52 protein-coding genes and 3 pseudogenes (1 of these 55 running past the window's edge) are annotated in these 57,140 nt (G+C 68.5%); 30 read left to right on the top strand and 25 right to left on the bottom strand.

The window, feature by feature from the left end:
* On the bottom strand, window positions 1-1,329 hold the 5' portion of the coding sequence (locus NVU01S_RS34975) for an alkyl/aryl-sulfatase (protein WP_244467135.1). 513 nt of this gene lie to the left of the window's left edge; only the first 1,329 of its 1,842 coding nucleotides appear in the window; its start codon is at window positions 1,327-1,329; its stop codon lies off the left edge, out of view.
* A gap of 333 nt (window positions 1,330-1,662) precedes the next feature.
* Between NVU01S_RS34975 and NVU01S_RS34970 the strand changes: the two genes are divergently transcribed.
* Both NVU01S_RS34970 and NVU01S_RS34965 read left to right on the top strand, forming a co-directional pair.
* Window positions 1,663-2,262: a TetR/AcrR family transcriptional regulator gene (locus tag NVU01S_RS34970; RefSeq protein WP_043665718.1), complete on the top strand. Its 600-nt coding sequence runs from the start codon at window positions 1,663-1,665 to the stop codon at window positions 2,260-2,262.
* Window positions 2,263-2,325: 63 nt separating this feature from the next.
* Window positions 2,326-2,631: a hypothetical protein gene (locus NVU01S_RS34965; protein WP_043665516.1), complete on the top strand. Its 306-nt coding sequence runs from the start codon at window positions 2,326-2,328 to the stop codon at window positions 2,629-2,631.
* Window positions 2,632-2,687: 56 nt separating this feature from the next.
* On the opposite strand, the gene NVU01S_RS34960 is transcribed toward NVU01S_RS34965, so the two are convergent.
* The gene (locus tag NVU01S_RS34960) at window positions 2,688-3,950 is read right to left on the bottom strand and encodes a PucR family transcriptional regulator (RefSeq protein ID WP_052280260.1); all 1,263 of its coding nucleotides are present in this window, start codon (window positions 3,948-3,950) and stop codon (window positions 2,688-2,690) included.
* A 164-nt stretch (window positions 3,951-4,114) separates the two neighbouring features.
* On the opposite strand from NVU01S_RS34960, the gene pruA reads away from it, so the two are divergent.
* From pruA to NVU01S_RS34880, 17 genes and pseudogenes are all read left to right on the top strand, one after another.
* Window positions 4,115-5,752: an L-glutamate gamma-semialdehyde dehydrogenase gene (pruA, locus tag NVU01S_RS34955; protein ID WP_043665518.1), complete on the top strand. Its 1,638-nt coding sequence runs from the start codon at window positions 4,115-4,117 to the stop codon at window positions 5,750-5,752.
* Between the two features lie 64 nt (window positions 5,753-5,816).
* A complete protein-coding gene (locus tag NVU01S_RS34950) occupies window positions 5,817-6,785 on the top strand; it encodes a proline dehydrogenase family protein (protein WP_043665521.1) in 969 nt (322 codons plus the stop codon).
* Window positions 6,786-7,009: 224 nt separating this feature from the next.
* Window positions 7,010-8,455, top strand: coding sequence for an amino acid permease (locus NVU01S_RS34945; protein ID WP_043665524.1), 1,446 nt, complete (start codon window positions 7,010-7,012; stop codon window positions 8,453-8,455).
* A gap of 188 nt (window positions 8,456-8,643) precedes the next feature.
* Window positions 8,644-9,258 carry a hypothetical protein gene (locus NVU01S_RS34940; RefSeq protein WP_156161446.1) on the top strand — a complete coding sequence of 205 codons (615 nt, stop codon included), beginning with the start codon at window positions 8,644-8,646 and terminating at the stop codon, window positions 9,256-9,258.
* A gap of 204 nt (window positions 9,259-9,462) precedes the next feature.
* A complete protein-coding gene (locus NVU01S_RS34935) occupies window positions 9,463-9,957 on the top strand; it encodes a PAS domain-containing protein (protein WP_043665530.1) in 495 nt (164 codons plus the stop codon).
* 170 nt (window positions 9,958-10,127) lie between these two features.
* Window positions 10,128-10,718 carry a carboxymuconolactone decarboxylase family protein gene (locus NVU01S_RS34930; RefSeq protein ID WP_043665533.1) on the top strand — a complete coding sequence of 197 codons (591 nt, stop codon included), beginning with the start codon at window positions 10,128-10,130 and terminating at the stop codon, window positions 10,716-10,718.
* Window positions 10,715-11,647, top strand: a complete 933-nt coding sequence (locus NVU01S_RS34925; protein ID WP_082031880.1) for an RNA polymerase sigma-70 factor — start codon at window positions 10,715-10,717, stop codon at window positions 11,645-11,647. Before NVU01S_RS34930 ends, NVU01S_RS34925 begins: the two co-directional genes overlap by 4 nt.
* Window positions 11,648-11,896: 249 nt before the next feature.
* On the top strand, window positions 11,897-12,700 hold the full coding sequence (locus NVU01S_RS34920; RefSeq protein ID WP_043665536.1) for an NAD-dependent epimerase/dehydratase family protein: 804 nt from the start codon (window positions 11,897-11,899) through the stop codon (window positions 12,698-12,700).
* Between the two features lie 76 nt (window positions 12,701-12,776).
* The gene (locus tag NVU01S_RS34915; RefSeq protein WP_052280261.1) at window positions 12,777-14,180 is read left to right on the top strand and encodes a sugar porter family MFS transporter; all 1,404 of its coding nucleotides are present in this window, start codon (window positions 12,777-12,779) and stop codon (window positions 14,178-14,180) included.
* On the top strand, window positions 14,177-15,190 hold the full coding sequence (locus NVU01S_RS34910; RefSeq protein WP_043665538.1) for a lactonase family protein: 1,014 nt from the start codon (window positions 14,177-14,179) through the stop codon (window positions 15,188-15,190). Before NVU01S_RS34915 ends, NVU01S_RS34910 begins: the two co-directional genes overlap by 4 nt.
* A 101-nt stretch (window positions 15,191-15,291) precedes the next feature.
* Complete coding sequence (locus NVU01S_RS34905; protein WP_043665726.1) at window positions 15,292-16,176, top strand: LysR substrate-binding domain-containing protein; 885 nt, start codon at window positions 15,292-15,294, stop codon at window positions 16,174-16,176.
* A 10-nt stretch (window positions 16,177-16,186) separates the two neighbouring features.
* A pseudogene (gene kdgD / locus NVU01S_RS34900) lies at window positions 16,187-17,089 on the top strand (5-dehydro-4-deoxyglucarate dehydratase); the annotation flags it as partial.
* 14 nt (window positions 17,090-17,103) lie between these two features.
* Window positions 17,104-17,163: pseudogene (locus NVU01S_RS45500) on the top strand (hypothetical protein); the annotation flags it as partial.
* Window positions 17,164-17,243: 80 nt separating this feature from the next.
* Complete coding sequence (locus NVU01S_RS34895; RefSeq protein WP_209444760.1) at window positions 17,244-18,719, top strand: aldehyde dehydrogenase (NADP(+)); 1,476 nt, start codon at window positions 17,244-17,246, stop codon at window positions 18,717-18,719.
* A 2-nt stretch (window positions 18,720-18,721) separates the two neighbouring features.
* Window positions 18,722-20,002, top strand: coding sequence for an enolase C-terminal domain-like protein (locus tag NVU01S_RS34890; protein ID WP_043665544.1), 1,281 nt, complete (start codon window positions 18,722-18,724; stop codon window positions 20,000-20,002).
* Between the two features lie 127 nt (window positions 20,003-20,129).
* Window positions 20,130-21,524 carry an amidase gene (locus NVU01S_RS34885; RefSeq protein ID WP_043665547.1) on the top strand — a complete coding sequence of 465 codons (1,395 nt, stop codon included), beginning with the start codon at window positions 20,130-20,132 and terminating at the stop codon, window positions 21,522-21,524.
* A gap of 93 nt (window positions 21,525-21,617) precedes the next feature.
* Window positions 21,618-22,142: an Lrp/AsnC family transcriptional regulator gene (locus tag NVU01S_RS34880; protein ID WP_014984109.1), complete on the top strand. Its 525-nt coding sequence runs from the start codon at window positions 21,618-21,620 to the stop codon at window positions 22,140-22,142.
* A gap of 51 nt (window positions 22,143-22,193) precedes the next feature.
* Here NVU01S_RS34880 and ald read toward each other — a convergent pair whose 3' ends face one another.
* Window positions 22,194-23,300: an alanine dehydrogenase gene (gene ald, locus NVU01S_RS34875; protein ID WP_014984108.1), complete on the bottom strand. Its 1,107-nt coding sequence runs from the start codon at window positions 23,298-23,300 to the stop codon at window positions 22,194-22,196.
* Between the two features lie 199 nt (window positions 23,301-23,499).
* Window positions 23,500-24,510, bottom strand: a complete 1,011-nt coding sequence (locus tag NVU01S_RS34870; protein WP_082031881.1) for an alpha/beta hydrolase — start codon at window positions 24,508-24,510, stop codon at window positions 23,500-23,502.
* Between the two features lie 190 nt (window positions 24,511-24,700).
* Here NVU01S_RS34870 and NVU01S_RS34865 point away from each other — a divergent pair, with 190 nt between their 5' ends.
* The 4 genes from NVU01S_RS34865 to NVU01S_RS34850 all read left to right on the top strand — a co-directional run bounded on the left by NVU01S_RS34865 (window position 24,701) and on the right by NVU01S_RS34850 (window position 27,637).
* Entirely contained in the window at window positions 24,701-25,342 is a 642-nt protein-coding gene (locus tag NVU01S_RS34865; protein WP_043665552.1) for a GntR family transcriptional regulator, read from the top strand.
* Window positions 25,342-26,628, top strand: coding sequence for an MFS transporter (locus NVU01S_RS34860; protein WP_043665555.1), 1,287 nt, complete (start codon window positions 25,342-25,344; stop codon window positions 26,626-26,628). Before NVU01S_RS34865 ends, NVU01S_RS34860 begins: the two co-directional genes overlap by 1 nt.
* Before the next feature lie 208 nt (window positions 26,629-26,836).
* The gene (locus NVU01S_RS34855; RefSeq protein ID WP_043665557.1) at window positions 26,837-27,217 is read left to right on the top strand and encodes an RNHCP domain-containing protein; all 381 of its coding nucleotides are present in this window, start codon (window positions 26,837-26,839) and stop codon (window positions 27,215-27,217) included.
* Between the two features lie 9 nt (window positions 27,218-27,226).
* Window positions 27,227-27,637, top strand: a complete 411-nt coding sequence (locus NVU01S_RS34850; protein WP_043665560.1) for an RNHCP domain-containing protein — start codon at window positions 27,227-27,229, stop codon at window positions 27,635-27,637.
* A gap of 94 nt (window positions 27,638-27,731) precedes the next feature.
* Here NVU01S_RS34850 and NVU01S_RS34845 read toward each other — a convergent pair whose 3' ends face one another.
* The 4 genes from NVU01S_RS34845 to NVU01S_RS34830 all read right to left on the bottom strand — a co-directional run bounded on the left by NVU01S_RS34845 (window position 27,732) and on the right by NVU01S_RS34830 (window position 31,990).
* Window positions 27,732-29,195: an NAD(P)/FAD-dependent oxidoreductase gene (locus tag NVU01S_RS34845; RefSeq protein WP_052280262.1), complete on the bottom strand. Its 1,464-nt coding sequence runs from the start codon at window positions 29,193-29,195 to the stop codon at window positions 27,732-27,734.
* A gap of 78 nt (window positions 29,196-29,273) precedes the next feature.
* Window positions 29,274-29,900: a LysE family translocator gene (locus NVU01S_RS34840; protein ID WP_042261992.1), complete on the bottom strand. Its 627-nt coding sequence runs from the start codon at window positions 29,898-29,900 to the stop codon at window positions 29,274-29,276.
* 51 nt (window positions 29,901-29,951) lie between these two features.
* Complete coding sequence (locus tag NVU01S_RS34835) at window positions 29,952-31,322, bottom strand: HAMP domain-containing sensor histidine kinase (protein WP_082031882.1); 1,371 nt, start codon at window positions 31,320-31,322, stop codon at window positions 29,952-29,954.
* Window positions 31,319-31,990: a response regulator transcription factor gene (locus NVU01S_RS34830; protein WP_043665565.1), complete on the bottom strand. Its 672-nt coding sequence runs from the start codon at window positions 31,988-31,990 to the stop codon at window positions 31,319-31,321. Before NVU01S_RS34830 ends, NVU01S_RS34835 begins: the two co-directional genes overlap by 4 nt.
* 89 nt (window positions 31,991-32,079) lie before the next feature.
* Between NVU01S_RS34830 and NVU01S_RS34825 the strand changes: the two genes are divergently transcribed.
* Complete coding sequence (locus NVU01S_RS34825) at window positions 32,080-34,044, top strand: glycoside hydrolase (protein WP_043665568.1); 1,965 nt, start codon at window positions 32,080-32,082, stop codon at window positions 34,042-34,044.
* 132 nt (window positions 34,045-34,176) lie between these two features.
* Here NVU01S_RS34825 and NVU01S_RS34820 read toward each other — a convergent pair whose 3' ends face one another.
* From NVU01S_RS34820 to NVU01S_RS34780, 9 genes are all read right to left on the bottom strand, one after another.
* Complete coding sequence (locus tag NVU01S_RS34820; RefSeq protein WP_373864236.1) at window positions 34,177-35,508, bottom strand: YhgE/Pip domain-containing protein; 1,332 nt, start codon at window positions 35,506-35,508, stop codon at window positions 34,177-34,179.
* 78 nt (window positions 35,509-35,586) lie between these two features.
* A complete protein-coding gene (locus tag NVU01S_RS34815) occupies window positions 35,587-37,161 on the bottom strand; it encodes a Na+/H+ antiporter (RefSeq protein ID WP_043665575.1) in 1,575 nt (524 codons plus the stop codon).
* A gap of 315 nt (window positions 37,162-37,476) precedes the next feature.
* Window positions 37,477-37,860: a VOC family protein gene (locus NVU01S_RS34810; RefSeq protein WP_043665576.1), complete on the bottom strand. Its 384-nt coding sequence runs from the start codon at window positions 37,858-37,860 to the stop codon at window positions 37,477-37,479.
* Between the two features lie 133 nt (window positions 37,861-37,993).
* A complete protein-coding gene (locus tag NVU01S_RS34805) occupies window positions 37,994-39,220 on the bottom strand; it encodes a cytochrome P450 family protein (protein ID WP_043665579.1) in 1,227 nt (408 codons plus the stop codon).
* A 10-nt stretch (window positions 39,221-39,230) separates the two neighbouring features.
* Window positions 39,231-40,469 carry a cytochrome P450 gene (locus NVU01S_RS34800; RefSeq protein ID WP_043665582.1) on the bottom strand — a complete coding sequence of 413 codons (1,239 nt, stop codon included), beginning with the start codon at window positions 40,467-40,469 and terminating at the stop codon, window positions 39,231-39,233.
* Window positions 40,466-41,071 carry a GTP-binding protein gene (locus NVU01S_RS34795; protein ID WP_014984080.1) on the bottom strand — a complete coding sequence of 202 codons (606 nt, stop codon included), beginning with the start codon at window positions 41,069-41,071 and terminating at the stop codon, window positions 40,466-40,468. The genes NVU01S_RS34800 and NVU01S_RS34795 overlap by 4 nt, the downstream gene beginning before the upstream one ends.
* Entirely contained in the window at window positions 41,046-41,399 is a 354-nt protein-coding gene (locus NVU01S_RS34790) for a DUF742 domain-containing protein (RefSeq protein WP_014984079.1), read from the bottom strand. The genes NVU01S_RS34795 and NVU01S_RS34790 overlap by 26 nt, the downstream gene beginning before the upstream one ends.
* A complete protein-coding gene (locus NVU01S_RS34785) occupies window positions 41,396-41,821 on the bottom strand; it encodes a roadblock/LC7 domain-containing protein (RefSeq protein ID WP_043665586.1) in 426 nt (141 codons plus the stop codon). Before NVU01S_RS34785 ends, NVU01S_RS34790 begins: the two co-directional genes overlap by 4 nt.
* Window positions 41,821-43,221, bottom strand: a complete 1,401-nt coding sequence (locus NVU01S_RS34780) for an ATP-binding protein (protein WP_043665588.1) — start codon at window positions 43,219-43,221, stop codon at window positions 41,821-41,823. Before NVU01S_RS34780 ends, NVU01S_RS34785 begins: the two co-directional genes overlap by 1 nt.
* Window positions 43,222-43,947: 726 nt before the next feature.
* Between NVU01S_RS34780 and NVU01S_RS34775 the strand changes: the two genes are divergently transcribed.
* On the top strand, window positions 43,948-44,379 hold the full coding sequence (locus NVU01S_RS34775; protein ID WP_043665591.1) for a type II toxin-antitoxin system Rv0910 family toxin: 432 nt from the start codon (window positions 43,948-43,950) through the stop codon (window positions 44,377-44,379).
* 38 nt (window positions 44,380-44,417) lie between these two features.
* Here NVU01S_RS34775 and NVU01S_RS34770 read toward each other — a convergent pair whose 3' ends face one another.
* Entirely contained in the window at window positions 44,418-45,368 is a 951-nt protein-coding gene (locus NVU01S_RS34770) for a LysR family transcriptional regulator (protein ID WP_043665594.1), read from the bottom strand.
* A gap of 123 nt (window positions 45,369-45,491) precedes the next feature.
* On the opposite strand from NVU01S_RS34770, the gene NVU01S_RS34765 reads away from it, so the two are divergent.
* The 4 genes from NVU01S_RS34765 to NVU01S_RS34750 all read left to right on the top strand — a co-directional run bounded on the left by NVU01S_RS34765 (window position 45,492) and on the right by NVU01S_RS34750 (window position 50,185).
* On the top strand, window positions 45,492-46,598 hold the full coding sequence (locus tag NVU01S_RS34765; RefSeq protein ID WP_043665596.1) for a tartrate dehydrogenase: 1,107 nt from the start codon (window positions 45,492-45,494) through the stop codon (window positions 46,596-46,598).
* Entirely contained in the window at window positions 46,547-47,896 is a 1,350-nt protein-coding gene (locus tag NVU01S_RS34760) for a 2-hydroxycarboxylate transporter family protein (RefSeq protein WP_244467132.1), read from the top strand. The genes NVU01S_RS34765 and NVU01S_RS34760 overlap by 52 nt, the downstream gene beginning before the upstream one ends.
* Complete coding sequence (locus NVU01S_RS34755; protein ID WP_043665602.1) at window positions 47,893-49,029, top strand: glycerate kinase; 1,137 nt, start codon at window positions 47,893-47,895, stop codon at window positions 49,027-49,029. Before NVU01S_RS34760 ends, NVU01S_RS34755 begins: the two co-directional genes overlap by 4 nt.
* 871 nt (window positions 49,030-49,900) lie before the next feature.
* Window positions 49,901-50,185, top strand: coding sequence for a hypothetical protein (locus tag NVU01S_RS34750; protein WP_043665605.1), 285 nt, complete (start codon window positions 49,901-49,903; stop codon window positions 50,183-50,185).
* Window positions 50,186-50,280: 95 nt separating this feature from the next.
* Here the strand turns inward: NVU01S_RS34750 and NVU01S_RS34745 are convergent, their stop codons facing one another.
* A complete protein-coding gene (locus tag NVU01S_RS34745; protein WP_043665607.1) occupies window positions 50,281-50,778 on the bottom strand; it encodes a hypothetical protein in 498 nt (165 codons plus the stop codon).
* A 96-nt stretch (window positions 50,779-50,874) separates the two neighbouring features.
* Window positions 50,875-51,525, bottom strand: a complete 651-nt coding sequence (locus NVU01S_RS34740; protein WP_244467133.1) for a TetR/AcrR family transcriptional regulator — start codon at window positions 51,523-51,525, stop codon at window positions 50,875-50,877.
* Window positions 51,526-51,599: 74 nt separating this feature from the next.
* Between NVU01S_RS34740 and NVU01S_RS34735 the strand changes: the two genes are divergently transcribed.
* Window positions 51,600-52,283: a hypothetical protein gene (locus tag NVU01S_RS34735; protein ID WP_052280263.1), complete on the top strand. Its 684-nt coding sequence runs from the start codon at window positions 51,600-51,602 to the stop codon at window positions 52,281-52,283.
* A 139-nt stretch (window positions 52,284-52,422) separates the two neighbouring features.
* On the opposite strand, the gene NVU01S_RS34730 is transcribed toward NVU01S_RS34735, so the two are convergent.
* The 5 genes and pseudogenes from NVU01S_RS34730 to NVU01S_RS34710 all read right to left on the bottom strand — a co-directional run.
* Window positions 52,423-53,172, bottom strand: a complete 750-nt coding sequence (locus NVU01S_RS34730; RefSeq protein ID WP_043665741.1) for a class I SAM-dependent methyltransferase — start codon at window positions 53,170-53,172, stop codon at window positions 52,423-52,425.
* 141 nt (window positions 53,173-53,313) lie between these two features.
* On the bottom strand, window positions 53,314-54,342 hold the full coding sequence (alc, locus tag NVU01S_RS34725; protein ID WP_043665613.1) for an allantoicase: 1,029 nt from the start codon (window positions 54,340-54,342) through the stop codon (window positions 53,314-53,316).
* Window positions 54,335-55,711, bottom strand: coding sequence for an allantoinase AllB (gene allB, locus NVU01S_RS34720; RefSeq protein ID WP_043665616.1), 1,377 nt, complete (start codon window positions 55,709-55,711; stop codon window positions 54,335-54,337). Before allB ends, alc begins: the two co-directional genes overlap by 8 nt.
* A complete protein-coding gene (locus NVU01S_RS34715) occupies window positions 55,704-56,897 on the bottom strand; it encodes a glycerate kinase (RefSeq protein WP_156161447.1) in 1,194 nt (397 codons plus the stop codon). The genes allB and NVU01S_RS34715 overlap by 8 nt, the downstream gene beginning before the upstream one ends.
* A pseudogene (locus NVU01S_RS34710) lies at window positions 56,894-57,140 on the bottom strand (glyoxylate carboligase); the annotation flags it as partial. The pseudogene NVU01S_RS34710 and the gene NVU01S_RS34715, both read right to left, overlap by 4 nt.

The raw sequence follows: 57,140 nt of genomic DNA, 5'->3' as shown, positions 1-57,140 counted from the left end.
GGTGTCATTGCGCGGTTCGGCGAAGACGACGTAATTTGCCAGCTGCGTCGCCCAGCGGTAATCGCCTGCGTCGTAGGCCTTTTGCGCCTTCTGCAGCACCGCGCTCGCACCGCCCATCGCTTCGACATGCCGCTTCGCGGATTCGACCGGCGGATGCTCCCACAGATGAGCGGGATTCCCGTCGAACCAGCCCATGTACCGCTGATAGATGGCCTTCACGTTGTGGCTCACCGAACCGTAATACCCGTGTGTCGACCAGGATTTCGTGATGGCGGGCGGCAGCTGCAGCATCTCGGCGATCTCACTGCCGACGTAGCCCTGGTTCAGCAGCCGCAGCGTCTGATCGTTCAAGTAGGCGTACAGATCACGCTGCACGGACAGGTACTCGACGACTTCGCCGGTCCCCCAGACCGGCCAATGATGGGAGGAGAACACGAGATCCGCGTTGCGCGCGTACAGGTTGATCGATTCGGTCAGGTACCGGGACCATACGTGCGGGTCGCGGACCAGCGCACCGCGCAAGGTCAGCAGGTTGTGCATGGTGTGCGTGGCGTTCTCGGCCATGCACAGGATCCGGCGATCCGGGAAGTAGAGGTTCATCTCCGACGGCGCTTCGGTGCCCGGCGTCAGCTGGAACACCATCCGCACGCCGTCGACCGTCTCCTGCTGGCCGGTGCGGGTGATGTCGAGCGTCGGCGGGAGCAGGGTGATCGTGCCGACCGAGGTGGTCTGCCCGAGGCCCGCGCCCACCTGCCCCTTCGGCCCGCGCGGCAGCGCGGCACCATACATGTACGCCGCCCGGCGTGCCATCGCCGTTCCGGCGTAGATGTTCTCCGACACAGCGTGTTCGAGGAATCCGGCGGGGGCGAGCACCGGACAATGCCCGGCCGACACCTCCGCCGCGGTGACGACGCCGAGCGTGCCGCCGAAATGATCGACGTGCGCGTGGCTGTAGATCAATCCGGTCACCGGTCGGTCGCCGCGGTGCCTGCGGTACAGCGCGAGCCCGGCCGCGGCGGTCTCGGTCGAGATCAGCGGATCGATCACGAGGACACCCGTATCGCCTTCGACGAGTGTCATATTCGACAGATCCAACCCGCGCACCTGATAGACGCCCGGCGCGATCTCGTACAGCCCCTGTTTGACCGTGAGCTGCGACTGCCGCCACAGGCTCGGGTGCACCGACAGCGGACACGGTTCCCGCAAGAACGAATAGGAGTCGTTGTCCCACAAGACTTTTCCGTTGACATCCCGCACGACACCGGGTTCGAGTGCCGCCACGAACCCGCGATCGGCGTCGGCGAAATCGGCGGTGTCGGCGAACGGCATGGCGGCGGCGCTCTGCTTGTTCGCCTCGATGACATGTTCGCTCGGCTCGACCGGCGTCGCCGCGGGATCGAGCGAATCCGCCTCGCCGCAGGCGGTCAGCCCCGCCCCGGCCGCCGCGAGCGCGGCCGCACCGGCCCCGAGTATCCCGCGCCGGGATACCCGCTGCCCGCGCACTGCCGGGCCTTGCTGCTGGTCACCCATCGGTCGCTCTCCTGTCTCGCTGCGGCGTGCGCCCGGCCGAGCGGGTCGAATCCCGCCGCCCGGAGCACGGCCCACCGTACGCACTATTGCAGTCTGGCTGCAATAGTGTGACCATGTGATGGGATGGAACCCATGAGCAAGGTGCCCGAACCCGAGTCGACAGCGCGTCCCCGACGCCGCCGCGACCCGGAACTCACCCGTCGCGCCATCGTCGACGCCCTGCTCAGCGCCTTGAAAGCGGGCGAGATCGACCCCACCACCAAGAACATCGCCGCCCGCGCCGGCGTGTCCGAACGCAGTATCTTCGTGCACTTTCCCGGCCGCGACGACCTGCGCATCGCCGCCGTCGACCAGCAGTCCGCCGATGTCGAAGCCCTCATCGAACGGCCGGACCCGAGCCTGCCGCTGCCGCAGCGCATCGACGCCGCCCTGCGCCAGAGCGAGGCGATCTTCGCCCTGCAACGCAACCCGCGCGTCCTCGGCTTCCTGGAGTCCCAGCGCATTCCCGCCATCGACGCTCGAATGCGCCTGACCGACAAGCGCATTCGTTCCGCCCTCGCCCAGACCTTCGCCCCCGAACTGGCCGGCGCCGAAGACCACCTGCTCGACGTCCTCGACGCCACTCTCGGCTGGCCCCTGCGCCACCACCTCATCGACCGCTGCGGCCGCACCACCCGCGCCGCCTCCAGCACGATCCGCCGCACCGTCCAAGCCCTCCTGCACCGCCCCTAGCTCGCGTGGACGGCGCTCGTGGCGGCGGGTAGGGTCTCTCCAATTCTGATGAGGAGAGCGTGAATGAAAAGCATTGTGTTGCTGACGATCGGGGCTGCTCTGGTGCTGACGGGTTGTGGCTCGTCGGACAGCACCGAGGCGGCCGGATCGCCGAGTACCGCAACCAACAGCGCGGTGCGCAGCAAGTCGTGCCAGGATTATCTGCCGCTGTTGAGCAAGTTGAAGGACGTGAGCGTGGACTCCGCGAACAAGACCGCGGAAGACACCATCGCGATGCTCCCCCAGTCCCCGCAGTGGCCCGCGCTCAGCGAGACCGACCGGCAGTCCATGATCGCCGGCATCCGGGACGCCGCGACCGGAAAGTGCTGACGGCACAAACCGACTCACCGCACCTGAGCCCCGCGCCCGCTCGAATCACGACGTGGTCAGCGCGCTCGTGACCCGCGTTCGCGCCCGTGCGCCCGCCGGTGCAACGCGAGCTGCAATTCCAGCAGCAGCCGGTCGCCGGGATCGGTGAGATCGATGCCCAGGATCTCCTCGACGCGACGAATGCGGTAGCGCAACGTGTTCGGATGCACCTGCAGCACGGCCGCCGCGGCGCGCACGTCACCGTGCTCGCGCAGATAGATGTCCACGCTGTCGCGCAGGCTCGCCGAATGTTTGAGGTCGTAGTCCGAGAGCGCGCGCAGTCGCGGATCGTGCAGTTCGGGGCGGCTGCCGACGAGGTCGAGGATCTCGCCGAGCAGCACCGCCGTCCGCGATTCCGCGAGCGTGGTGACCCGGCCCTTCGGATAGGTCGCGACGGTGCTGTCGAGCACGCGATCGACCTCCCGCCGGGCGGTGGCGACCCCGCTCAGATCGTCGATCGGGCACGCGATGGCCGCCCGAAGCGCCAGCGCGCGTTTGGCTTCGAGCTGCTCGACCAGCTGCCGGGTCCACGCCGTCACCGCGTGCGCGGCCCGGTAACTCGGCAGCAGTACGTAGACGCGGTCGCCGAGCGTGGTCGTCACCGAGTCGTTCCGGAATGAGCTGGCGCGCAGGCGAAGCATGTTGCCCAGCGCCGAAGGCTCGGTGGCGGGCGCGGTTTCGGTGGCGGTCAGCGCGAAACCGACCACGGCGGCCGGGCCGGTGGTCGGCAGGTTGAGCGCGGCCGCCACGGCCGCCACATCGACCGTGCCGCCCTCGCCGAACAATCCCTGCACGAGCAACGCCTCGGTGGACGGCGCGTCGAGGCTGCGCGAGATGAGCCGCGCGGCAATGGCCGAGGCGCCGCGCAGGATTTCCGCCGCGTCCGGCTTGAACGGCCGATCGCCCTGCTGCAACCAGATCGCGCCGAGCACGCGGGGCGCGCGCACGGCACCGTCCGCGGGATGCCGGATGCTCACCACCAGCCGGCGTTTGATGTTCAGCTCCTCGTGCGCGGGCACATCGATCACCTCGTCGGTGCGGCGCAATCGATCGAACACCCCCCATTTGCGCAACACCGCCAGATACTCCCGCGGTCCCTCCCGGCCGAGGATCGACATCACCCGCATCTGGTCGGCGGCCTCGGCGGCGGAGGCCGAGTACGCCAGCACATGCGACTGCGGGTCCTCGATCGACACCATGCCGCCCGCGTTCTGCGCGACGATCTGCGCCAGACCGAACAGGTCGATGTCCGCGGCGACAAGCCCACTATCAATAGCCACGTCTACGCCTTTCGGCCAACTCGACAACACACTCATCCCATCTTTGTCCTGTTAGCCCATTTCCCGCGCACTTTTCCGGTGTTGACTTCGGCTCACCGCAGTTTCAGAGCGTGTGTGCGCCGCCGATTCGCGACGCCACATCGCCACGTCCAGCAGGAGGAATCATGGACGCCATCGTGTCCACACCGCGGCCGGCGAACGAGCCGGTCGGCACGTTCGCCCCCGGTAGTGCGGAACGTACACGGTTGCAGGCGAAACTGGCCGAGCTGGGTGCCACGCCGACCGATGTGCACCATGTGATCGGCGGCGAGCACCGGCGCAGCGCCGGCAAGACGATCGAGGTCGTGCAGCCGCACCGGCACGCCGCCGTGCTCGGCACCCTCACCCCCGCCGCCGCCGGCGATGTCGACGACGCGATCGCGGCCGCCACCGCCGCCGCACCCGCCTGGCGGGCGCTCTCGTTCGAGGATCGGGCCGCGGTCTTCCTGCGCGCCGCCGATCTGCTGGCCGGCCCGTGGCGGGAAACCATCGCCGCCGCAACGATGCTCGGTCAATCCAAGACCGCCTATCAGGCCGAGATCGACACCCCGTGCGAACTGGTCGATTTCTGGCGATTCAACGTGCATTTCGCCCGGCAGATCCTCGCCGACCAGCCGATCTCCACACCCGGTGTGTGGAACAAGGTCGAGTACCGGCCGCTGGACGGGTTCGTCTACGCGATCACGCCGTTCAATTTCTCCGCGATCGCGGGCAACCTGCCGACCGCACCCGCGCTGATGGGCAACACCGTGGTCTGGAAGCCCGCGATGACCCAGTCGGTCGCCGCGTACTGGACGATGAAGCTGCTCGAGGCCGCCGGACTGCCGCCCGGTGTGATCAACATGGTGCACGGCGCCGGACCCAAGGTCTCGGACGTGGTGTTGCAGGACCGCCGCCTCGCCGGCATCCATTTCACCGGTTCCACCGCCACCTTCCAGCACCTGTGGCGCTCGGTCGCGACGAACATCTCCGACTACAACTCCTACCCGCGCCTGGTCGGCGAGACCGGCGGCAAGGACTTCGTGCTCGCGCACAGCTCCGCCGATCCGGACGTGCTCACCACCGCGCTGATCCGCGGCGCGTTCGACTACCAGGGCCAGAAGTGTTCGGCGGCCTCGCGCGCGTTCGTCCCGAAGTCGGTGTGGGCCAAGATGGGTCGCGACTTCCTCGACAAGGTGGCCACGCTGTCCTACGGCGACGTCACCGACTTCAGCCACTTCGGCGGCGCACTGATCGACAAGCGCGCCTTCGACAAGAACGCCGAGGCGATCGCCCGGGCGAAGGCGACGCCGAGCCTGTCCATCGCGGCGGGCGGCCACGCCGACGACTCGGTCGGCTACTTCGTCGACCCGACCGTGCTGCTCGGTGAGGACCCCGGCGACGAGGCGTTCAGCACCGAGTACTTCGGCCCGATCCTGTCGGTGCACGTCTACGACGACGCGGCGAGCGGCTCGTTCGAACGCATCCTCGACCTGGTCGATCAGGGTTCCCCGTACGCGCTGACCGGCGCGATCATCGCCGACGACCGGCTCGCGGTGGCCAAGGCGACCGAGGGCCTGCGCTTCGCCGCGGGCAACTTCTACATCAACGACAAGCCCACCGGGGCGGTGGTCGGCCAGCAGCCCTTCGGCGGGTCGCGCGCCTCGGGCACCAACGACAAGGCAGGCTCGCCGCAGAACCTGCTGCGCTGGACCTCTGCTCGCACGATCAAGGAAACGTTCGTCCCCGCGACCGATCACCGCTACCCGCATCAGGACGCGTGATGAACCACTCGCACGTCGTCCGGCTCCGGGCAGCCGGCCGGTCCCGCAGAACACAGGAGGCGTGATGGCCTTTTCGACCCTGTTGCGTCCGGCCATGCTGGCCGCGTCGCGCTCGCCGCGCATGGAGCGCACGATCACCCGGATGTCGACGACGAAGAAGCTCGTCGACCGGTTCGTCGCGGGTGACTCCGCCGATCAGGCGATGGTGGCGGTGCGGACGCTGCTGGCGTCCGGCCGCTACGTCACCATCGACTACCTCGGTGAGGACACCACCGAGATCGAGCAGGCCCGCACCACCGTCACCCACTACCTGCACATGCTCTCGGAGCTGGCCCGGCTCGACGCCCCCGCGGAGTCGGCAACGGTTCGGCCGCTGGAGGTTTCGCTCAAGCTGTCGGCGCTGGGCCAGTCGCTGGCGCAGGACGGTCACGCCGTCGCGCTCGAGCATGCCCGCCAGATCTGCACGGCCGCCGAAGCGGCCGGTGTCTGGGTGAACGTCGACGCGGAGGACCACACCACCACCGACTCCACCCTGAGCATCGTGCGGGAACTGCGCGCCGATTTCCCCACCGTCGGCACGGTGCTGCAGGCGTATCTGCGCCGTACCGAGGGCGACTGCCGGGAACTGTCCGGTGCAGGCTCCCGCATCCGGCTGTGCAAGGGCGCGTACAAGGAACCGGCGTCGGTGGCGTTCCAGGAGCGCGCCGCGGTCGACGATTCGTACCTGCGCTGCCTGCGGGTGCTGATGCTCGGCGACGGTTACCCGATGGTGGCCACCCACGATCCGGCGCTCATCACTTCCGCGCTGGAGTGTGTCGAGACGACGCATCGCAAAGCCGACGAGTTCGAGTTCCAGATGCTCTACGGCATCCGCGACGCCGAACAGCGCAGGCTCGTCGACGAACGCAATCACCTGCGGGTCTACGTCCCCTACGGCGACCAGTGGTACGGCTACTTCATGCGCAGGCTCGCCGAACGCCCGGCGAACGTCGCGTTCTTCCTGCGCTCGCTGAAGCCGGGCAGCGCACGCTGAGGTAATCGCACTTTTCGGTGCGGCTCGCCCGATCCGGCGGGCCGCACCGATCCGTATCGGGTGCCGGTTTGCGCGCCGCGGCTTGGCCCGCCGAATAAACCCACTGAACAATATTTGGCCAACTCGCCGATCACACCGGCGCTGTGGTCGTATTTAGTAACCACAGCTCGAAGTGTGATCTGCGTTACGCACAGTCGCGTGACGCGGAGGACGAAAGGAACGACATGTCCATCGCGGAGTTGCGTAGCCAAATGCTGCGCCGCAAACCCATGGGGCAGATAGCCGACGACGAGGGGGCGCCGGCCGACGAACAGCTGGCCCGTTCGCTCGGTCTATGGCAGCTCACCGCCATCGGGGTCGGCGGCATCATCGGCGCGGGCATCTTCACGCTCGCGGGCGCGGTCGCGCATTCGGTCACCGGTCCCTCGGTGCTCATCTCGTTCCTGATCGCCGGTGTGGCCAGTGCCGCCGCCGCGCTCTGCTACGCGGAATTCGCGGGCATGGTGCCGAAGGCGGGGTCGGCCTACACCTACGGCTATGTGTCGCTGGGCGAGATCGCGGGCTGGTTCATCGGCTGGGATCTGCTGCTGGAGTACATCGCGGTCGCGGCGGTCGTCGCGATCGGCGTATCGGGCTACTTCCGCTTCCTGCTCGAGCAGGTGGACGTCACGCTGCCCGATTGGATGATGGGTGCGCACGGCACGGGCGACGGGCATGTCGTCGACGTGTTCGCCATGCTGTTCTGCCTGGGCACGGCCTGGCTGCTCTCGCGCGGTATCCGCAGCGTCGGCCGGTTCGAGACCGTCGCCGTCGGCATCAAGGTCGCGCTCGTGCTGCTGATCATCGTGCTCGGCGTGTTCCATATCGACAGTTCCAACTACACCCCGTACTTCCCGTTCGGTTCCGGTGCGGTATGGACCGGCGCGGCGACGGTGTTCTTCGCGGTGTTCGGCTACGACGCGATGAGCACGGCCGCCGAGGAATCCACCGACGGCAAGAAGCACCTGCCCAAGGCGATCCTCTACTCGCTCGCCATCGCGATGGTGCTGTACGTGCTGGCCACACTGGTGCTCACCGGCATGCAGAAGTACACCGAGATCAGCCCGACCAGCGGCTTCTCCACCGCGTTCGAGGCGGTCGGCCAGCCGGGTATCGCGAACATCATCGCGATCGGCGCCATCGTCGGCATCGTCACCGTCGTGCTCACCTTCATGCTCGGCGTGACCCGGGTCTGGTACGCGATGAGCCGCGACGGGCTGCTGCCCGAATGGTTCGCCAAGACCCACCCGGTGCGCAAGGTGCCCACCCGGGTGACCTGGATCGTCGGTATCGGCGCGGCCGTGATGGCCGGTCTGCTCGACATCACCGTCGTCGCCGAGCTCACCAACATCGGCATCCTGATGGCGTTCATCGTCGTCTCGGTCGCCGTGATCGTGTTGCGCCGCACCCGTCCCGACGAGCCGCGGCAGTTCCGGTTGCCGTTGATGCCGGTGGTGCCGCTGATCGGCATCGGCTTCTCGCTCTACCTGATCTGGTCGCTGCCGTGGCAGACCTGGGTGCGGTTCGCGGTCTGGCTGGTCGCCGGCCTGGCCGTCTACTTCTTCTACTCGCGCACGCACTCCAAGCTGGAGCGCACCGGACCGGTCGACGCGGTGCAGCTGGAGAAATAACTTCGAGGAGCACTGACGCCAGCTCCTCGGACCGATCGGGTGGGTGTGCCGCGCGGCCGCCCACCCGATCTCGTTTCCCCCGCGTGCACAAAACACGTTTGCGCCGACCGCGACGGTACGTTCGTCAGAACTGCCGTTGCTGAAGTCGATCGAACGAGAAAGCGGAGGTGCGGATGCACTGGGACCAGATGACCGCCTCACCTGACGAACTGCACGAGCGCGCGAACCGGGTGCGCCGGGCGGCCGGACAGCTCGGCGTCCTCGAATCGATCATCACTGCCGCGCAAGGGCCGTGGCTGGGCGCCCTCGACGCCGACGGCAAGGGCGCGGCCGAACTGAAAATGCATCTAGCCGGGCGTTATCGCCTCACCGCCGTGGTGACCAGCGCCGGGAAACTCAACCTCGTGCAGATGCATTCCCCGGCCGCGGGCCAGGCCGGCGACCGGGTGCTGTCCCCGAAGGTATCGGTGCGACGCGGCTGGGAGGGCGACGAGGAGATGCCCAAACAACCCGAATGGCTCGACTATGTCGTCGGCTGGGTACGCACCGCCAGCGACGACGTGGACCGCCGCGCGGTCATCGAATGGCGGCTCGGCGGCGCCGATCAAAAGCTCGCCGCCATGAACGACACCATCGACAGCCTGCTCGCGAGTCTCCAGGAACGCCAAGCACTGCGCGACGAACTCGCCGACGAGATCGGTTCGCTCCGCGAAGAATTGCGCGCCCTGGACGCCGCGGAGGCGCCACCGGCACCGCGCCGCGAAGAAATTCCCACCGAAAACGAAACGAGCGCAACCCCCTGATCGGGTGGACATTTCGCAAGAATTGTTGTCGCAGAACGGCAATCACGGTTCCCCTCCTGAAAAAGACTGTCCGGCCAGGCGATCTCGTTACACTGGCGTGCGGTGAAAGTGGCGCTGAAGTCACTTGTGCTCGATCGAGCGACGCGCCTGGATTTCCTTCGCCGAACATTGCTGTGCCACTTGATTCCGAGTGAGGGGAACGACATGAGTATCAGCGAGAAAATCACCGCCGGTGAACTGGACGATCTGAAGTTTCACGGCAAGCTCGAAGGCGGGCACCTGGTGCCCGGAGGTCTGCTCGGCGACCAAGCCGCGATGGACGATATCGAGGTCGGCATGTACGTCCTGGAGAAGGACGGCACGCTGATCGCCTGCAACAAGACCGCCATCGGCGCCTGGGGACGCAGTCCCGAACTGGGCACGAGCGAAAAGTACTGCGGCGCCTTCCGGCTGCGCTACCCGTCGGGCGAGGTCATGCCGCACGAAGCGGCCCCGCCGTCGGTGGTCATCAACAACGGCGGCACCGTCCGCGACGCCGACGTGATCTGCGAACAGCCCGACGGTTTCCGGCTGCTCGCCCTGGTCAACGTCTTCCCCATTCGCGACGAGTCCGACGAGGTCATCGGCGCGGTCAACATCTTCCGGCACAACACCACCAAGACCGTGCCCGGCCTGCAGGTGGCGGCGGACGCCGGCTGAACTTCGCGCGCGCAGCGCCTCTTCCGCGGGGAGAGGCGCTGCGCTCGGGTGAGCCCGATGAGCCCGCGTCGGTTGGGCCGGAAGGGGCGGGCGTCGAAAAAGGGCCGCGGTGTCACACGGAGCGCGCGGCCGGTGTCTTCATGTCGTAGGAATCGACAAGGAGGCGCGACATGGCCGGCACACCCCGAATCCCCAAGGCGGCACTGACCGGATTCCGCGGCAGGCTCGCGAAGGCGATCACCCGCAAGATGTTCGGCGAGGTACCCGAACCGCTCGAAGTGATGTGGCATCACCCCGCTGTGGTCATGGACACCAGCGCACTCGGCCGCAAGGTGGCCAAGTGGGATCGCGCCGACGCGAACCTGAAATCGTTCGCGCACATGGCAGTGGCCTCGCTCGTCGGCTGCACCTGGTGCCTGGACTTCGGCTACTTCCACGCGCACAACGACGGCCTCGACGCGGTGAAGGCGCGCGAAGTCCCGCGCTGGCGGGACTCCGCCGTGTTCACGCCGCTCGAGCGGCAGGTGATGGCGTACGCGGAGGCGATGAGTCAGACACCGCCCACCGTCACCGACGAATTGTCCGCGGCGTTGCTCGCGGAACTGGGGGCCGCCGCACTGGTCGAGCTGACGAACTGGATCGCGTTCGCCAACATGGCCACTCGCACCAACACCGCGCTCGGCATCGAGGCCCAGGGGTTCGCGGCCGCCTGCGAGCTGCGTCCGCTGGCTCAGCCGAGCCGGGTAGCGTCCGGGGCATGAGCGCACCGACCACGGCCGGGCCGGGCGGGCTCCGGGCCACACCGAAGGGCGACCGCACGAGCGACGACCCGTTCGTCACCCATCGCAGTCTGCTGTTCACGGTGGCGTACCAGCTGCTCGGTTCCGCCGCCGACGCCGATGACGTGGTGCAGGAGACGTGGCTGCGCTGGGCGGCGGTGGACCGGGCGCAGGTGCGTGACCCGCGCGCCTATCTGGTGCGCACCACCACCAGGCAGGCACTCAACCGGCTGCGCACCGTGGCGCGGCGGCGCGAGGAGTACGTCGGCGAATGGCTGCCCGAACCGCTGCTCACCAGTCCGGACGTGGCCGAGGATGTCGAACTGGCCGAGCACGTGTCGATGGCGATGCTGACGGTGCTGGAAACGCTCGGCCCGACCGAGCGCGCGGTGTTCGTGCTGCGCGAGGTGTTCGACGCCCCGTACGAGGAGATCGCCGGTGCGCTGGAGAAGTCCGCGGCGGCGGTCCGGCAGATCGCCCGCCGGGCGCGCGAGCACGTGGCCGCCCGTCGGCCGCGCGTGCCGGTCACTCGGGTCGAGCAGCAGACCGCGGTGGCGCGGTTCCGCAGCGCGATCCAGACCGGCAACGTCCAGGCCCTGCTCGACGTGCTCGCCCCCGATGTGCTGCTGGTCGCCGACGGCGGCGGGATCGTGCAGGCGTTCCCGCATCCGTTGCGCGGAGCGCGCCGGACAGCGCGCATGTTCGCCCAGTTCCCCGCTTTCGTGCCGGGTGCGCACCTCTGGTCGGTGTCGGTCAACGGCGCCGCGGCGCTGCGGGTCGACACCGGCGGTGAGCTCGACGCCACGATCAGCCTGTCCGTGGCGGACGGCCGGATCACCCACATCTACATCGTCCGCAACCCGAACAAACTCACCCGCCTGCGCGAGATCAGGCCGCTGAGCCGGGTCTAGCTACCACGAATGCCCCGGTCCCCACGGGATCGGGGCATTCGCGTGCCGCCAACAGTATTGATGCCCGCACAGCATCAGTAGATAGCGAACAGGTGTTGGACAGGCATCAATTCAGCGTCTTACCCTTCTGACACGTCGCGCGAGGAGTGACCCACCCCACACTCCTCGCGGGCCCAGGAGGACAGTGATGTATGAAGGTTCTTGCCCCGCAGCATCTTCCGATATATGCCCGGACAGAGGCGATGCCGGATGAGCTATGACCGAATCCTGATCACCGGCGCGGGCGGCGGCATCGGCACCCTGATGCGACCGCGCCTGGCCCGGCCCGGCCGCACCCTACGGCTCCTGGATCTCGCCGAACTGCCCGCGCCGCACCCCGGCGAACAGGTCGAGCTGTGCACCGGCTCGCTCACCGACCCCGCCGGCATGGCAGCGGCCTGCCGCGAGGTGGACGCGATCATCCATCTGGGCGGCATCAGCCGCGAGGACAGCTGGGAGCGAGTGCTCGCGGTGAACGTCGATGGCACCCATACCGTTCTGGAAGCGGCACGACAGGCGGGTATCACCCGCGTCGTGCTGGCGTCCAGCAATCACACCGTCGGCTACCGGCGGGTCGGCGAAGCGGGACCGAACGGCATTGCGGGCGAGGCGCCCCCGCGACCGGACACCTACTACGGATTCAGCAAAGCCGCGATCGAAGCGCTCGGCAGCCTGTATCACTCCCGGTTCGGCATGGACGTGATCTGCGTCCGGATCGGCTCGTGTTTCGAACGGCCGCACGATGTCCGCGGCTTGTCGACCTGGCTGTCCCCGGACGACGGCGCCCGGCTGTTCGAAGCCTGTCTCTCTGCGGAAAGCCCTGGCTTCCAAGTGGTCTGGGGCGTCTCGAAGAACACCCGCGCCATCGTCTCCCTGGCCGAGGCCGAGCAGCTCGGCTACCGGAGTCTGGACGACGCCGAGAAGTTCGCCACCGAGGTCACCGCGGGCGCCGCCCCGGTCTTTCTCGGCGGCCCGTTCCTGGAAACCCCACTGGGCGAACCCAACCCGCTCTGACACCCATCTCTCGACAACGCCCGTGCGGCCCCCGCCGCGACGGGTGCTTGCTCGACCGCGAAAGAAGCGCAACACAATGCACGATGAATCCACGGTGCCGGGTCGAAAATCCGCCCTCGGCACCAATGTTCACTTCCTCTACTTCTTCGGCGCGCTCGGTGGCATTCTCTTCGGCTACGACCTGGGCGTCATCTCGGGCGTGCTGTTGTTCGTCAAGGACGCGTGGGAGTTGTCCTCGGTCACCAAGGGCGTGATCGGCGGCTGCCTGGCGGCGGGCGCGATCCTCGGCGCCGCCGCCGCGGGCCGCCTGACCGACCGGCTCGGCCGCCGCCGCACCATCATGATCGCGGCCGCGGTCTTCGGGCTCGGCGCGCTCGGATGCGCCGCGGCGCCGAATGTCACGGTGCTGGTGATCGCCCGTTTCGTCACCGGTATCGCGGTGGGTTGTTCGTCGGCGACCGTGCCCACCTATCTGTCCGAACTGGCCCCGACCCGGGCGCGCGTCGCGCTCTCGACGCTGAACCAGCTGATGATCGTCTCCGGCATCCTGCTCGCCTACATCGTCGACTGGCTGCTGTCCGGTTCCGGCAACTGGCGTTTGATGTTCGGCGTCGCCGTCATCCCCGCGGTGGCCTTGTTCGCCGGTATGACCGTGCTGCCCGAAACGCCACGCTGGCTGGTGAAAGCCGGCCGCGAAGACGAAGCACGCGCCGTGCTGGCAGGCACTCACCGTTCCACCGAAATCGACGCCGAGCTGGACAACATTCGCAGGGTCGATCAGCTCGACGTGGCGCAGCGGGGCAGGCTGCGCGACCTGTGGGCGCCCTGGGCCCGGCCCGCGTTGCTCGTCGCGCTGATTCTCGCTGTCGGCCAGCAGTTCTCGGGCGTCAACGCGGTGAACCTCTACGCGCCCACCATGTTCACCGATCTCGGCTTCGGCAACTCCACCTCGCTGCTGGCGGCCATCGTGCTCGGCGCGGTCAAGGTGGCGTTCACGGCGTGGGTGATCTTCGTGGTCGACCGGTGGGGCCGAAAACCGTTGCTGCTGCTCGGCAATGTCTGCATGGCGGTGTCGCTGTTCTTGCTCGGCGTCGTCGTGCTCACCGTGGACAACAGCACCGTCACCGGCTTGACCACCCTGATCCTGCTCAACGTCTATCTGGCCGGTTACGAACTCGGCTGGGGCGCGGTGGTCTGGGTGATGATGGCGGAGATCTTCCCGCTGCGGGTGCGCGGTGTCGGTATGGGCGTGGGCAGCGTGGTGCTGTGGAGTTCGACCTTCGCGATCACCTTCCTGTTCCCGGTGATGAACGACCAGCTGGGCCTGGCCAAATCGGCCTGGTGTTTCGCGGGCGTCAGCGTGGTGATGTTCCTGCTCGTCCAGCGGTTCGTCCCGGAGACCAACGGCCGCAGCCTGGAGGAGATCGAACTCGAGCTGCGTGCCCGGGTCGGCGGGCAACCGACGGGACAGCAGGCGTGACCGTCGTCTACGTGTCCAACGCCGACAGCCGCGAGATCTCGGTGCTGCGACTCGACGCCACCGGCGGGCTGACGCCGGTGGCCGCGGTGCCGGTGGACGGCACGGTGATGCCGTTGGCGGTGTCCCCGGACCACCGGTATCTGTATGCGGGACTGCGCTCGGAACCGTTCTCGGTCACGGCTTTCGGTATCGAACCGACGAACGGACGGCTGATCGGCCTGCGCTCGACCCTGCTGCCGGACAACATGGCCTATCTGTCGACCGACCGGACCGGGCGGTACCTGTTCGGCGCCTCGTACAGCGGCGACCAGATCTCGGTGCAGCCGATCGCCGCGAACGGCACCGTCCGCCCGCGGCCGGACGAGGTGATCGCCACTGCCCCGCACGCGCATTCGATCGTCGTCGATCCGGCCAATCGTTTCGTGTTCGTCGCGGTGCTGGGCGGCGATCACGTCCTGCAATATCGTTTCGACGCGGCTTCCGGCAGGTTGACGCCGAACCGGCCCGCCGCCGTCGAGACCCCGCTCGGCGCGGGCCCGCGGCACCTCGTATTCCATCCGAGCGGCCGGGTGGTCCTCGCGTGCCACGAGCTGGACGGCACCGTGCAGAGCTACCTGTTCGATCCGCCGATCGGCACGCTGACCCCGGCGATGTCGAGCTCCGCGCTCCCCCAGGGCTTTTCGGGCAGCCCATGGGTCTCCGAACTGCGCGTCACGCCGGACGGCCGCTACCTCTACGTCTCGGAGCGCAGCTCGGACACCCTCGCGGGCTTGCGCGTCGACGGCGACACCGGAGCGCTCGAGCCGATCGGCCACACCCGCACCGAGGCGCAGCCGCGCGGTTTCGCCATCGATCCGAGCGGGCGCTTCCTCGTCGCGGCGGGTCAGAAGTCCCACGCGGTGACCAGCTACGCCATCGATCCCGCGACCGGTGCGCTCACCGCCGTGCACCGCCGCACGGTCGGCCGCAACCCCAACTGGGTCGAGATCATCGACCTGCCCGGCGCATGAGCACCGCAGCGCACGACGATCGGTCGCGCCGTCGAGACCGGTACCGGGTCGGCTTGCCGGATGCGCGGCGGCAGCCCTCCGACGCGGGCAGGCTGGGCCTCATGGTTTCACTCGAACAGGTGCGTGGCTTCGTCATGGTCGCCGAGGAGCGCAGCTTCCGCCGCGCGGCCGACCGGCTGCGGATGACCCAGCCCCCGCTCAGCAGGCAGATCCAGAAGCTGGAACGCGAGATCGGGGTCGAGCTGTTCGATCGTAGTCAGCGGCAGGCGCAGCTGACCCCCGCGGGCGAGGTGTTCCTGATCGAGGCGCGCCGCCTGCTCGCCCTCGCCGAGGGCGCACCGGGGACGGCCCGCCTGGTCGCCGCGGGCGGGGCCGGGACGGTCCGCATCGGATTCACCGCGGCCTCCGGGTTCGGTTTCCTCGGCCGCTTTCTCAACCACATCGAGCAGGGCCTGCCCGGCGTCGAGGTGGTGTTGCGCGAAATGGTGAGCTCGGTTCAGTTCGAGAATCTGCGCAGCGGCAAGCTGGACCTGGCACTGGCCCGGCCGCCGTTCGACCGCACCGAATTCGATTGCGAACTGGTGCATTCCGAGCGGCTGATGCTGGCGGTGCCCGCGGACCACCCGCTGGCCGTGCCCGGTCCGATCGCCGTGGAACGGCTCGGCGGCGAGACGCTGCTGGTGTACGCGCCGGGCCCGGCCCGGTATTTCGCTGACCTCGTCGCGGGAATCCTTGCGGCCGTGCCCTATACGTCGACGCACGAACTGACGCAGGTGCACACCATGCTCGCCTTGGTCGCGGCGGGCCGCGGTCTGGCCTTGGTGCCCGAAACCGCCGGTCACCTCCATCCCGACGGCGTGCGGTTCCGGCCGCTGGACGGCGTCGACGATCCGGTTGTCCTGTACGCGGTCTGGCGGCGGGACTGCGCGAATCCGGCACTGCACCGGATCGTGCAGCTGCTCGACGCGCCGCCACCCGCCCATTGAAAGGAACACGATGTCGCATCTGTCCGCCGCGGAACTCGGCCCGGCCCTGGGTCAGGGTTTGCTGTCGTTCCCGGTCACCCATTTCGATACCGATCTCGCCTTCGACGAGTCCGCGTATCGCAAACACATTGCCTGGCTTGCCCAATACGACGTGGCCGGCTTGTTCGCCGCGGGCGGCACCGGTGAGGGCTTCTCGCTCACGCCCGCGGAGATCGATCAGGTGGTCCGCGCGGCGGTCGCCGAGACAGCAGGCCGCATACCGGTCATCGCCCCCGCGACGGCGGGCACCGCGGCCGCGGTGGAACAGGCCAGAGCCGCCGAAATCGCGGGCGCGGAAGGCATTCTGTTACTGCCGCCCTACCTGACCGAAGCCGGGCCGGAGGGCCTGGTGGAACATGTCGCCACCGTCTGCGCGGCGACCTCGCTCGGCGTCATCTTCTACAGCCGGGCCAACGCCACCTGCAACGACGTGACGCTGGCGCGGATGGCCGACCGCTGCCCGAACCTGATCGGATTCAAGGACGGCGTCGGCAATATCGAGACGATGACCCGGATCTACGCCCGCCTCGGCGACCGGCTCACCTTCATCGGCGGCCTGCCCACCGCGGAGACCTTCGCGCTGCCGTACACCGAAATGGGCGTCACCACATACTCTTCGGCCATCTTCAATTTCCTGCCGGAGTTCGCGCTCGCCTTCTACGCGGCGGTGCGCGCCCACGATCGGGATACCGTCTATCGGCTGTTGCGCGCCTTCGTGCTCCCCTACCTGGACATCCGCGATCGCCGTCCCGGCTACGCGGTCTCGATCATCAAGGCCGGGTTGGCCGCGGTCGGCCGACCCGCCGGGCCGGTGCGCCCGCCCCTGACGAACCTGACCGAAACGGAACTGGCCGAACTGACGGAACTGACCGCGCGGGTGCGAACGACATCAGCCAACCGGACGCCCCGCGAATCGGCGGCATCACCCCGTTCCTGCGCGTGATGGCCCGCGCCGCGAGCGAAAACCTGCAATTGGCACCGCATTTCGCGATGGAAGTGGATCTGGGAAAGCCAGGTCATCATCGATCATGCCTGACTTCTCGGAGGAACTCATGGACACCGCACCGGACGAGCTGGCCCGGATCATCGACGCGGCCGCCGCGGCCGCCGCAGTGCTGGCGGACAGCACACCGGCCGACCGCGCTTGCTGGCTGCGACAGGTGGCCGACGCGCTCGATGCCGCCGCCGACGAGCTGATCCCGTTGGCCGCCGCGGAAACACACCTGCCGGAACACCCACGGCTGCGTGGTGAACTGGCGCGCACCACCTTCCAGTTGCGCCTGTTCGCCGAGGTGCTCGCCGACGGTGCGTTCCTGCGCGCGACCGTCGACCACGCCGACCCGCAGTGGCCGATGGGACCGCGACCCGACTTGCGACGCAGCGTAGTTCCGCTCGGACCGACAGTGGTGTTCGCGGCGAGCAACTTCCCGTTCGCGTTCAGCGTCGCGGGCGGCGATACCGCCGCCGCGCTGGCGGCGGGCTGCCCGGTCGTGCTCAAAGCGCATCCCGGACACCCGCGCCTGTCCGAACGCACCGGCACGATCGTGCGAGACGCGTTGCGCGCGGCCGGTGCTCCGGCGGGCACGTTCGCCGTGATCCACGGGATCGAGGCGGGCACGACCACGGTGCGCCATCCCGCGATCGCCGCGGCCGCGTTCACCGGCTCGGTGTCCGGCGGGCGGGCGCTGTTCGATATCGCCGTGTCGCGGCCGCGGCCGATCCCGTTCTACGGCGAACTGGGCAGCGTGAACCCGGTCGTGGTGCTACCGGGGGCGATTCGTGCGCGTGGCCCGGAGATCGTCGCGGGTTTCGTGGGCTCGTTCACCTTGGGCGCGGGCCAGTTCTGCACCAAGCCGGGTCTGTTGCTGCTGCCGTCGGATCACGGCCTCGCCGAAACCCTCGGTGCCGCGGTCGCTGCCCTACCGGGGCAGCCTCTGCTCAACCCCCGCGTCGCGGCGGGCTTCCGGTCACGGCTCACCGATCTGATCGAATATCCCTCGGTCAACGCACTTTTCGCGCCGGACACCACCGACGACCTGGTGCGGCCGACATTGCTGCGCGTGAGCGCGGCGGATTTCCGCGCCGCAGGCGATCTGCTCGCCGCCGAATGCTTCGGTCCCGCCGCACTGGTGGTCGAGTACCCGAGTCACACCGACCTTCGAACACTGCTGCGACAGCTCGAACCCGGTCTCACCGCCACGATCTGGGCCGAGGACGACGAGTTCGAGACCGTCCGGGAACTGTTGCCCGCCCTGACCGCGCTGGCAGGCCGCCTGCTCTGGAACGACTGGCCCACGGGCGTCACGGTGTCCTGGGCCCAGCAGCACGGCGGCCCGTATCCGGCCACCACCGCCCCCACCACCACGTCGGTGGGCACCGCCGCGATCGAGCGGTTCCTGAGACCGGTTGCCTGGCAAGGGTTCCCCGACGAGTTGCTACCGCCCGCGCTGCGTGAGGACAACCCCTGGCGACTGCCACGCCGCATCGACGGAAAGCGGGACTGATCATGTCCGGCCGCATCACCGACATCCGCCTCACCCCCATCCTGATCGCCGACGCGCCGCTGCTCAATGTCGGCGGCGTGCACCAGCCGTACACGCCGCGACTGATCGTGGAACTCGAAACCGACAGCGGCGCGATCGGTCTCGGCGAGACCTACGGCGACCGGCAGTATCTCGACCGCGCGGCCGCAGCGGCGCCGAGCCTGATCGGCCTGCCGGTGACCGCGGTCAACGCCCTCCGGCTGCTCGACGGCGACCGGCCGGATGCCCAGGTGCTGGCGGACAACCCGATCGCGGGCGGTCTGCGCGGCACCCTCACCACGGACAAGGTCCGGCTCAGTGTGCTGTCCGCCTTCGAGACCGCCGCACTCGACGCGCTCGGCCGCGAGCTGGGCCTGCCCGTGCACGCGCTGCTCGGCGGCAAGGTCCGCGATCGCGTCGACTATTCCGGCTATCTGTTCTACAAGTGGGCCGAACACCCGATGCCCGACGCACCGTCCGACGACTGGGGGGAGGTGCTCGATCCGGCCGGCGTGGTCCGGTTGGCCGAGATGTTCAGCGCCCGAGGCGGATTCCGCTCGTTCAAGCTGAAAGGCGGTGTGCTGCCGCCCGCGGCCGAGGTGGCCGCGATCCGCGCGCTGGCCGCAGCGTTCCCCGGCCATCCCCTGCGTTTGGACCCGAACGGCGGCTGGTCGCTCGCCACCGCGACCGCGGTCGCCGAGCAGCTCACGGGCGTCGTGGAATATCTCGAGGATCCCACCGCCCGCCTCGCCGACATGGCCGAACTGCACCGGCGCACCGGAATGACCTTGGCCACCAACATGATCGTCACGGCCACCGCCGAGATCCGGCCCGCGTTCGACGCCGACGCGGTTCAGGTCGTGCTGTCGGACCATCACTTCTGGGGCGGCCTGCACGCCACCCGCGAGCTCGCCGCGGTCTGCCAGGCCTACGGCAAGGGCATCTCCATGCACTCCAACACCCACCTCGGCATCAGCCTGGCCGCCATGACCCAGGTGGCCGCGACCGTGGCGCACCTCGACTACGCCTGCGACACGCACTATCCGTGGCAGCCGGAGGACGTCATCACCGAACCGTTCGGCTTCACCGACGGCGCGCTCACCGTCACCGATACCCCGGGCCTGGGCGTCGAACTCGACCGCGACGCCCTGGCCCGGCTGCATCGGCGGTGGCAGGAACTGCCCGCCATGCGCGAGCGCGACGACGTCGCGGCCATGCGTGTCGCGGTCCCCGGATATCATCCGCCTGGTTCGCCGAAATACTGAACTCCTTGTGATCCGGGGCCGTATTCATTGCGGAATGGTCATTCGACTATCTACTGTCGTGTCTTCGGCACGACGGCTGGATCGCACTGGTCACGCCGCGGTGTGATCCGAGAGGAGCGGAAAGCAGATGGATCTCCAGGACGTCGTCGCCGCGGGTCTGGTCGAGCAGCGCGAACTGCTCGAACAGGGGGCGCTGTCCAGCCGGGAACTCGTCGGCGCCACCCTCGACGGCATCGACGACGCCGCGGATCTCAACGCGTTCACCCGGGTCTTCCATGAGCAGGCCCGCGCCGAAGCGGTCGAGCGGGATCGGGAACGGGCCGCCGGTCCGGTCGGCCCGCTGCACGGCATCCCGATCGCGGTCAAGGACGAGATCGACATCGCCGGTTTCGTGACCAGCTTCGGCACCCGGGCCAATACCTCCCCGGCGCGGGCGGATGCGGAGGTGATCCGCCGGTTGCGCGCGGCCGGCGCGATCATCGTCGGCAAGACCACGATGCCGGAATTCGGGCAGTGGCCGTTCACCGAGTCGAGCACCTTCGGCGTGACCCGTAATCCGTGGGACCGGACCCGCACCACGGGCGGTTCGAGCGGCGGTTCGGCCGCCGCGGTCGCGGCCGGCCTGGTCCCGGTCGCGATGGGCAGTGACGGCGGCGGCTCGATCCGGATCCCGTCGGCCTGCTGTGGCCTGTTCGGGCTGAAACCGCAGCGTGGCCGGGTGCCGGTGGCCCCGAGCGACCATCTCTGGCTGACCCTCGGCGTGCTCGGCCCGCTGGCCCGCGGCGTGCTCGATGCCGCGATCGTCTTCGACGTGATCCGCGGCAACGTGCCCGGCGCCCGGTTCACCGCACCCGAGCCCGCCCGCTCGTTCGAGCAGGCGGCCCGGCAGCCCGGCGCGCCGCTGCGCATCGGCTACAGCACGAAATCGGTGACGCCGCTGGCGAAACCGGACCCCGAGCACGTGCGCGCGGTCCGGGACACCGCGAAACTGCTTACCGAGCTGGGACATTCGGTTTTCGAGGTGGATCCCGGCTACCACGAATCCACGCACGCGTTCTATCCGCAGTTCTTCGGCGGCGTCCGCGCCGAAGCCGCGGAGGTGGAGCATCCGCAGTTCCTGGAACGCCGCACCCGCCAGACGGTCCGGATGGGCGCCTGGGCGCGCGGCCCGGTCCTCGACTGGGCGATTCGTCAGGGAGAAGCCTTGGCGCGCAAGGCCGATCACGTCTTCGCCGACTGCGACCTGCTGCTCACCCCTACGCTCGCGGGTCGCCCGCCGCACATCGGCGTGCTCGACGGCGCGAACACGATCGGCGCGCAGCTCGCCTCCATCCCGATGATCGCCTACACCGCGCTCTGGAATGTGACCGGCCACCCGGCGGCCTCGCTGCCCGCCGGTGTCGGCGCGGACGGGCTGCCGCTGGCGGTGCAATTGGTCGGGCCGAGCAACGGCGAAACGACGATTCTGGCGGTGGCCGCGCAACTGGAGCAGGCTCGGCCGCACCCGCGCCCACCTGCCTGAACGCCGCCCGGCAGGCCGCCACGCGACCGGCTAGTTACGAAGATAATTCAAACAACCGATAGACTCGCGAAGAAAATTCGGTACCGTCGGGGCATGCGTAAGAGTGAATCACCCGTCGGCGGGGGCGCACCGGCTCAGCTGGTGCACCCGCCTGCCGGTGTCCCGATCGATGATATCGACCGGATCCTGCTGGACAACCTCGCCCGCGACGGGCGTATGACGAACAACGCGCTCGCCGCGGCCGCGGGCATCGCGCCCTCCACCTGCCTCGGCCGGGTCCGAGCCCTGGTGGAGCGCGGGGTGATTCGCGGATTTCACGCCGATATCGACCCCGCCGCACTGGGCCGCAGTCTGCAGGCCATGATCGCGGTGCGGTTGCGCGCCAGCGCACGCCAGCAACTCGCCGAGTTCGGCGAGCAGATGTCGGAATTCGAGGAGGTGCTCAACGTGTACTTCATCGCGGGCGCCGACGACTACCTGATCCACGTCGCCACGTCGCACACCGACGAGTTGCGCCGATTCGTGCTCAACAATCTCAGCGAGCATCCGGCGGTCGCCTCGACCGAGACGATCCTGATCTTCGAGCACATGCGCCCGCGCACGAATACCCAGGGCTGACCAGGGCGGCCGGCCCCACCGGCCGGCCGCCCTGCGCACTGCGGTCCTGACTCAGGCCACCAGGCTTTCCGCGACGTAACCGTGCGCGGCCGCCACGGACTCCGAAAGCAGCACGCCCGCATGGGTGCTCAGGCCGTCGGCCAGGCCGCGGTCCGCCGCGACCGCGTCCCGCCAGCCGCGCTCGGCCAGCGAAACCACGTACGGCAGTGTGGCGTTGGTGAGGGCCACGGTCGAGGTGTAGGGCACCGCGCCGGGCATGTTCGCGACGCAGTAGAACACCGACTCGTGTACCCGGTAGGTGGGCTCGGCGTGCGTGGTCGGGCGCGAATCGGCGAAGCAACCGCCCTGATCGATCGCGATGTCGACCAGCACCGAACCCGGCTTCATCTGCGCGACAAGGTCGTTGGACACCAGCGTCGGCGCCTTCGCGCCCGGCACCAGCACCGCGCCGATCACCAGATCGGCCTGGCGCACGGCCTTTTCGATCTCCAGGCGGTTGGACATGATCGTGCGCACCTGGCCCTTGTACTGCGCGTCGATCTCCCGCAGCCGGGCGATGTTCAGGTCGAGCACGGTCACCTCGGCGCGCATGCCGTGCGCGATGTTGATCGCGTTGCCGCCGGAGACGCCCGCGCCGATCACCACCACGTTGGCGGGCGGGGTGCCGGGCACGCCGCCCATCAGCACGCCGCGGCCGCCGCCGTTGCGCATCAGGTGGTAGGCGCCGGCCTGCGGGGCCAACCGGCCCGCGACCTCACTCATCGGCGCGAGCAACGGCAGCGAACCGTCCTTGGCGGTGACGGTCTCGTAGGCGATCGAGGTGATGCCCGAGCTCAGCAGGGCATCGGTGCACTCCTTGGAGGCGGCCAGGTGCAGGTAGGTGAACAGCACCTGCCCCTCGCGCATGCGCCCGTACTCCTCGGCGACCGGCTCCTTGACCTTGAGCACCAATTCCGCTGTGCCCCAGACCTCGTCGGCGGTGGGCAGGATGCGCGCGCCCGCGACCGTGTAGGCCTCGTCCTCGAACGCGGACCCACGACCGGCGCCGGTCTCGATGTACACCTCGTGCCCGCGGGAGACGAGTTCGTGCACACCGGCCGGGGTGATCGCCACCCGATATTCGTGGTTCTTGACCTCGCGGGGTACCCCGATCTTCACCTGCGCTCCTGAATGTCGATGTCGGTCGATAGTCGATCCGCATGATGTGGACCGTTACAGGTGAAATTATGAAGATCATGCAAGATCAGGTCTAGATCTATGAAGATAATTCTAGAATTAGCAATACGGCCCGATTAATCGTCAGACGAGACCTGCCCCCGGGGCACTCATCCGCATGATCTTCGGCACAGTTGCTTGCTCAGCCGTCGAGACCCTGGGCCAAGATCGGCCACGAGTCGTGCAGCGCGGCCTGCCAGTACGGCCAGGAGTGCGTGCCGAAGTCCGTGTAGCGGACGGTCGCCGGGACCCCGTGCGCGCGCAGGTCCGCATCGAACTCGGTGGTGCAGTCGTGCGCGAGCGACTCCAGCACGATCGAGTTGAACGTGTCCTCGGGATAGTCGGCGGTCGGGTCGTAGGTGAAGTCGGCGCGGCCCGGCACACCGCTGGCCGTCGAGAGATAGATCTGCTTGCCGCGAAGTTCCTCGATGTGCTTGCTCGGATCGTGGGCGGCCCACTCCGGGTCGGTGCGGGTCCCCCACATGTTGTCCGGGTCGCCGCCCTTGATCGTCACCGCCGACCGCACGGTCGCCTGATCGAGTTTGTCGGAGATCAAGCAGCCGCTGTAGGCGGCCATCGCCCGATACAGCGCCGGATGCCGGAACGCCAGCGTCGCCGCGGCCTGCGCGCCCATCGATTCTCCCGCGATCGCGTTGCGGCCGTTGCCGTCCAGCAGCCGGTCCAGCAGCGGTGGCAGTTCCTGCGTCAGGAACGTTTCCCACCGGTTGTGGCCGAGCTTCGGATCGTCGCGCAACCAATCGGTGTAGAAGGACCCCGGCCCGCCGACGGACATCACCACGTTGACCGCTTTGTCGGCGAAGAACTGCACGATGTCGGACTTGCGGGTCCAGGTGCTCTGCGCCTCCTGGTCGGTGGCGCCGTCGCCGTCGAGCAGATACAGCGTCGGATGCGGTGCGGTGCCCGCCACCGGATGCAGCACGTCGAGCTGCATCACCCGGCCCATCGCGGGCGAGCGCACGAACACCTCCGCCCAGCGATCCGATTTCGGCTCGATGTGGTCGAGCACCGCTTGCGGTTGCGCGCGGGCCGGGGCGGGCGTGAGCGAGATCGACATCAGCACCAGCGCGAGCACGGCGACCGGACAGCCGACGGACCGGCGTGCGGCGGCACGAAGCGAGAGACCCAGGGACAAGGTTCGTACCGTCCTTGCTGACGAGAGGCGACGCGGCCCGGGCCGCCACCGGTCGGCGCGGCCGACCGGTTCGCGCGGTGTGCGCCGGTCCTGCTGGAACAGAGTTCGAGCAGTGTGCGTCGAACCGGCACGGCGCGCAGTAACAAACCTCACAGTCGGTTATCCGTCAGCCACCCCTAGGATACAACTTGTGTCTAAGACGTATTCATCGGCCGAGCAGGCCTATCGCGAGGTCAAGGAGCGCATCCTCACCGGCACGCTGGCCGGTGGCGAGCTGATCAGCGAGGGTGAGATCGCCGCCGACCTCGGCACGTCACGCACGCCCGTCCGGGAGGCCTTCCTGCGGTTGGAGACCGAAGGGTGGATGAAGCTCTATCCGAAGCGCGGCGCACTGGTCGTGCCGATCCCGCCCGACGAGGCCGAACACGTCGCCTACGCCCGCTACGTGGTGGAGGCCGCCGCCGTGCGCGCCCTCGCGTCCACCGACCGCACCGCGCTGACGACCCAGTTCCGCCACTCGCTCGATCGCCAGCGCGAACTGGCCACCGCCGGTGACCTCGACCAATTCGCGTTGGTGGACACCGACTTTCATCGCTCCTATGTGATCGCGGCGGGCAACCCGCTGCTCGCGAGCTTCTACGACTCGCTGCGCGAACGGCAGCGCCGGATGAACAGCGTCGCGCTGCGCCGCGGGCCGATCGACATCGATCGGATCATCGAGCAGCACGCCCACCTCGCCGAACTGATCGAAACCGGTGCGGTGGAGCGTTTCGCGGGCGCGCTCGCCGAACATCTGTCCGGCGTGCACCAATTGGAGCTGAAGGGACTGTGATGGCTGCTTCGACCACCACCGCCCCACCCACGCCCACCCGCGTCACCTCGCGGCAGTGGTGGGGCGTCGCCGCGACGATGTTCGCGATCGCCTGGGGCGGAAACGAATTCACGCCGCTGCTGGTGATGTACAAGAACCACGGGCTGCCCGCCACCACGGTGGATCTGCTGCTGTTCTACTACGTGCTCGGCATCGTGCCCGCCCTGCTGATCGGCGGACCGCTCTCGGACCGGTACGGCCGTCGCGCGCTGCTGCGGCCCGCCCCGCTGATCAGTGCCGCAGGCGCGCTGCTGCTGGCGTTCGGCTCCGCGTCGGTGCCGTTGCTCGCCGCCGGGCGCGTATTGTGCGGCGTCGCACTGGGTCTCGCGATGGCCGTCGGCGGCAGCTGGCTCAAGGAACTCGCCCAGCCGCCGTTCGGTCCCGCGCAGCCCGGCGGCACCGGGGCGCGGCGCTCGGCGATGAGCTTGACCGGCGGCTTCGCGGTCGGCGCGGGCCTGGCCGGTGCGCTCGCCCAGTGGGCGCCGTGGCCGAACGAGCTGGCCTACCTGATCAACGTGGCGCTGTGCCTGATCGCCGCCGTGTGGGTGGCCCGGGTGCCGGAAACCGTGGTGCCGCAGGCGAACCCCGGACGGTTGCGCGACGACCTGAAGGTGCCCGCGGCCGGACACCGGCGCTTCCGCTATGTCATCCTGCCGGTCGCCCTGTGGTTGTTCACCTCCGCCGGCACGGCTTACGCGATCATGCCCGCCCTGATGGCCCCGCATCTGCGCGGTGCACCGATCGCCTTCTCCGCGCTCATCTGCGTCATCACCCTGAGCTGTGGTTTCGCTATCCAATCCGGCGCGCGCCGGATCGACAAGCCCGGTACCGCGCGGGCCGCGGTCGTCTCCCTGCTCTTCGTCACCGGCGGAATGGCCACGGCCACTTGGGCTTCCGGCGCGCTCACCTTCTGGGCCACGCTCGCGGTGGCCGTCGTCCTGGGCGCGGGCTACGGTATCGGCCTCGTCGCCGGCCTCCAGGAGATCGAACGCATCGCCCGCCCCGACGACCTCGCCGGCCTCACCGCCGTCTTCTACTCCGTCAGCTACCTCGGCTTCGGCGTCCCCGCCCTGCTCGCCTTCCTCCACGAAGCCACCCCCCTCACCTACCCCACCATGTTCGCCGCCGCCACCCTCACCGCCCTGACCTGCCTCGCCCTGGTAGCCGCCAACTACCGCACCGGTTCGCTCATCGACAAAACCGATGGCGGATCGGGGGTGGGCGTTGTTACGGTTTCTCGGCGCTGAGTACAGCGTCGTGAACTTCGATCAGGGCCGGTTCGCCGGCGGAGAGGGTGTCTATGCCCCGGATTGCGCCGCGCGCGCCTCAATGCGTCGGTGGTAGCCGCATCGGTTGCCGTCGCGCACGTACCGCTGAACGCCGCTAGCACTTTCGAGGCGCGCTCGGCCTGCTCCTGCTGTCACTGCATCACCCAACAGCCGAGGAGTAATCCGAGTGTCAGACAACACTTCGCCCAATTCCGGCCCCAGCGCAGCGCTGCGGACCGACACCTTCACCTGCGTCCGCTGCGGCCTCGTCGTGGCGACGCTCGCGCCGGACCACAGCTGGCGTAATCACTGCCCGAGCTGCCTGAGTTCCCGGCACACCCACGATCAGATCGAGGGTGGCACCTCCGACTGCCGGGCCCGGATGGCTCCGCTGTCGATCGCCGTGCTGCGCACCGGCGAATGGGCCGTGGTCCACCGCTGCACCCGCTGCCAGGAACTGGCGCTGCACCCAGTGTGCGGCGACGACAACCAGCTCATCCTGATGCGGATGGCCGTCCGGCCGCTCGCCGAGCCACCCTTCCCGCTCGAAGTCTTCGGCGATCTGTAGGGGTGCGCCATGCCACGACGCAAACCGGCGGCCCGCCGGCCACAGCGGGCCAAGCACGTATTGCACGGCCGCGCAGGCGAATCCGGCGAGTCGTTCCGCTGCGTCGGCTGCCGGATGGACGTGTCCGTCACGGCCCCCGGCACCGCGCACCGCAACCACTGCCCGCACTGCCTGTCCAGTCGCCACGTGGACGGACGGGTGCCCGGCGATCGGGCGGCGACCTGCCGCGGGCGGATGGTCGCGGTCAGCATGTGCACCCGCGACGACGGCGAATGGCTGCTCGTCCACCAGTGTCTCCCCTGCGGCGCACTGAAGGCGAACCGCATCGCCGGCGACGACAACGCACGCGCCCTGATGCGAATAGCGTTGCGCCCGTTGGCCGATCCCCGAATCGGCCACCGCGCCCTACGCGCCCTGTGACCGGTGGCGCTCGCTCCCCTCCCAGGCGAGCGCCACCCTGGCCTGCCCCCGACTCCACGCACCGGCGGGTCACGCGACAAGCCCGCAGGACCGGTCAGTGCTGCGCGCCGAAGGCGACGGCTTCGGCCAGTACCGTGCCGATGTCGTCGCCGTACGCGGCGAGTTCGGCGCGCAACGCCCGCTGCGCGTCGGTGTCCGCGCCGTTCAGCAGCGCTTTCAGCATGGTCTCGTTGACCACATCGGCCGGTGTGGCGATCAATCCGGTCATGGCGAAGAAGGTCAGGAAGGTCGGGTCGAACGCCGTGCCGTCACCTGCGAACTGCTGGGTCATCCGCTCCAGCGCCAGGTCGAAGTACTTGTGCAGCAGCGGGATCCGCGCGAATGCGGGCCCACTGTGCACGACCCCGGGCCAGCGCAGGTCTTCGAGCGCGCTGAGCCACCACGCCGGATAGGACGCCTGTTGCAACCGCCGGAGCAGGTCGAGTTCGCCGCCCGGCCCGTGCTCCTCGGCCAGATATTCCGCGACCGCCTCGGCTTGGATCGCCGCGACGGTCATCCCCTGCCCGTAGATCGGGTCGACGGTGGACATCGCGTCGCCGAGCACCAGCAGACCGGTGGGCCACCGCGTCATCTGCGCATAGTGCCGCCGAACACAGACCGGAATCCGGAACCCGCGCGGTGCGGTCAACGGCTCTGCGCCGCAGAGCGCTTCGGCCATGGCCGGACTGATCAATTCGGTCAGTCCCGCGTCGAATCCCGCGGCATCGACGGGCGGATACTGCCCGCCGATCCCGGACAGGCACGCGCTCCAGATGTCGTCCTCGATCCGTTTCAACACCCCGCCGGCGGGATTGCCTGCCCGGTAATCGTTTTCGATGACCACCAGGGCCGGTACGGTGGCCCGATCCCGCGGCACCCGGTAGTAGCGCGTGCTGTACCCGATGCCGGAGGTGACCGTCTCGTCCGGCGGCGCTTGATATCCGAGCTGCGAAAGCCATTGCGGGAGCTTCGACGATCGCCCGCTCGCGTCGACGACGAGATCCGCCGACAGCGTTGTCGTCGCCCCTGGCCCGTCGCCGCCTCGGCAGCGCACGCCGGTGATCCGCGTACCGTCCCCGGCCGCAACGAGATCGACGACTCGCTGCTCGTAGCCGAAGCGCACGTTCCCGATCGCGCGCACGCGGTCGCGAATCGCCTGTTCGACAAGCCCTCTGCTGTAGAAAGCGCCCTGCTCCGGACTGGGCATCGTCATCGTCCCGTACCGGTTCGTCCAGGTCAGCGTCGCCTCGGCCAACGGAAACGCGCCGAGCCGTAGCACGTCGTCGAGAAAGCCCGGCAGCAGGCGTTCCAGGACCTGTTCGCCGCGCGGCAACATCTGGTGCAGATGAAAGGTCTGCGGCACACCGCGGCGGCGAATTCCCGGCCCCGGCTCGACATCACGGTCGAGTACCAGCACCTCGGCGTACTGTGCGGCGAGCACGCGCGCCGCGAGCAACCCGGCGATCCCACCGCCGATCACGATCGCGCTCGCCCGTCCGTCTACCCGCCTCTGCGTCATGCTCTCGACGGTAAGCACGCCGTCGGCGACGCGCCTCACACCGCGGTGCGAATCCCGTGTCCCCCGTGGGTATGAGCCCTACCGCTGCACCGCGAGCCGCACGCCGAGTCCGATGAAGATGCCGCCGGTGGCCACCTCGATACGCCGCCGCGCGGCGTGCCGGCGCCGCAGCCAGCCGCCGATCCGGCCCGCCAGCACCCCCACCGCACCGTCCACCAGGAACTCCAGCACGATCATGATCGCGCCGAGAATCGCGAACTGCAGCCAGATCCGCCCGAGCGACGGATCGATGAACAGCGGGAGGAACGCGATGGTGAACGTCACCATCTTGGGATTCAGCAGGTTGGTCAGCAGCCCCGACAGATAGGCCTTGCGCGCCGAGACACCGACTTCGCGCTCATCGGTAGGCAGGCTGCCCCGGTTCCGGATCGCCTGCACCCCAAGGTAGATCAGGTAGGCGGCACCGAGAATCCGCACCACGGTGAAGGCCGCGGGCACCGCCGCGAACAGCGCCGCCAGCCCGGCCGCGGCGACCGCGATGTGGATGGCCTCGCTCGTCGCCACTCCGGCGGTCGCGTACAGCCCGGCCCGGGGCCCGCCGCGCATTCCGCACCCCAGCACGAACAGCATGTCCGGCCCCGGTGTGATCATCGCGACGAAGGTGGTGGCCACGAAGGCGAGCAACAGACTTTGATCAACCGGCATGGGCCGATTCTCGCAGTGCGCGAGGACGGTGGCGAGCCGGTAGAAGCCTGGTCAGTCCGCGGGCGGCAAGCGGAACCGGAAGATCGCCCCACCGTCGTGCGCGGACTGCGCGGTCACCGTGGCTCCGTGCAGGTCCGCCACCTGTTTGACGATCGCAAGGCCGAGTCCGTGGCCGGGCTTACCGCGACCGTTGGTGCAGCGGTAGAAGCGGTCGAAGACATGCGGCAGATCGTCGATCGAGATGCCGGGACCATGGTCGCGGACCGTCAGTTCGCCGTCGTGCACCGTGACCCGGATGATGCCTTGCGGCGCACTGAATTTCGCCGCGTTGTCGAGCAGATTGGTGATCGCGCGAGCGAGCCGGCCCGGCACGCCGTGCACGACGGTCGGGTGCAGGTCGCTGGTGAATGTCACGGCGGGCCAGTGCCGCTCGGCGGCGCGCAGGCATTCCGTCACCAGGGTGTCCAAGCGCAGATCCTCGAAGGGTTCCGGGACCGCGGCCGGGTCATCCGCCCGCGCCAGCTCGATCAGATCCGTCACCAGGCCGGAAAGTTCCGCGGACTGGGCACGCAACGCGGACGCGGTCTCGTCGAGTCGGTCGGCGGACATCCGCGACGCCCGGCCCAGCAGTTCGATATTCGTGCGCAATGCCGTCAGCGGCGTGCGCAGCTCGTGGGAGGCGTCGGCGATCAACCGATGTTGCGCGGCACGGGCCGCGCGTTCGGCGGTCAGCGCTTGATCGAGTTCATCGAGCATCGCGTTGAAACTTGTTGCCAGGCTGCGCAGTTCGACCGGTCCGCGGACCGTGATGTGCTGCCGGGGATTTCGAGTGGTCGCGATGTGTTCGGCCGCCGCGGTCAACGCGGTGACCGGCTCGACCGCGCGGCGCGCCACGACCAGTCCCGCGGCGACGGCGAGCAGGGTGCCGATCCCCGCCGCGGCGAGCAGGGCGTACCCGACGCGGCGCAGACTGGTGTCCACCGGATCGGCCCGCTGCGCGATCTGGACCGCGGAGCCGGAACGCAGTGGGGCGGTGTACATCCGCAACGGATGATCGCCGAGCCGGGTATCGCTGAAGAACGCGGCCCTGGTGCCCGCGGCGACTTCTTCGGTCGCGCGGTCGACGGGCAACGACTGCGCGGGGTCGTGCTCGGACTCGATCCGCCCGTCCGCGGCCACCACCTGCACACAGCTCGGCGCGGTCAGGTACCGGCACGGCCCCGACGCCGTCGCGACATCGGCGTCCGCGCCGACCGTGCGGCCGATCCGCGTTGCCTCCCTGCGCAATCCGAGGTCGAGTGAGCTGTCGAGTTCGTGCGCGACGACCACGTAGGCGGCCACGCCCATTCCGGCGAGCGCCACCGCGATGGCGACGACGCAGAACAGCGCGACCCGTGCGCGCAACGACCCGGGCAGCCTCATGCCGCCGCCAATCGATAACCGATCCCGCGCACGGTGTGGATCAGGCGCGGCTCGTCGCCGGGTTCGAGTTTGCGGCGCAGATAGCGGATGTAGACCTCGAGCGAATTCGAGGTCGGCCCGAGTTCGGTGCCCCAGACCCGTTCGATGAGCGTCTCGCGGGGCAGCGCCTGGCCGCTGTTGCGCAGCAGCACTTCGAGCAGCGCGAATTCGGTGCGGCTGAGCTCCACCGGGCGGGTGCCGCGCCGGACCGTGTGCGCAGTGGTGTCCATGACGAGGTCCGCGCACGACAGCACCGCGCCGTCCTCCGGATAGGTGCGCCGCACCAGCGCGCGCACCCGCGCCAGCAGCTCATCGAGGTCGAACGGCTTCACCAGATAGTCGTCGGCACCGGCGTCGAGCCCGTCGACCCGGTCGGCCACCGCGTCCCGTGCGGTGAGCATCAGGATCGGCGTGCGGTCGCCCTGTGCCCGCAACCGCCGGCACGCGGTGAGCCCGTCCATGAACGGCATCAGCACGTCCAGCAGCACGACCTCCGGCTGCCAGCGCTGGATCTCGGCGAGCGCGGCCGCGCCGTCCGCGACGGCCCGGGTCTCGTAGCCTTCGCTGTCCATCGCGCGCACCAGGGCCTCACGGACCGAGTCCTCGTCGTCGACCACCAGCACGCGCATCTTCCGGATGATACGGATCGCGTCGGCCCAGGCCGGGGACCCGGCGCGGTCTCATCGAACTCTCATCCGGCGCCGGAAAGGTGCGGCCCATGAGACGTCGGAGCATCGAGCGCACCCACCACCGGATCGCCGCGGCCGCCACCGTGTTGTTGATCTCGGTACTGACCGGCGCCGCCTGCGACCGCGCCACCGCGGGCCCGCGCCCGGAAGTCCGGGGCACCCACGTGCTGGTGCCGATCGGCGGCGGCCGGGCCGATATCGACACCGCTTCGCTGGCGATCACCGCCGACCTCGGCGACGAGCCGAACCGCACCCTCTCCGCCCCCGCGGCCGCCGACCTCGGCGCAGCCGGACCCATCGAGACCACACCGGACCGAGCAACGTGGAGCTATCCCGGCAAAGGTTTGACCGTCACCGCCGATGCCGCCGACGGCCGCCTGCGCGTCACGCTGCGCAGCGACCGCGACCAGCGCCTGGCCTGGCCCGTGACCGGCACCGATCCCGCGACGACGGCCTTGCAGCTCCCCCGCGGCGAGGGCCTGTCCCTGCCGGTCGGCGACCCGTTCTGGAACTCCCCCGACGCCGCCCTGATCGACCGGCCGCTCGATCTCACCGAGAGCCTGACCATGCCGTTCTGGGGCTACCAGGCGGGCACACACGGGGTGAGTTACCTCGCGCCCACCGATATCGGCACCACCCTGACGGTGCGCTCGGTGGACGAAAAGCTGCGCACCACAGCCGAACACGATTTCGACGCCAGGGCGGACACGCGCGAATACACGGTCACCTTCGCGCTGACGGACGCCTCACCGGTAGCCGCGGCAGCGGATTACCGCGCCTGGCTCATCCAGCACGGCCAATTCCGTTCTCTCGCCGACAAGATCGCGCGGCAGCCGGCGGTCGGCAAGCTGCTCGGCGCCTTTCACGCCTACTTGTGGGGCGACGGCCGCACGCCGGCGGCGATCCGCACGATGCGCGAACTCGGCCTCACCCGCATGTGGCTGGGCTACGACGCCGGCGCCGACCCGATGACCCGCGCCGCGATCGATGCCGCGAAAGCGGCCGGTTATCTTGCGGGACCGTATGACTCGTACGACAACGCCCAGGACCCCGCGACCGCCGATAACCCCGGCTCGAGCTGGCCCGGCCTGTGGCCGTCGGGCTGCGTGCACGACGCGGAAGGCAACCCGGAGACCGGCTTCGGCGACCGCGGCTGCTACCTCAGCACCCAGGCGCTGGCGCAGCAGCCCCAGGTGCTCGACGACCGCTACACGACCATGACGGCGAACGGCGCGAACACCTACTTCCTCGACGTCGACGCCGCGGGCCAGTTCTTCGACGATTACACCCCCGGCCACTCGATGAACAAGAAGCAGGACCGCGACAACCGGCTCACCCGCATGCGCGCCCTCGTCGAGCAGCGCGGACAGGTACTGGGTTCGGAATCGGTCGGCGCGTGGGCGAGCACCCTGCCCGCGTTCAGCCACGGCTCGCAGACCCCGGTCTCCGACCTGCTCTGGAAAGCCCAGCGCGACAAGCAGTCCTGGGGCGGGTGGGCGCCGGAGAGCGCACCGAAGTTCTTCTTCCAGCCCGCCGAACTGCCCGCCGCCGCGGCCGAGGCCATGTTCGATCCGGCCTATCGGGTGCCGCTCTACGAGACCGTGTTGCACGACTCCATCGTCAACCTGGACCGCTGGGAACTCGCGTATTACAAACTCCCGCAACAGCAGACCATGCGCGCACTCACCGCGATCCTGAACAACACCCCACTGAACTTCGCACTCGACCGCGCCGAGCTGGACCGCCACGGCGCCGAAATCGCCCGCCTGCAACAGTTCTTCGCGCCCCTGCACGAGGCCGCGGGCACCGCCCCGATGACCGGCTTCCAGTGGCTCACCGCCGATCACCTGGTGCAGCGCAGCACCTTCGGCGACGGCGTCCTCACCGTCACCGCCAACTTCGGCACAACCCCGCACGACGGACTCCCCGGCGGCTGCGTAGCCGCCCGGCTCGCGACCGACAACACCCCGCGCCGTTTGTGCCCCGGCCAGTAGCGGACCGCAGGATGGGCCCGGCCCGGTTCAGCGTGTCACCGGCTACTCCTCGGGCACGCCGAGCACGAGTTTGCCGATCTCCCCGGCGATCACCTCGGTCGAGTACGCCATGAGCTGGCCGGCGCGCAGCGACTACTCCGCTGCCGGACGCCCGATCCCCGTGCGGCGCAACCCTTTGTAGTCGTAGTACCGCGTCACCACCGCGCCCAGCACCACACCGATCACCACCCCGAGCACGGCCATCCACACGCCGCGCGTGAGTCCGGCCGGACCACTGGCATCGAAGTAGAGGATGGCGCGCACGCCGAGGAACACCTGGTGCATCGGCTCGAACGAGGCCAGCCAGCCGAAATACTTCGGCGTCGCCTCGATCGGCACCGTGCCGCCGGAGGACGGCAGCCCGAGGATGATGAACAGGATCAGATTGATCAGCAGCCCCGCCGACCCGACGGCCGCGAGCACGGACAAGCCGGTGACCCCGACGGCGATGATCGCGAACGCGCTGAAGAGGAACAGCCCGAGCGGGTGATCGATCGGCATGCCCAGTGCCTTCGCGACGAGCAGGAAGACCCCGGCGACGACGTTCGCCGTCACCACCATGACGCCCCATTTGATCAGCAGGGTGTGAAAGCGCGAGATGGGCGTCGGCGGGAAATGCACGTACCAGGGCCCGTATTCGGTCGGCACGAAGCCCAATTGCGCGTCGATCATCGTGTGAATGGTCATCGAACCGACCAGGCCCGCCAGCAGGAGCAGCAGCGCGTAGAAGAACGCGGTGAGGCCCTGGCCGGTGCCCTCGGGCAACGGATGGAACGGCTCGACGACGATCTGCAACGGTTCGGCGAGCGCCACCCTGGTCGCGCCGCTCAGCTCAGGCGCGGGCGGTCCGCCGGGCGGCGGCGCCAGCTGAGCCTGTACCTGTTCGGTGAGCTGCGCGCCGACCTGCTTGTTCACCTGGTTCAGCGCCTGGTCACCGATCTGGGTGACGATCGAGGTGACGAACGCGCCGCTGCGCGGGTTGGTCTGCAACGTGATGAGCGGACGCTGGATATCGCCGGGGATCACACTGCCCACGCCGAAGATGCCCAACCGTTTGCTGAAATCGCTCGGAATGAGGATGGTGCCGTACACCTTGTTGTTCTGCATCCGCTGCGAGGCCTCGTTGACGCCGAGCACCTGCAGATCGATCTTGTCCCCCGGCACCGCCTGCCGCAGCCCGTCGACCGCCTGAGCCCCGAAGTCGACCCGGCGCTGCTCTCCCGGCGCGCCGATCGTGTCGCCGACATCCTGATTGACCAGCGCGATGGGGAAATCGTGCAGGTTCTCCTCCGGATCGACGACGTAGTCGAGATACATCGTGCCGAGCAGCGCCATGAAAACGGCGAGCACCGCCACCGGCAGCAGCCACAGTCGCAAGCCGAGGTTGCGCGGGGATCGACTAGTTTCCACAGGGTCCGTAGTCACGATTTCGGACGGTAGCAGCTGATCGCGCACGGCTCGGGGAGCTACGCGCGGCCAGTTGCCAGAAGAATGCGCGAGCGATTACGGCGATCGCAGATCGAGTCGCCGCATCACCCGGTCGACCAGATCCGGCGGCACCCCGGGTTCGCGGCGCGCGGCCATCGCTTCTTCGCGCCCGGCCGCCAGTATCTCCTGATCGATCCGGTGCAGTGCGCGGTTCAGCTCGGGGCTCTGCTCGGTCGTCTGCCGCGCGTCGTCCGCGGCAGCGGGATCGGCTCTGGCGAGCCGTCTTTCGATGCCGACGTGTAATCGGTCGTAGACGTCGTCCGGCAACCGCTCGGTCAGCGCGACCTGTTGCAGGCGCGTGAGTTCGGCGCGCAGGATGCGCGCCCACAGCTTGCGCTCCATATCCCGCTCGGCGTCGATGTCGACCCGGACTCCGGTGGCGCGCACCACAAGTGACAGCGTCGGGCCTTGGATCAGCAGCGTGAACAACACGAGGGCGAAGGCGGTGAAGAGGATGCCGCTGCGCCACGGGAACGGCGCGCCCGTAGCGGTGGTCAACGGCACCGCCAACGCCAGCGCCACGGTGGCGACGCCCCGCTGTCCCGCCCACCAGGTGACGACGGTCTCCCGCCAGGTGTAGGGCTCGTCGGCCTCCCGGCGGCGCCACCACCGGCCGAACACGGCCCAGGTCGCGAGCAACCAGAGCAGCCGCAACCCGACGACCACGCCGATCACCGCGGCCGAGACGCCGAGATAGCGCGGCCAGTCCGGTCCGGCCGCCCGCAGCACGGTGGCCAGTTCCAGCCCGATCAGGCCGAACGCGATCCCGCTGACCAGCATGTCGATGATCGCCCAGAACGAGTCGCCGACCAGCCGGTAATCGCTGTCGCCGAAGTCGGAGGCGGCGTCGGTCAGATACAGCGCGCATACCAGCACCGCGAGCACCGCCGACCCGTCCCAGGCATCGGCGAGCCGATACGCCGCGAAGGGCAACCCCAGGCCGAGCGCGACCTGCCACGGGGCTTCGGCCAGCCGCGGCATCAGCCTGCTGCCGCCCCAGCCGAAGACCAGCCCGACCGCGACACCCACCACCGCCGACACCACGAAGTCCAGCGCCGCCGACCATGCGGAGAACTCCCCGGTGACCACCGCCTGCACCGCGATGCCGTACAGCACGATCGCGGTGACGTCGTTGAACAACCCCTCGCCCTCCAGCACGGACACCAGCCGGCGCGGCAGTCCGAGCCGGCCCGCCAATGCGCCGACCGCCACCGGGTCCGGTGGCGCGACCAGCGCACCGAGTACGAACGCCGCGGCCAGCGGCACGGCGGGATGCCACAGGTGCACGGTCACCGCCACCACCGCCGCGGTGACGACGACCAAGCCGACGGCCTGCAGCGCGATCGCGCTCCAGTTCTGCGCGAAGGTGCGCCACGACGTGCGCCGGGCCGCGGCGTACAGCAGCGGCGGAAGCAGAAGCGGCAGAATGAGATCCGGCGCCACCCGGACATCGGGCACCGTCGGCAGCAGCGCGAGGACACAACCGAACACCGTCATCAGGACGGCCGGTGCCACCCCCAGCCGCCGCCCGAGCGGCTGGGCGAGGATCGTGCCGAACAGCACGAGAAACGGCAATTCCAGATGATTCACGCTCGTCCAGCATGCGCCGCGATCCTGAGAATCCGCGAAGCGGTTGCTGATTGTTCCGCGCGAGGTGCGCAAGCTGGCGGTATCCGGACAACCGGGTGTCCGCCCGCTATCCCGGTGATCTGCCGTTTCGGCCGGGCGCACCGGGCAATCATGTGCTTACGAGGCAGTTCCGGTGCGGTGAAAGGAGAATCCGATGATCATCGGCGCGGTCAGTCACTGGGTTCGGTTCATGCTAGATGTGATCGGGATCTGACCCGGCGAGTGCGCCGTGGTGTGGCCCGCGAGACCGCCGGTCTCGCGGGCGATCCCGGGAAATCAGGACAACCAGATCAGGCAGAAGATATGCCCCACCGGATCGGCGTAGACGCGGAACTGATCATTGTCGTTGGGCTGCACCAGTTTCGCGCCGAGCGCGAGCGCACGCGGCTCCGCTTCCGCGATATCGTCGACCAGCACGTCGAAGTGGACCTGCTGGGACGCTTCAGGATCCGGGAAATGCGGCGGCTGGTACTCCGGAGACAACTGGAACACCAGCCGCCGCCCCGCGTCGTCCGCGGTGACGATCCAGGTGTCGTCCTCGTCGTCGATCAGCCGTACGCCGAGCAGGCCGATGTAGAACTGCGCGAGCTTGCGCGGTTCCGGACAGTCCAGCACCACGCTGCGCAGGGTGCCGACCGGCTTTTCGCTGTCCGCTGTCATGACAAGACCTCCTTCTCCTCCGATGTCGATCACCTACCCGCCGTCGTCCGGGCGAAACGCCGCCGCAACACAAGACCGGAGGGGCGCCGCCAGGTGCGACACCCCTCCGGTGGTAAAGACTTGCGCGAGAAGACTATTCAGGTTGCAGCAGCACGGGCAGCCTGCCGTGCCCGTTCGAGATGAAACTCACCACGGTGCCCAGCTCCGCCGGGTCCGCGGCTAGTCGCATGTTCGGGAAACGCGCGAAGAGGGCGGGGAGCGCGACCGCCGCCTCCAGCCGGGCCAGCGGCGCGCCGAGGCAGTGGTGCACCCCGTGCCCGAACGCCAGGTGATCCTTGCTGGGCCGGGTCACGTCGAACTCGTCGGCCGTCTCGCCGTGCACCTTCGGATCCCGGTTGGCCGCCGCGTAGGAGGCGAGGATCGGATCGCCCTTGGCGATCTTCACACCCTCCATGTCGATGTCCTCGACCGCGAACCGCAACGGCAGATGCGCCACCGGCGCCTCGAACCGCAGCGCCTCCTCGATCAGCTCGGCCCAGGCGACCTTGCCCTCGACCACCGCGGCCCGCTGCTCCGGCCGGGTGAGCAAGGCGTAGATCGCCTGATCGAGCAGGTTGACGGTGGTCTCGTGGCCCGCACTGATGACCAGCAGCAGCGTGTCGATCAGCTCCTGCTCGGTGAGCTGCGAACCGTCGTCCTCGTCGCGGTGCGAGATGAGCAGGCTGGTCATGTCGTCGCCCGGCTCGCCGCGCCGGAAGGCCACCAGCTCGGCGAGAATGCGGTACATCTCCATGTAGTTGGCCTGCGACTCCTCCGGACCGAGCGAGGTGTCGAAGATCCCGTCGACGCACTTGCGCAGGCCGGGATTCAACGACTCCGGCACGCCCATCAGCTCGGAGATGACCTCGATCGGCACCGGGTACGCGAAACCCTCACGCAGATCGACCACTTCGCCCGCGGGCACCGCCGCGAGCTCGCCGATCAGCCGCTCGGTGATCCGGTTGATCCGCGGCCGCATCGCCTCGGTGCGGCGATGGGTGAACGCGGGGGCGACCAGCTTGCGCAGCCGCCGATGATCGGCGCCGTACGCGGTGAACATGTTGTTCACCGCGACCCAGAGGAATAACGGCCAGTCCTGCGGCACTTCACCTTTGGCGAAGGCCGGCCAGTGCTGCCGGGCGTCTTTGGACACTTTCGGATCGACGAGCAATCGCTTCAGCAGGTCGGCATCGGTCACCGACCACGCTTGTACGCCGCCGGGCAGCTCGACCAGGGTCGCCGGTCCACGCTCGCGCAGGCGTGCTGATTCGCCTTGAATATCGGTTCCCGTCGGATCCAGGACTAGGGGCGCAGTGTCCATCGCGGTCTCCTTAAAACACGTTCAACGGTGGTGACTTAGGAAACACTACGGGGAGGGAGACCAGCGCGCGATGGAAAGGCCCTGGCCGCCAAGACAATTCGTGGGCAGGCACGGCCAGGTCGAGCTCGGGCAGGGCATCGAGAAGTTGATCGATGGCGTCTTGCACGATCAGATAGGCCATCGACCTGGCGGGGCATGCGTGCGGCCCGACGCTCCACGCCAGATGGGACCGGTTGTCCACGTACTCCCCCACGCTGATGGTGGGATCGTTGTTGCAGCCGGACATGCTGATCACCACGGGCTGATGGGCGGGCAGCCACACACCATCTATCAGGATGGGCTGTTTGGGGTACGACACGCAATAGTTCGCCATCGGCGGGTCGGTGAACAGCACCTCGTCCAGCGCGTCGCGCGTCGAAAGGCTGCCGCCGAGAACATTTCCCGCGAAGCGATCGTCGGTGAGCATCAGCAGCAACGTGTTCACGATCAGGTTCTGCTGCGGCTCGATGCCCGCGCCGTACAGCGTGACCAGCTGATGGATCATCTCCACGTCGTCCAGCTTGGCCGGATGGGCGAGCAGCCGCGAGGTGATATCGTCGCCCGGCTCTTTACGTTTCAGCGTGACCAGGTCGAACAGCGCGTCGGTGAGCATCGCGTTGCCCTTGTCGGCGTTGACGCCCTCGAAGATCGCGGCCATACCGGTCGCGACCTGCTGGCCGATCTCCGGCGGGCAGCCGAGGGTGGCGTTCAGCACCGCGAAGGTGAGTGGAAAGGCGTACTGGCTGATCAGATCCGCCGCACCGTCCTGGCAGAAGGCATTGATCAGCGGGATGGCGATCCGCTCGACGGTGGCGTGCAAAGTGTGCAGATCGACCTCGGCCACCGCCGCCACATTGGCCTGGCGGTAGCGCAGATGCTCCAGGCCCGCGCTGCGCAGCGCGTTCGGCCGCCACTCCAGCATCGGCAGGATCGGGCACTCGCCCGGCACGTTCTTCTGCCAGGTGCGCGGATCGGCCGGAAAGTGGTCCGGGTCGTTGAGGATTCGTAAAGCGGTGTGGTAGCCGATCACCAGCGTGGCCGGGACATCCGGCGCGAGATTGACCGGCACCAGCGACCCGTATTGGCGCCGCATCTCGCGGTAGGCCAGATGCGGGTCGGCGGCGAACTCCTCGGAATACAGTGAGACCCGAGGACCTTCGGTATCGATCGGGGATCCGTGCTGGACGGGGCAGGACGGGGGCGTGGTCAAAGACGTGACTCCAGACGCTGGAACAGGAATTCGACGAGCGTGATCAGGGAGCGCAGGCACGTGCCTCTGTCACGTGCGTCCAAGGAGGTGAGCGGGGTGTCGGGAGCCAGGTCCAGCGCGTCGCGAACCTCGCTGAGCGGATAGTTCCTGGCACCTTCGAACTGGTTGACCGCCACCGAATACGGCACGCCACGCTCCTCGAGCACCGAGAGCACCTCGTCGGATTTCTCGATGCGCCGCGTGTCGACGAGCACCAGCGCGCCGAGCGCGCCGCGGGCCAGCTCTTCCCACAGCGGGACGAACCGCTGCTGGCCCGGCGTGCCGAACAGGTAGAGCGCGAGTTTCGGGCTGAGGGTGATGCGCCCGAAATCCATCGCGACGGTCGTCTGCGATTTACCGGGCAGGCCCGCCATGTCGTCGACGCCGACGCTGGCCTCGGTGATCGTCTCCTCCGTGCGCAGCGGCTTGATCTCCGAGACGCTGCTCACGAAGGTGGTCTTACCGACCCCGAAATTGCCTGCCACCAAAAGCTTTACGGAACGGGTAACGGTCTCCGGCACATAGTCGACTGGGCGATCAGACGGCGAGAGCACGGAGCCCATTGAGTACCTCCTCCAGCAGAGCGATCTCCGGCAGGTTTTCCGCCGGGGTAGGTGAGACAAGGTGGCCGCTGTCCATGAGGTCGGCCGCGACGATCTTCACGACGGACGGCGGCAGGTCGAGGTACGCGGCGATCTCGGCGATCGACAGCGCACCCCGGCGGCTGCAGAGATTCATGACCCGGCGTGTGTCGGGTGTGGCACCCGGCGCCGGGTCCTTGGCCGCGCGGACCAAAGTGACCAGGTCCAGCTCACGAGTGGGACGGGTACGTCCCCCGGTGCGCACGTATGCCCGAACCAGGTCGGGATCACGCCGGGACCGTGGTGTCATGGCAATTCGCCACCATCGACACGCCTGCGGGGCTGGCTGCCCAGTTCATGCCCGACCCGGCCGGCCAGCTCGTTCATCCGGTGCGCGATGAGGGCGATGTCGATCTCGGTGGTGGTCGCGACGCCGAGCAGCGCGCCCTCGCCCGCCGCGGTGATCAGGATCATGCCCTGGTCGTATTCGGTCATGTTCTGTCGCACACCGTTGTTCGCGTCGCCGCAGAACTCGCCGAGCGCCTTACCGAGGGACCGCAGCCCCGACGCCGCGGCGGAGAATCGCTCGGCCTCGTCGCGCTCGATACCCGGCGAATGCGCGATCCGCAGACCGTCCTCGGACAGTAAGACCGAGAATCTGACGCCGGGAACGTTGAGATCGTCGAGTAGCCAGCCGAGCTTGTTGCTGCTGTCGGTCACGGGGGTGCCCATCAGGATGTCATCCCTTCGGTGTGCTCGGAGTGATCGGTGGCGGCGGCACGGCCGCTCTGGGAGCCGGTGTGCCAGGCGGCGGCGACATCGGGGCGGGCCAGTCCCGGCTCGGTACGCGGCCCGACCGGAGCTAAGGCGACGGTACGGCGGCGGCGCTTCGGTAGACCGCCGCTGGTGATCTCGTGCACGGCGAATTGCTCACTCTCGCTGGGCTCTTCACGCTGCGGCTCGCGCGCGGCGGGCACCGGGGCGGGCGCGGGCGGCGGGGCGACCTCGGCGGCGGGCTGCTCGTGCGCGGGCACCACGTCCTGACCGGGCTGCTGGGTCATCAGCAGCGCCTCGGGGATATAGACCATCGCCCGCATGCCGCCGTAGACGTTGGGGCCGTCGATGTAGACGGTGAAGCCGTAGCGACGGGCCAGTGCGGCGATGCCGGGGAAACCGACCTTGGGCGAGGGGCCGAGCTGATGGATGTCGACCGAGCGCTCGTGCGCGAGCACCTGCCGGGCCTCCTCCATCTGTTCGGCGTTCATCCGGACACCGGCGTCGTCGATGATCACGGTGACGCCGTGGTGCCCTTCCTGGAAACTCACGTCCACGAAAGACGTTGGCGGAGAATAGCGCAGCGCGTTGTCGAGCAGGGTGGCCAGGGTGTGCACGAGCGGCTCCACCGCCCGGCTGATCACCACCCGGTCGAGCTGATTGGGGCGCACCCGCAGGTAGTCGCGGACGCGGCCGATGGCGCCGCCGACCACGTCGGTGAGCGACTGGGCGGGCCAGCGCCGGCCCGGCAGGCCACCGCAGACGATCACGTAGGACTGCGCCTGGCGGATCATCTGCTGGACGGTGTGGTCGATCCGGGTGAGTGTCTCGTAGACCTCGTCGTTGCGGTGTTCGCGCAGCGCGGAGCTCACCACCTGGCTCACGTCGGCGCCGAGGCTGACCACCGAGGTGCCGAACGAGCGCACGGCGGCGCTGGTCGCCTGCCGCGACGCGCCCGACACCTCCTCGCGGACCTTGCCCTCGGCGGCGCCGATCGCCTGCTGCGCCTCGTGATTGGCCTGCTCCCTGGTCTCGGACCGCAGCAGGCTCAGATCGTCGGCGTACCGCTCGGCGATCCAGCGCAGCACCTGGGCCAGCCGGGAGTTCTCCAGACCGGGCGGTACCTCGACGGTGGGCGGCTGGGTGTCGAAACGTCTGATCGACTCGGTGACCGCGGGCATCGTGTTCGTGGCGAACCGCTCGACGGTCTCATCGATGGCTCGCTGCTCTCTGGCGAGTGCTTCGGCTCTGGCTCGCTGTTGTTTCGCATACTGGAATGCGTACAGCGCCACCGCTATCGCAACCAGCAGAGCGGCGGCGAGGATCCAGGCAAGCACCACGGCGATATCTTGATTCATCAGTTCTTTCGTCGTCGAATGGCGCCGAGGAATCGACTCTCCGTCATCGTGCTTCGTCTCGCCTTCCTCGCGACGCCGACCATGCACATCCCTGGTCGGATCTGGTCCACGTCGGAGGACCGGAGACCCTGCGCGCACTGCGGAGGCCGTTCTGCTCTTGCCTCACAGTGCCCGCGGGGCAGGCGATTCCACGGTCGATCGCCGACCGAACGGATTGTGTCCGAACGGTTACCAGAACCCGACGACCCGACATTAGCAGCAATGCAACCAAGTCTCGCCCGATCCACTCACATGATTGCGTTTGCAGACAAGAGGTGACTACCGCACACGAATGCGCAATAATGCTGCGCCCCTGGCGATCACGGCCGCTAGCCACGCAGTGACCAGGGGTGTTTCCCCGGTGCCGATAGAGGACACATCATCCGATCTATTCGTGCCGCCGCACATCTCGCGCATTCTGTCAACCATGCCTACCTAGCCGACAGCCGGAAACAGGCCTGCAACAGGACATTCGGTTTGCTTTTGCCCGAAAGTTAGCTGGTCCGTCCAGTTTGCTATGGACGAGTTACGGACCGGTCGGTCTACCCGACGCGACCTGCATGGTTGCCCGGAAGTCGCCGGTCGGGCGCGACGCCGCCGGCATCGCAGGACTCGAGGCGACCCGGACAATGCCGTCCAGCCGCCGCGCGGGTAACCCAGACTGCCGGTACCGGATACTATGCCGCCATGGCAAAGCTGAAGGTGTCCGTCGATGTGCCGATCTCACCGGAGGACGCGTGGTCGCACACGTCCAACCTGGCCGACCTCGACAAGTGGCTGACGATGCACGAGGCGTGGCGCAGCGAGGTACCGGAGCAGCTCACCGTCGGCACCCAGCTGGTCGGCGTGGCCTCGGTGAAAGGGCTGCGCAACCGGGTGACCTGGACGGTAAAGGCCGCCGAGCCGCCGAGCCGGTTGCTGCTCACCGGGGCGGGCAAGGGCGGTACCAAGCTGGGGCTCGAATTGCTGGTCGCGCCGAAGGGCACCGGGTCGGAGGTGACCGTCGACATCGAACTCGGCGGACGACCGCTGTTCGGGCCGATCGGCGCCGGCGTGGCGCGCGCGGTGAAGGGTGACATCGAGCGGTCGCTGGACAAGTTCGTCGCGCTGTACGCCTGAAAGATGCTGTAGAACAGGGCTTTTGCGTCGAGCGCGGGCTAGCGGGCCGCGTTCGGCGCGCCCTGCGGATCGGGTCCGCCCGCCGCCGCGGTGATCCGGCGGCCGAGCCCCGCCTTCAGATGATCGATCACCGCCCTGGTCCGGCGTGGTAACGGAGCGGCGGCCGCGTATACCGCGTAGATGTCCGCGGGCGGCGTTTCCAGCTCGGGCAACACCTGAACCAGCGACCCGTCCTTCAGCAGCGGATCGACGTGCCAGCGCGACCGCATGACCAGCCCGCGACCCTCCAGACACCAGCGGGTGATCACGTCGCCGTCGTTGCTGATCAGGTTCCCCGCCACCCGGACCGCGAGTTCCTTTCCCGCGCTCTCGAACCGCCACAGCGCGTAGTCGGATTCGTTCTCCCGCAAGATGATGCAGTTGTGCTCGGCCAACTCCTTCACCGTGGCGGGCATGCCGTGCCTGCGCACATACTCCGGGGCCGCGCACACCACCCGCCGATTGACCCACAGCCTGGTCGCGGTCAGTCGTGAATCCTGCAGTGTGCCAACGCGAATAGCGACGTCATACCCGGTGCCCGCGATGGTCAGCGGCAGCGCGGACAGCTCCAGATCCACCTGCACCGACGGGTGCCGCTCGACGAAATCCGCGACCAGCGGCGCGATGTGCGCGCGGCCCAGGCCGATCGTCGACCGCAGGTGCACCCGCCCGCGCAGATCGTGGCGCTGCTCGGCAATCGAGTCCTCCAGTTCCTCGAGCTGCGCGGCGATCACCGCGGCGCCCGCCGCATACCGCTCCCCCTCCGGGGTCAGCGTCAGCCTGCGCGTACTGCGCTGCACCAGCACCACCCCGAGCCGGGCCTCCATCTGCGCGAGCCGCTTGCTCACCGACGACACCGAGATGCCGAACTCCCTGGCCGCCTCGGTCAGGCTGCGCGAGCGCGCGACGATGTCGAAAAACGTCACGTCGTCGGTGGACGCACCGTACACGGCGACCTCCTTCGTCTTTTCCTTTCGGGAAAAAGTCTCTTGCGCGTTCCGTGCTTTTGCCGCGGAATATCCGAGCCTACCGTTGAGAACGTCTCGTTACCAAGAAGATCGGAGCACGCGACGATGGGTGCCACACACCGAATTGCTGTCATTCCGGGCGACGGCATCGGCAAGGAAGTCGTGCCGCAGGGAATTCGAGTTCTCGCGGCCGCGGCGGCCGCATTCGACTTCACCCTGGATATCACCGAGTTCGATTTCGCGAGCGCGGACTACTACACGGCGACCGGGAAAATGCTGCCGGACGGCTGGTTCGATCAGCTGTCCGCCTTCGACGCGCTCTTCTTCGGCGCCGTCGGCTGGCCCGAGGTGGTGCCCGACCACATCTCGCTGTGGGGCAGCCTGCTGCAGTTCCGCCGCCATTTCGACCAGTACGTGAGCCTGCGCCCGGTCCGGCTGCTACCGGGTATCAGCAGCCCGCTCGCGGGCCGGCGGCCCGGCGACGTCGACTTCTACGTGGTCCGGGAGAACACGGAGGGCGAATACTCGAGCGTGGGCGGCAAGATCTTCGAGGGCACCGACCGGGAAACGGTACTGCAGGAGACCGTGATGACCCGCACCGGTGTCGACCGAATCCTGAAGTACGCGTTCGAACTAGCGCAACGCCGACCGAAACGGCATCTCACCTCCGCCACCAAGAGCAACGGTATTTCCATCTCCATGCCCTATTGGGACGAGCGCGTCGCGAACATGGCGGGCAGTTATCCCGACGTGGCGGTGGACAAGTACCACATCGATATTCTGACGGCGAATTTCGTCTTGCACCCGGACTGGTTCGATGTGGTGGTCGCGAGCAATCTCTTCGGCGATATCCTGTCCGATCTCGGGCCCGCCTGCACCGGCACCATCGGCATCGCGCCGAGCGGGAACATCAACCCCGAGCGGCGTTTTCCGAGCCTGTTCGAGCCGGTGCACGGCTCGGCGCCCGATATCGCCGGGCTGGGGATCGCCAACCCCATCGGCCAGATCTGGAGCGGCGCGATGATGCTCGAGCACCTGGGCGAAGACGAGGCCGCCGCGGCGGTGCTCGCCGCCGTCGAAGCGGCACTCGTCCAGGACAGGTCCGCGATGACACCGGATATGGGTGGATCCGGGACCACGGCGTCCTTCGGTGCCCTGGTGTGCGCGCAGCTCGAGGCGGCCACCTCGATGACCGCGGCGAGGCGATCATGAAACTCGACGCCCGGCCCCGTTCGTTCCCCGCGCCCGCGCTCGACGGTATCCCGCTGCTCGTGCCGGTGGTGCTGACCGCGGGCGTGCTCGCCGCTGGCTTCTTCGATGCCATACCCGAGAACATGATCGGCGGGCTCGCGGTGATCGTCGGGCTCGGCATGCTGCTCGGCCCGCTCGGCAACCGGCTGCCGGTCATCTCGAAAATCGGTGGCGGCGCGTTGATCTGCCTGATGGTGCCCTCGATTCTGGTGTACCTCGGCGCTTTCGACGAGAACACGCTCGCTGCGGCGAGTGCGCTGATGAAGCAGGCCAACTTCCTGTATTTCGTCATCTGCACGCTGGTGGTCGGCAGCATCCTCGGCATGAGCCGAAAGGTGATGATCGGCGGGCTGATCCGCATCTTCCCGCCGCTGCTGCTCGGCACCGTGATCGCGGTGTCGGTGGGGATCGCGGTCGCCATGGCGTTCGGCTACGGCTTCCATCGCGCGCTGTTCTACATCGTCGTGCCGATCATCGGCGGCGGCATCGGCGAGGGTGTCATTCCGCTGTCGTCGGCCTACGCGTCGGCGCTCGGCGGGCAGCAGGCCGATTTCGTCGCCGAACTCATTCCCGCGGCGATCATCGGCAATATCGCCGCGGTCATCACGGCGGGCGTGCTGCGCCGCCTCGGCGATCGCCGTCCACACCTCGACGGTGGCGGGCAGTTGGTGAAGGTGCCGTCCGCCGATACCGGCCCCGCGGAACCCGCCCCGCGCGATCCGGCCGCGCCCCCGCGCAATCACGCGCTCGGCGTGCTGCTCATCTGTGGCATGTTCGTGCTCGCCACCCTGCTGGAGCACGCGGTGCACCTGCCCGCGCCGGTGCTGGTGATCATCATGTCGGTGCTGTGCAAACTGTTCGGCGTCTTTCCGCCGGTGGTCGAGGACAGCGTGCGCGGTGTCTATACCGTCATCTCGAAACATTTCATCTACCCCACGATGATCGGGCTCGGCCTGCTGTACCTGCCGTTGCAGAGCATCATCGGCGTGCTGTCGGTGGGGTATGTGATCGCCTGCGTCGCCGTTGTCCTGTCGATGGCCGCCACCGGCTATGTCGTCGGCCGCGCCATCGGCATGTATCCGGTGGACGCCGCGCTGGTCACCGTGTGCCACAGCGGCCTCGGTGGAACCGGCGACGTGGCCATCCTTTCCGCGTCGAACCGGATGAATCTCATGCCGTTCGCGCAGATCTCGACCCGGATCGGCGGCGTCACCACGGTCATCTCGGCGGCCGCGCTGATCAAGGTGTGGCAAGGATGAGAGTGCTGGTCGCGCCCGACAAGTTCAAGGGCAGCCTGTCCGCCGCCGAGGTGGCCCGCTGTCTTGTCCTGGGGCTCAGCGCCTCCGGGGCCGAGTGCCGGGCGTTGCCGCTCGCCGACGGCGGCGACGGCAGTGTCGACGCCGCCGTCGCCGCCGGCTTCGAGGCCGTGCCGGTCACCGTCGCGGGCGCGACCGGGACGCCGCGGCAGGGCCTGATCGCCCTGCGCGGCGACACCGCCGTCGTCGAGGTCGCGAATACCTGCGGACTCGCCACCCTGCCCGGCGGGCGGCTCCGGCCGCTCGACGCGTCGAGTCTCGGCCTGGGACAAGCGCTTCGGCAGGCGCTGCGGTTCCAGCCGCGACGGATCGTCCTGGCGCTCGGTGGCAGCGCGAGCACCGACGGCGGCATGGGGTTGTTGACCGCCATGGGGTTCCGGTTCACCGATGCCGCCGGGCGGGTGCTGCCGCCGAGTGGTCGTGCACTACTCGACATCGCCGCGGTCGACGTGTCCGCGGCGGTGCGCCTGCCCACCGTCGAGTTGGTGCTCGCCTCCGATGTCACCAACCCGCTCACCGGACCCGACGGTGCGGCCGCCGTCTACGGCCCGCAGAAGGGCGCGACCCCCGCGCAGGTGCGCCGCCTCGACGCAGACCTGCACCGGTTCGTACAGACGCTGTCCCACAACGGTTTTCCCCAAGCCACGGCCCTCGCCGCGACTCCGGGAGCAGGCAGCGCAGGCGGCGTCGGCTTCGCCGCCCTGCTCCTCGGCGCCCATCCGCTCTCCGGCGCCGACTACTTCCTCGACCTACTCGACTTCGACCGGCACCGCGCCACCGCCGACCTGATCGTCACCGGCGAAGGCCGCCTCGACCAGCAAACCGAACGCGGCAAACTCCCCGCCGTCATCGCCCATCGCGCCGCCCCCACCCCCGTCATAGCCGTCGCCGGCCGCAGCGACCTCCCCCGAACCCACTGGCCCCGAGCCGGTTTCACCCACGTCTACACCCTCACCGACCTCACCCCCACCGACACCGCCCACAACCCCACCCTCACCGCCCACCTCCTCACCCGAATAGGAACCCGGATAGCCACCCTCGGCCCGACCGTTCACACGAGCTACACATCATGCTGAGCAACACTGCCACAAGGTAATTCACGTCTTCTGTTATCCGCGTGTCGGCCGGAGCTGGGGCGCACCATCATGTCGTGCGCCCGGACCGCAAAGGCTCAAGGCAGAGCCGGGGTACGAATTATGCCGAAACTCATTGCTGTGCAGCGGCAGTTCTGTTCACGCCCAGCGCCGCAGCGATCGACGTGACGACGACGGTCGCCGCCACCTCGGAAAGCCATGGCGGCCCGGCGGGGACCGGCTGCAAGGTCACTCTCACCTAGTTCTGTCTCGCAGTGGTGAGGCGGGCCATTAGCAGCTGCACCGCTTCTCGGGATCTACACCTTTTCTGGGCGGCCAGAAGGGGTGTGGATCCCGAGAAGTGGTGCAGGTGTGTGGCTTTCGCGTGTCGACACGGGGCTAACTGTCGCTTGGTTTGCTTGCGTTCGGGCTTGTTGGCTGGCTGCCGAAGTGTGACTTGCTCAGGTTGGTGTGCCTGCCGCGGGAGTTACAGGGATAGTGCTGGGCGCGTCAGGTGGGGTTCCCGGCTTCAGGCGCACGTCAGGTGCGTGAAGGTGGGGTTCCGGCGTGGTCGTCTGGCTGTGGTGCTGTCTTCGAGAGTTCCTCGACGAGGTAGCAGCGGTTTCGGATGGGGGGTTGTGGATCGGCGTGTTTGCTGGGCGAGTCGCAGGGTCACAGACCTTCCATACGGTTCACAGCAGCTATAAACCCTGTGAACAGTATGAAACCCCTGTGATCGCCAACCTATCTGTCGCTTGGTCCACACCACCCGGCCCGCCTTCCAACCGCCCCTCTCTTTTCCCGAGCCGCTCGAGACGCCACCGCAGCCAGATGACCACGCCGGAAACCCACCTCGGGCAGCCATGGCGGCCGGGTGGGGACCGGCTGCAAGGCCACTCTCACGTCCACCACGACACCCGCGCCGACAACCGGCTGGTCGGCCTTCTTCTACGACAACGATGTCTTCCTCGGAACAGGTCCGGCCACCGGCCCCGGCGGACAACGCACCCTCACATGGACCCCCACCACCACCGGCACACACGTCCTCCGAACCGACGTCATCCTCGGCCGCCCCTACCCACCCTCCTCCGGCTCGACCACCGTAGCGGTGACCACCGGCCTCGACCTCGGCACCATCTGTATTCCGCTGCCGTTCTGACGCACCGCGCCGACCTGGACGAGTACGTCCGGAACTCAGTACTCCGTTCGGCTACCACAAGCGGCTGCGTGGCGCGCCAGGTCTGGTCGAACTGATCAGGACTTACTCGACTCGCTCTCTCGCCAGCCGTACCAGGACTCCGAGATGAGTACCGCTACGCCCAGCAGCAGGTTCGCCAGCACGATCATCCACAGGCCGGCGAGGGGTGTGCCGGCGTCGAACGAGCGCACCAGGATCGCGACACAGTAGCTGCACCAGAGCGTGAGGAGGAAAGCCAGAACGCCCCCGTAAGCCCGGGTGTACTCACCACGGGAGGAGTGCATGCCCAAGACTGTCCCCGCCACGACAACGGCCGGCAGAGTTCCGCCGACCAACACGACGGCCTGGATCGGGGCCCGCACCTCTCCGAAGGGGTACACCTCGCGGGTTCGCACGAATTTCCAGCCACCGTCGGTGAAGTCGGCCAAGGGCTGGGTCAGCGCCACGGCCCACAGCGCGAAGGCCAGGCCTACACAACTCCGAAGGAACCAGAAGCGGCCTGGCTCATCGCGTGGCGCCTCGTCATCGCTGCTGCTTTCAGGGATCGGATGCACGGAGCCCCCGCTCTACGAACGTACGCAACCATTATCGCCGATGCGGGTCGAGTCAGCGCTTGTGTGATCGCGCGAGATCTGTTGGGGTGCGGTGGTTCAGTGCCCGGAGTCGTCGCGGAACACGAGACGGATGAAAGTTTCGGCGTGGCGGGAGATTTCGGCGCGGGCTCGGGCACGTTCCTCGTCGGGGGCGTGGGCGTGCAGGTGCAGGACCCGGGTGAGGCCGATCAGACCGGTGAACGACATCGCGAGATCGTCCGGGGTGGCGAGGCCGGCGGGGATCCGGTCGGCGGCGATCCATTGTTCGAACAGGCGGCTCACGGGCAGGCGCATGGCCGAGATCGCTTGTTGCAGTGCGGGACTGTGCAGCAGTCCGTCCTGCGCCATGACGCTGATCAGTAACCGAGCGTCGTCGTGTTCCCAGCTTTCGAGGACCGCGCGCACCAGTTCGCGTAGATATCGCGGCGGGTCGGTGTCGACGAGGGCGGCCGTGGCAGCGTCCATCATGTCGAGCGGGTTGGTGGGACCGAGGGTGGCGAGTACGGCGTCGAAGATCGCCTGCTTGCCGGCGAAATGTGCGTAGAGCACGCTCTCGCTCAATCCGACCTCGCGCGCGATGGACCGGATCGACGTGCCCGCGTACCCGTTGCGGGCGAACAGGCGCAGGGCGGCGCTCAACAACGCGGCTTTGGTGTCGCCCGCATCCGCCTTGCGTGGCCGTCCAGGTCTACGCCGTGGTGTCGTCATGCCACTTCCGCCCTTCCCACTCGAGGCTTACAATTAATCGAACGCTCGATTATTTTACTGGAAAGGACGAGATCATGAGCACCGACCCGCGCACCCAGACCAACCCGCCCGCGCCATACGTCGAACCTGCCCCCTACGGCTATCTCTACCTCGGCTTCCGCGTGGACCCACCCCGGCGAATCCCGTTCGTGCCCCGCAGTTCTCGTCGCCGCGAGGTCTTGCGCCGGTGCCAGGACCTCACACGCCGACTGGCGGGGATGGATGAGGTGCTCTCGGCCAGGGCCTACCGCGCCATCGCGATCCAGCCGTCGGAGGTGAGCCCCCGCTTCGACGTGATCGTCCTGATCGAGACCGGCACACCGGAGACGCTCGCCACGGTGCAGGCCACGCCGGAGTTCCAGCAGCTCGGCGCCGACTTCGTCATGCCCGCCCGCAATATCAGACGCCTCGGCGACATCGACCGGGCACCGACCGGCACCTTCCTGTTCAACCACTTCACCGCCGACGACTACGACCGCGCCTTGCGCTATTTCGACTCGGTCGCCGGCTGGTTCAACCACGATGCCGAGGTGGACGACATCGCCCTACTCGGCCCGATCGAAGACGCCCCCTACGTCTTCGTCAACCAGGTCCGCCTGCCCGGCACCCTCGCCGCCTTCATCCTCGCCCTGCTCCGCCCGAACTTCCGCCACTCGGTGCACGATGTGATGGTCGCCAACCGCGTCGGCTTCGCATCCATCATCTGCAAGCCCGTCTGAATCGCACCACGCACGCAATCCCGTTGGCGCCCTTCCTTTCCGCCGGTAGGCTGAGCGAATGATTCACCGCGCCGGACGCCTGGAGCGCCCGGGTCGCGCGCTGGCAAAGAGGTATCAGATCTGCTGAGTCAGGATGTCTTCACTCGGCCGACAGGTCCGCGGTGACGAGCCGATAGCCGAGGTCGAGGTGGGGACGGTCGAGGAGGTCGGCGTAGCGGACGGACCAGGAGCCGTCGGTGAGATCTCGCCGCAGGCGTGACAATCCTTCTCGGAGTCGCGATTCCGGCGTGAGCGCGAGCATGGATATTCCGGCTCGGACGGTTTCGTCGAGGTAGGCCTCGGGACGACGCCAGTAGGCGCCGCCGAAACCGTCGACACAGTCGTGTGGCACCGGGACCGGCTGTACGACAAAGTTTTCCAACTGAGCGGTCAAGCGAGCCAAAGGCACGGCGAGGCGCGCGTCGGTTGCCGCGGCCGCGGGTAGGTAGTCGCGCACCAACCAGAACTGCCGGAACACCGCGTGATCCCAGGTGAGGATCACGATGCGACGCCGCGCAACTCGGATCATCTCCGCGATGCCGCGCTCGAGGTCAGTCCAGTGATGGATGGTGAGCACCGCCAAAGCGGCATCCACGGCACCGGTGCGGATCGGCAACTGTTCGGCGGCCGCGCGCACGGCAGCGGCGGCACCGCTCGGCCGCTGCGCGATCATCACCCGGCTGGGCTCGACCGCGAGGACGGTGCCGCCCGGTTCGTAGGAGCCGGTGCCCGCGCCGATGTTCACGATCGACGCCATACCCGCGAGGGACGCATCGATCGCGGCGGCGATGCGCGGATCCGGCTGCCGGGTCGCCGCATACGTGCGTCCGGTGGTGTCGTACACCGTCATCGCCGCCACCTCGCCGAGCGGCCGCGACGGCCACCCACTCCGGTCCGGACTTCGATCGCCATCGTCGGACCTTAGCGGGCGCACGGCCGCCGCAGCCACCCCGTCAGCGGGACGGCCACGCTCCCACTCGCGGCGCAGGAATCACTTACCGTCCGACAACCAGCGCGAATTCAGCTCCCGCTCGGCCGCCGCGGTGAGCGCACCGAACACCCGCAACCGCGCGATACCCCCGTCCGGGTAGATGTCGACGCGGACATGCGTGGCAGCCCGATCCGACGGCGCGAGCCGGAAACGATGCGGGGTGTCGGGCTGCAATGCCGTGCGCGGCAACAGCTCGAACCAGGCCGCGTCGTCGCTCGGCGGCAGCGGCCCCGGCCCCTGGTGATCGATCGCCACGACGCGGGCTTCGCCGGGCGAGTTGAACAGCAGATGCGTGGTGTCGAGTTCGATCAGCGCGGGAACCCCCTGCGCGGCGAGCTGGATTGTCGCCCAGTCGTTTCCGCCGTCCCGGCGGCGCGCGGTCTCCCAGCCCTCGGCCTGGTTGCGCGCCAGGCCGGGTGCGAGCATGTTGTCCGGCGCCGAGTAGAACATGTTGGAGCAGGCGATGGTTCGCGCGCCGTGCGCCAGTGCGGCGAGGTCCACGGTGAGCCCGGTGAGCAGCGTCGGGTCCGGGACCACCTCGCCGTGTACGCGCAGGCGGGCGACGCCGCCGTCCGGGAAGATGTTCAACCGGACGTGGGTGAAGATGCGGTCGTCGGCCACCGGCAGCTCGTGCTTCGCGTCGCCGCCGAGCGCGGTCCGCGGCACGATCTCCACCCATTCGGCCGAATCCAGTTGTGCCGGAGACGGATAGCCAGGCGCACGGCAGGCCTCGACCGAGGTGAACGGCGGGTAATTGCCTTTGAACCAGGCCGTGTCGACGACCACGCCGCGGATCACGCCGGGCATGCCGAGCCGGATGACGGCCCAATCGTGGCCGGGTCCGCGATGCCGGCGGGTCTCCCAGCCGTCGTACTCCTGCCCTTTGGGACCGAAGGTGTGCTCGGCGAACCGGGGTTCCCAAGGGTTGATGAGGTTTTCGCGTTCCTCGAACGATTCGTCGCTCGCGGCGATCACACCGGCGCGGTTGGTACGCAGCGCCAGGTCGGGCAGGTTGGTGAAGTCAGACATATTTCCCTTGTCGATTGCGGTTCGCGATGGTCTCGGCGGGTGCTGTAGCCCACTGCGGTACAGCGACTCTGGGCTGCGTGAGCAGCTCCCCCGCCGGGGGATGCCCGTTGCCGACGACGCGTCCGCGCAGCCAGGTCGCGTGCACGAGGCCGCGCAGCTCACGTCCGCCGTAGGGCGTGATCGGGTTCTTGTGCGCCAGGGCGGCGGGATCGACGGTGACCGGCGCCCACGGATCGAAGGCCACGAGGTCGGCGTCACCACCGACCGCGATCCGGCCCTTCTGCGGTAGCCCGGCCAGCTCCGCGGGGGCAGCGGCCATCCAGCGCACCACATCGGTGAGCCGGAATCCCCGTTCGGCGGCGGCCGTCCACACCGCGGGCAAGCCGATCTGCAGCGAGGAGATTCCGCCCCACGCAGTGGCGAAATCCCCCTCCTTCAGCTCCGGCGTGCACGGCGAATGATCGGAGACCACGCAACTGAGCACGCCATCGGCCAGGCCCTGCCACAACGCGTCCTGATTGCCGGAATCCCGAATCGGCGGACAGCATTTGAACGCGGTGGACGACGCCTCCGCCGCCGAGAGCGTCAGATAGTGCGGACAGGTCTCCGCGGTGATCCGCACGCCACGGCCCTGCGCCTGTGCCAAGGGCTCGAGACAAGCCGCGGCCGAGACGTGCAGGATGTGCGCCCGCACCCCGGTGAGTTCGGCGAGCGCGATGACTTCTTGCACCGCGGCCTTTTCCGCCTCGCCCGGCCGGGAATCGAGGAACGCGCGATACGTCCCGTCGACCGGATCGTGCAGCCGCACCGGATCTTCCGCGTGCACCACGAGCAGACCGTCGTACGCGGCCAGCTCGCGCATCACCTGTTCGACCTCGCCGAGCCCGAGCGGCGGGAACTCGTCGACTCCCGAGGGCGAGAGGAAGCATTTGAAACCGACCACCCCCGCCTCGTGCAGCGGTCGCAGCGCGGCCAGATTGCCGGGGATCGCGCCGCCCCAGAAGGCCACGTCCACATGGCATTGCCCGTCCGCGACAGCCTGTTTGGTGCGCAGATGCGCCACGGTGACCGTCGGCGGCAACGAATTCAGCGGCATGTCGACGATCGTCGTCACTCCGCCCGCGGCAGCCGCCTTGGTGGCCGTGGCGAAACCCTCCCACTCAGTGCGCCCCGGCTCGTTGACGTGCACATGGGAGTCCACCAGGCCGGGCAGCACGACCAGATCGGCGAGGTCGGTCGTCGCGGCCGCGGGCAGCACGGCTTCGTAGTCGGCCAGCGCCGCGATCCTGCCGTCCCGCACCGCGATCGAGGCCGCGCGGATCCCCTCCGGCAGCGCGACCCGCCGGGATCGGATCACCAGATCATGCATGGGCTTTCGCTCCCAACCAGGCGCAGGCGAGATCGCCGGCCAGCTGTTCCAGCAGTGGTCCCGCCTGCGCGATGCAGACCTCGGGGTCGGGCTCGAGGTCGGTCAGCGCGTACGCGGCTTCGATGTGCGCGCCCCGCAGCTGCTCGTCGGTGAGCGCACGCTGCCCGGCCACCGCGACGACCGGCACGGACGCGCTCGCCGCCGCTCGCGCGACACCGACCGGCGCTTTGCCGTGCAGGGTCTGCGGGTCGAGCGAGCCTTCCCCGGTGATCACCAGGCGAGCCCCCTGCACCTGTTCGGTGAACGACATCAGCTCGAGGATCAACTCGATGCCCGGTCGCACGCTCGCACCGAGGAAGGCGAGCGCGGCATAGCCGACCCCGCCCGCCGCCCCCGCTCCGGGCCGCTGCGCCACCGTCGCACCGAGGTCGCGTTCGACGATCGAGGCCAAACGTGCCAGACCCCATTCCAATTCGTCGACTTCCCGCGGCCGCGCCCCCTTCTGCGGACCGTAAACCTGTGCGGCGCCGCGCGGCCCGAGCAGCGGGTTGTCGACGTCGGAGGCGACGATCACCGGCACCTGCAGCATGTCCGTGGCGTCGATGCGCGCCAGCCTGCTCAATGCGGCTGCGCCGGGCGGCAACTCCCGATCGTGCTCGTCGAGAAAGCGCACGCCCAGCGCGGACATCATGCCCACCCCGCCGTCGGTGCAGGCACTGCCGCCGAGCCCGAGCACCACCTGGCGGGCACCGCGCAGGGCCGCCGCGCGGATCAGTTCGCCCGTGCCGTAACTGGTTGCGGTCATGGCGGTTTGGTAGGTAGGCCGCATCGGCAGCCGTCGCAGGCCGGACGCTTCCGCCAGCTCGACCACGGCCGCCTCGCCCCTCATCGCGAACGAGGCGGCCACCGGCACGCCGAGCGGACCGGTGACGCTGGTCTGGAAGCGGACGAAGCCCGATTCCACCACCGCGTCCACCGTGCCGTCCCCGCCGTCGGCCACCGGCATGGTGACGAGCGGGAGATCCGGGCGGACCCGGCGGAGTCCGGTCGCGAGGTGCGCGGCGACCTCGGGCGCGGTGAGCGAGCCCTTGAACTTGTCGGGGGCCAGGACGCAGTGTCCGTCGCGCCACCCGCCGCGCACGATCGCCGATCGCAGCTCTCCCGGCGGCGCGTCCGGCCTGCTCACCGCCCGCCTCCCACCGGTTCGGGTGCGACGGGAACGGTGGCCGTAGGGGCGTCCGCGGTCGAGACCGCCAGTTCTTCGAATTCGGTGATGTTGTCGATCTCGAGGCCCATGGACACGTTGGTGACCCGTTCGAGGATGACCTCGACCACCACCGGGACGCGGTGTTCGGCCATCAGCTTCTTCGCGTCTTCCAGGGCGGGACCGATGTCGTCGGGTTCGAACACCCGGATCGCTTTGCACCCC

It is taken from the genome of Nocardia vulneris (genome assembly GCF_001613425.1).
GTDB lineage: Bacteria > Actinomycetota > Actinomycetes > Mycobacteriales > Mycobacteriaceae > Nocardia > Nocardia vulneris.
Note: the sequence above shows the minus strand (reverse complement) of the source record. Positions and strands in the feature narration are given on the sequence as shown.

What these genes read in the sequence shown, in the direction of transcription:
- NVU01S_RS34965 (WP_043665516.1), top strand. Translation starts at nt 2,326, where the DNA reads ATGAAAAGCATTGTGTTGCTGACGATCGGGGCTGCTCTGGTGCTGACG.
- NVU01S_RS34920 (WP_043665536.1), top strand. Translation starts at nt 11,897, where the DNA reads ATGAGCTATGACCGAATCCTGATCACCGGCGCGGGCGGCGGCATCGGC.
- NVU01S_RS34950 (WP_043665521.1), top strand. Translation starts at nt 5,817, where the DNA reads ATGGCCTTTTCGACCCTGTTGCGTCCGGCCATGCTGGCCGCGTCGCGC.
- NVU01S_RS34930 (WP_043665533.1), top strand. Translation starts at nt 10,128, where the DNA reads ATGGCCGGCACACCCCGAATCCCCAAGGCGGCACTGACCGGATTCCGC.
- NVU01S_RS34765 (WP_043665596.1), top strand. Translation starts at nt 45,492, where the DNA reads ATGGGTGCCACACACCGAATTGCTGTCATTCCGGGCGACGGCATCGGC.
- NVU01S_RS34940 (WP_156161446.1), top strand. Translation starts at nt 8,644, where the DNA reads ATGACCGCCTCACCTGACGAACTGCACGAGCGCGCGAACCGGGTGCGC.
- NVU01S_RS34845 (WP_052280262.1), bottom strand. Translation starts at nt 29,195, where the DNA reads ATGACGCAGAGGCGGGTAGACGGACGGGCGAGCGCGATCGTGATCGGC.
- NVU01S_RS34825 (WP_043665568.1), top strand. Translation starts at nt 32,080, where the DNA reads ATGAGACGTCGGAGCATCGAGCGCACCCACCACCGGATCGCCGCGGCC.
- NVU01S_RS34835 (WP_082031882.1), bottom strand. Translation starts at nt 31,322, where the DNA reads ATGAGGCTGCCCGGGTCGTTGCGCGCACGGGTCGCGCTGTTCTGCGTC.
- NVU01S_RS34830 (WP_043665565.1), bottom strand. Translation starts at nt 31,990, where the DNA reads ATGCGCGTGCTGGTGGTCGACGACGAGGACTCGGTCCGTGAGGCCCTG.
- NVU01S_RS34840 (WP_042261992.1), bottom strand. Translation starts at nt 29,900, where the DNA reads ATGCCGGTTGATCAAAGTCTGTTGCTCGCCTTCGTGGCCACCACCTTC.
- NVU01S_RS34740 (WP_244467133.1), bottom strand. Translation starts at nt 51,525, where the DNA reads ATGACGACACCACGGCGTAGACCTGGACGGCCACGCAAGGCGGATGCG.
- allB (WP_043665616.1), bottom strand. Translation starts at nt 55,711, where the DNA reads ATGCATGATCTGGTGATCCGATCCCGGCGGGTCGCGCTGCCGGAGGGG.
- NVU01S_RS34810 (WP_043665576.1), bottom strand. Translation starts at nt 37,860, where the DNA reads ATGACAGCGGACAGCGAAAAGCCGGTCGGCACCCTGCGCAGCGTGGTG.
- NVU01S_RS34795 (WP_014984080.1), bottom strand. Translation starts at nt 41,071, where the DNA reads ATGGGCTCCGTGCTCTCGCCGTCTGATCGCCCAGTCGACTATGTGCCG.
- NVU01S_RS34775 (WP_043665591.1), top strand. Translation starts at nt 43,948, where the DNA reads ATGGCAAAGCTGAAGGTGTCCGTCGATGTGCCGATCTCACCGGAGGAC.
- NVU01S_RS34785 (WP_043665586.1), bottom strand. Translation starts at nt 41,821, where the DNA reads ATGGGCACCCCCGTGACCGACAGCAGCAACAAGCTCGGCTGGCTACTC.
- NVU01S_RS34735 (WP_052280263.1), top strand. Translation starts at nt 51,600, where the DNA reads ATGAGCACCGACCCGCGCACCCAGACCAACCCGCCCGCGCCATACGTC.
- NVU01S_RS34970 (WP_043665718.1), top strand. Translation starts at nt 1,663, where the DNA reads ATGAGCAAGGTGCCCGAACCCGAGTCGACAGCGCGTCCCCGACGCCGC.
- NVU01S_RS34730 (WP_043665741.1), bottom strand. Translation starts at nt 53,172, where the DNA reads ATGACGGTGTACGACACCACCGGACGCACGTATGCGGCGACCCGGCAG.
- NVU01S_RS34880 (WP_014984109.1), top strand. Translation starts at nt 21,618, where the DNA reads ATGCGTAAGAGTGAATCACCCGTCGGCGGGGGCGCACCGGCTCAGCTG.
- alc (WP_043665613.1), bottom strand. Translation starts at nt 54,342, where the DNA reads ATGTCTGACTTCACCAACCTGCCCGACCTGGCGCTGCGTACCAACCGC.
- NVU01S_RS34850 (WP_043665560.1), top strand. Translation starts at nt 27,227, where the DNA reads ATGCCACGACGCAAACCGGCGGCCCGCCGGCCACAGCGGGCCAAGCAC.
- NVU01S_RS34945 (WP_043665524.1), top strand. Translation starts at nt 7,010, where the DNA reads ATGTCCATCGCGGAGTTGCGTAGCCAAATGCTGCGCCGCAAACCCATG.
- NVU01S_RS34755 (WP_043665602.1), top strand. Translation starts at nt 47,893, where the DNA reads ATGAGAGTGCTGGTCGCGCCCGACAAGTTCAAGGGCAGCCTGTCCGCC.
- NVU01S_RS34925 (WP_082031880.1), top strand. Translation starts at nt 10,715, where the DNA reads ATGAGCGCACCGACCACGGCCGGGCCGGGCGGGCTCCGGGCCACACCG.
- NVU01S_RS34790 (WP_014984079.1), bottom strand. Translation starts at nt 41,399, where the DNA reads ATGACACCACGGTCCCGGCGTGATCCCGACCTGGTTCGGGCATACGTG.
- NVU01S_RS34905 (WP_043665726.1), top strand. Translation starts at nt 15,292, where the DNA reads ATGGTTTCACTCGAACAGGTGCGTGGCTTCGTCATGGTCGCCGAGGAG.
- NVU01S_RS34805 (WP_043665579.1), bottom strand. Translation starts at nt 39,220, where the DNA reads ATGGACACTGCGCCCCTAGTCCTGGATCCGACGGGAACCGATATTCAA.
- NVU01S_RS34915 (WP_052280261.1), top strand. Translation starts at nt 12,777, where the DNA reads ATGCACGATGAATCCACGGTGCCGGGTCGAAAATCCGCCCTCGGCACC.
- NVU01S_RS34895 (WP_209444760.1), top strand. Translation starts at nt 17,244, where the DNA reads ATGCCTGACTTCTCGGAGGAACTCATGGACACCGCACCGGACGAGCTG.
- NVU01S_RS34935 (WP_043665530.1), top strand. Translation starts at nt 9,463, where the DNA reads ATGAGTATCAGCGAGAAAATCACCGCCGGTGAACTGGACGATCTGAAG.
- pruA (WP_043665518.1), top strand. Translation starts at nt 4,115, where the DNA reads ATGGACGCCATCGTGTCCACACCGCGGCCGGCGAACGAGCCGGTCGGC.
- NVU01S_RS34890 (WP_043665544.1), top strand. Translation starts at nt 18,722, where the DNA reads ATGTCCGGCCGCATCACCGACATCCGCCTCACCCCCATCCTGATCGCC.
- NVU01S_RS34860 (WP_043665555.1), top strand. Translation starts at nt 25,342, where the DNA reads ATGGCTGCTTCGACCACCACCGCCCCACCCACGCCCACCCGCGTCACC.
- NVU01S_RS34885 (WP_043665547.1), top strand. Translation starts at nt 20,130, where the DNA reads ATGGATCTCCAGGACGTCGTCGCCGCGGGTCTGGTCGAGCAGCGCGAA.
- NVU01S_RS34780 (WP_043665588.1), bottom strand. Translation starts at nt 43,221, where the DNA reads ATGAATCAAGATATCGCCGTGGTGCTTGCCTGGATCCTCGCCGCCGCT.